Here is a 52,769-nt window from a genome sequence, read left to right on the forward strand (position 1 = left end):
GCGCGAGTTGCTGAGCGCGCACGGCTACGACGGGGAGCACGTACCGGTCGTACGGGTCTCGGGGCTGCGCGCCCTGGAGGGCGACCCGCGCTGGACGGAGGCGATCGAGGCGCTGCTCGACGCGGTGGACACCTATGTCCCGATGCCCGGACGCCATGTCGACGCGCCGTTCCTGCTGCCGGTGGAGAACGTGCTGACCATCACCGGGCGCGGCACCGTGGTCACCGGTGCCGTCGAGCGCGGCAGCGTGCGGATCGGCGACCGGGTGGCGGTGCTCGGCGCGGACGCCGAGACGACCGTCACCGGGATCGAGACGTTCGGCAAGCCCATGGAGTCCGCGCAGGCCGGGGACAACGTCGCGCTGCTGCTGCGCGGTCTGCACCGGGACCAGGTGCGCCGCGGGCATGTGGTCGCCGCACCCGGCAGCGTCACACCGCGGCGCCGTTTCACCGCCGAGGTGTATGTGCTCTCCACCGAGGAGGGCGGCCGCCGGACACCGGTGTCCACCGGCTACCGCCCGCAGTTCTACATCCGTACCGCGGACGTGGTCGGCGACCTCGACCTCGGTGAGCGGGGCATCGCCCGCCCCGGCGAGACGGTGACGGTGTCGGTCGAGCTGGGCCGGGACGTGCCGCTGGAGGCCGGCCTCGGCTTCGCCATCCGCGAGGGCGGCCGGACGGTCGGCGCCGGCACGGTGCGCACCGTGGAGGAGTGAGCACCGCATGACATGCGGCCGCGCCCCGTGCCTTGTGCAGGTGCGGGGCGCGGTCGTGTGCTCGGGGCGCGGTCGTGCGCTGTCGTACGGCCGCCAGGAGTGCGACACTGCTCGCCCGGCACGGGCCGGCGGACGAAGGGCCGCGGACGAACGACCGGCGGGCGCGTCGCAGGCAGGACGCGCGGCGGTCGCACCGGTCGGAGCGGCCATGGCTCGACGAGGGAAGGACCCCTGATGGCGGGTACGGCGCTGGTCCTGGGCGGTGGCGGGCTCACCGGGATCGGCTGGGAGGTCGGCGTGCTCGCCGGTCTCGCGGCCGCGGGTATCGACCTCACCGACGCCGATGTCGTCATCGGAACCTCCGCCGGATCGATCGTCGCCGCCCACCTCACCGCGGAGCAGCGCACCCTGGAGGAGCTGTACGCGCACCAGCTCGCCCGGCCCCGGGACGGGTCCGCCGCCCGCATGGGGCCCGCCGCGCTGGCCCGGTTCGCGGCCATCGCGGTGCGCTCCCGGGACACGGTCTCCTTCGGCGCCCGGATGGGCAAGCTGGCGCTCGCGGCCCGTACGGCCCCGGAGGCGGAGCAGCGCGCGGCGATCGCCCGGACCCTGGGCGGGCTGGCCGACTGGCCGGCCCGGCGGCTGATGATCACGGCGGTGGACGCGGCGACGGGGCGGCGGACCGCCTTCGACGACACCAGCGGTGTGTCGTTGCTCGACGCGGTGGGCGCGAGCTGCGCGGTCCCCGGCGTCTATCCGCCGGTGACGATCGACGGCACGCGGTGGATCGACGGCGGGGTGCACTCCAGCGCCAACGCGGATCTGGCCGCCGGGTACTCCCGTGTGGTGGTCGTCGCGCCGATGGCGGTCAGCGGTGGGCCGATCACCGGCCCCCGGGCACAGGGCGAGCGGCTGGCGCGACAGGGCGCCCGGGTGTGCGTGATCACCCCCGACCGCGCGTCCCGGTCGGCGTTCGGGCGCAATGTGCTCGATCCCGCCAAGCGAGCGGCCGCGGCGCGCGCCGGACACCGGCAGTCGGCGGCCCATGTCGCCGAGATCCACCGGGTCTGGTCGGGCACGGACTGATCGCGCCCACCCGCCGCCCCACCCACCAGCCGTCCCGCCCGCCCACCTGTCCACCCGCCCAACGGCGCCACCGGCACAATGGGACGGTGGAACAACCCCCCGAGCCGACACCCGCCGTGGCGGAGCCGGCGCCCGACGCGCCCGAACCGACAGCCGCGGCGCCCGAGCCCGTACCCGAGGCACCGGAGCCCATACCGGTCACCCGGCCCGTCGACTGCGGCACCGCCAAGCTGCTGCCCGATGTCGACCGCCCCCGCGCCTGGCTGCTCACGGTGGACGGCGCACCCCAGTCGTACGTCGACCTCGACGCGCCCACGCATCTGGAATTCGAGTACGTGCGCCGCCTGGCCCACGTCCTGGACGAGGTGGCCGCCCCGGGGGAGCCGCTCGACGCGCTGCACCTGGGAGGCGGGGCGCTGACCCTGCCGCGCTATCTGGCCGCCACCCGCCCGCGGTCCCGGCAGGACGTCGTCGAGGCCGACCGTGGGCTGCTCGCCCTGGTGGCCGAGCACCTGCCGCTGCCCGACGCCTGCGGCATCACGGTGCATCCGCAGGATGCCCGCACCGCGCTGGAGGCGGCGCCGACCGCCGGCGCCGATGTGATCGTGGCCGATGTCTTCGGCGGCTCACGGGTGCCGGCCCAGCTCACCTCGGTCGAGTACGCGCAGGCCGCCGCCCGCGTGCTGCGCCCGGACGGCTGCTACGCGGCGAACCTCGCGGACAGCGCGCCCTTCGCCTTTCTGCGCGGCCAACTCGCCAATTTCGCCACGTTCTTCGAGCACCTCGCGCTGATCGCCGAGCCCTCGGTGCTGCGCGGCCGACGCTTCGGCAACGCCGTGCTGCTCGCCTCGCACGCCGAACTCCCGATCGCCGCGCTGACCCGGCGGGCGGCCGCCGACGCGTTCCCGGCGCGGGTCGAGCACGGCGCGGCGCTGCGGCGGCTGATCGCGGACGCGGCACCCGTACGGGACGTCGATGCGGTGGCCTCTCCGGTGCCGCCCGACGGCGCGTTCAGCGTGGGCTGACGGGAGAGCCGTCCGAACGAGGTGGACGGCGGGGGCGGGCCGGCCGTCTCAGGGCCCGGCCGGGCCGGCCGAAGCGGGGAGCGAGCCACTGGACGGCGCGTCTCCCGGGTGGTCCCCGAGGGGCGGGGTGGGCACTACGGTGCTGGTCGCGGGCTCCCGCCGGGTCAGACGGCGGACATCCGGGACGCACAGGACCGCCGCGGTCAGCAGGGCGATCAGGGCCGAGCAGCCCCACAGGGCGGTCGTCCGGCCGATGAGGTCCTGTACGGGACCGGCCAGGGCGGTGGCCACCGGGACCATGGCCAGGGAGCCGAGCCAGTCGTAGGAGGAGACCCGGGAGAACTTCTCCTCGGGTATCTCCTGGTGCAGGGCCGTCATCCACGTCACGGCGAAGACCTCGACGGCGATGCCGGTGCCGAACATCAGCACGGTGAGTCCGGCGGCCGGCAGAGGTACGGCGAGCGCGGCGGACGGCAGCGCCAGCGGGAAGACGCACAGGGTTCCGGTCAGCAGCATGCGGCGCGGTCTGAGGCGGGTCATCAGCAGCGCGCCGCCCGCCGTGCCGGCGCCGAAGGCGGCCAGCGCCAGCCCCCACGGGCCGGGGCCGCCCAGCTGCTGCTCGGCGACCAGGGGCCCGTAGACCGCCTCGGCCGCCGACACCACCGCGTTGACGATGGAGAACTGGACCACCACCGCCCACAGCCAGGGCCGGGAGGCGACCTCGCGCCAGCCGTCCCGCAGATCGCGCAGCATTCCGCCGCCCGGCGCGCGCTCGGGGACCTCGCTGACGTCGAGGAACGCCCGCAACGTCCCCGCGAGGGCGAAGGCGACCGCGTCCACGGCCAGCACCCAGCCGGGGCCGACCGCGGCGACCAGCGCGCCGCCCAGCGCCGCGCCACCGATGTTCGCGCCGTTCATGCCCATCCGGAACACGGCGAAGGCGCGCCCCGCCTGCGGCCCGGAGACGCTGGCGAGCACCATCCCCTCGGAGGCCGGGGCGAAGAACGCCTGCCCCGTGCCGCCGAGCGCCGCCAGCACCGCCATCTGCCAGAGCCGCGGCTCCCCGGCCAGGACCAGTACGGCGAACAGGCCCTGGGAGGCGCAGCTGAGGACGTTCGCGGCGACCATGACGTGGTGTCGGGGGAGCCGGTCGGCGACCGCGCCGCCGATGAGCAGGAACAGGACCAGCGGGATCGTGCGGGCGGCGGCGACCAGACCGACGTCGGTGGCGGAGCCGCCGGTGGCGAGGACGGCGAAAGCGGTCGCGATCAGCGCGCCGGAGCCGCCGAGGCCGGAGAGCACCGTGGCGCCCGTGAGCAGCAGGAAGTTGCGCCCCGCCCAGCTCGGGCGGGCCGGGCCGAGGCGCTTTCGCCCGTTGCCCGCCGCCCTGTCGTCGCCGGTGTGCTGTTGTCCTGACCGCATGGGCGTCAACGATAGGCGGCGGGGTGGGCGGCCGGTGCGGCGCCGTGGCCCGGCGGCTGCGGGCGTCCGCGCTGCCCCGTCAGGCCCGGCCCTTCACAGCTAAGCTACCGCTAGGTAACATCGCCCCATGTCCTCTGAGACCCTGCCGTCGATCGGCGAAATGATGGCGGCATCCGTGCCGATGGTCCGCACCCTGAACCTGGAGTTCACCGAGACCACCGCCGAGCGCGCCGTGGTCCGCATGCCCGACCAGTCCGACTTCCACAACCACGTCGGCGGTCCGCACGCCGGCGCGATGTTCACCCTCGCCGAGTCCGCGAGCGGCGCCATCGTGATGACGGCCTTCGGTGACCAGCTCGGTCGCGCGGTGCCGCTGGCCGTGCGCGCCGAGATCGGCTACAAGAAGCTCGCCATGGGACCGGTCACCGCCACCGCGGAGCTGGGCCGGCCGGTGGCCGAGGTGGTCGCCGAGCTGGACGCCGGTGGGCGCCCCGAATTCCCCGTGAACATCGCCATCACGCGTGAGGACGGCGCGGTCACCGGCGAGATGAGCATCGTGTGGACCCTGCGCCCCAACAAGTGAGCCGCTGGGTGGGCCACCCTGGGGCCGTCGGGATCTGAATCGTTCCGCCGAGAAGCCGTATGTCGCGTACCGCACGTGAATTCGGCTCTCGGTCGGTGCGATCGAGTACGCTTCCCGGGCGCGCTGCGGCGTGTCAGGGGAACGACCGGCGCCGGCGTCACGGACGGCCGGGGCGACGGCCCACGGGGGCCCTACACCAGCGGAGGAATCGGCTTTGCACATCCAGGAGTGGCTCGAGACCGTACCGGCCGTGAGCGTCTACCTCCTGGTGGGGGTGGTCATCGGCCTGGAGAGCCTGGGCATTCCGCTGCCGGGCGAGATCGTCCTGGTCAGTGCGGCGATCCTGGCCGCGACCCAGGACCACATCGATCCGTTCGTCCTGGGCACCTGCGCGTCCGTCGGTGCGATCGTCGGTGACTCCATCGGCTATCTGATCGGCCGCAAGGGCGGTCAGCCCCTGCTGCAGTGGGCCGGGCGGAAGTTCCCCAAGCACTTCGGCCCCGACCATGTGGCCCTGGCCGAGTCGAAGTTCGACAAGTGGGGCATGTGGGCCGTGTTCTTCGGCCGCTTCATCGCGCTGCTGCGCATCTTCGCCGGTCCGCTCGCCGGCGTGCTGAAGATGCCGTACTGGAAGTTCCTGATCGCCAACGTCCTCGGCGGCATCGTCTGGGCCGGCGGTACCACCGCGCTGATCTACAGCGTGGGCATCGTCGCCGAGCCGTGGCTCAAGCGCTTCTCGACGTGGGGGCTGGTCGCCGCCGTGCTGTTCGGCATCGGCTCGTTCCTCCTGATGAAGCACCGGGCGAAGAAGGCGGCCGCCGCGCGAGAGGCCACCGAGGCCCCGGTCGCCGCGACGGTCGACTGATCGGGCCCGGAGCCGCACGTCCGGCCGGTCACGGCATCTGCCAGACGTCCGGCCCGCCGTCCCGCCACTCGAAGACGCCGGTGTCGTCCCAGACGAACTTCGTGGTGCAGAAACCGGCCCGGCGCAGGATCGCGGCCACGTCACCGGGGCGCAGCGCCCGGCCCAGATCCTGTCCGTGGAGCGTGACACGGCGGCCGCCGGTGCACGGCGGATGCACGACGACGGGGGCACGCTTCATGGCCCCAGGATGCGACCGCCCTCTTGCTCCCGCATCCCGAGCGCGGTCGATGCGTCACCCGGCGTGTTCACGGCCCGGGGCCGCGCCGTAAGCCCGTCTCGGCGCCGTCCGCCCGCTCCGGGTACGTCCGCCGTCGCTGATCAGGACCCCGCCCGGAGCCGGGAGAAGAACGGCTGTCCCCTGGAGGCGCCGCCGCGGCCGCGCTGCCACCAGGGAGCGTCCTTGTCGAGGTCCGGCACCGGGGCGCCGCCGCGTACCGCGCGCCGCAGACCGGCCAGCAGATTGCGCGCCCCCTCGATGAACAGCGGGTCGCCGATGACCTTCTTGGCCGCCAGCGCCTTGCGGCAGGCCCGCAGGGCCGCCGCCGGCTCACCGTGGGCCCGCTCGGTCACGGCCTCGGCGTACAGGACCGTCGAGTACAGCCAGTAGTCCCCGTCGGAGTGCCGGCCCGCCCAGGCGCTGCGGGCCGCCGCCCTCGCCCCGTCCGCGTCGATCGGCGCGAGCGTGATAGCCAGCAGCGCCCAGCTGTGCGCCGGACCCGGTCCGAACCACGGATCCCGGGAGCGGTGCCCGGTGGCCTCCTCCAGAGCGGCCACGGCCGCACCGGTGTCCTCGCGGTACAGGGCCACCACACCGTGCGCATGCGCGATCCGGGCCAGCCCGTCGTCGTCGGCATGCATCACCGCCGCCGTCCACGCCTGGTCGAGCAGCCGCTCCGCGGTGCCGAGCGCGTTCTCCTGCGCCGCCAGATAGCCGGCCAGCCACAGCGCCCGGGCCCGCAGCGCGGTGTCGTCCCGGGAGAGCAGCAGCAGCCGGTCCAGGTGCGCCCGCCCCTCCTGGCGGAAGCCGCAGGCCGCCCAGTGGAACCACAGCGAGACCGCGATCTCCAGCGCGCCGAGCGCATCGTCGGCGTCCTGCGGCGGGTGGGTCAGCGCGGCGTCGAGGTTGTGCTGTTCGTCCTCCACCAGCCGCACCGCGACCTGCTGGTTCGGGCCCTGCCAGGCGATCTGAGCCTCGGCCGCGAGCGCCGCACAGGCCTGCCGGAACCGGCGCAGCGCCGCGGCCTCCTCGCCCGCCTCGCGCAGCTGCGTCCGCCCGAAGTCGCGGGCGGCGCGCGGGAGCCGGTAGCGGGGTGGCAGGGTGGCCTCGGTGCCGTGCCGGGGGCCGCCGGCATCCCCGACGCGTTCGATGACCGAGGCGGTACGGAGCCGCTCCAGCGCGCCGTCGACCGCGCCTGCAGGAACGTCACTGCTGGTGCAGACGCAGCCGGCGAGCCAGGGATCGAAGTCGCCGGGCAGCACCGAGAGCCTCGCCCAGACCCGGCGGTCGACGGGCGAGCAGAGGGCGTAGCCCGCGGCGTGCGCGGCGTAGAGCGAGGTGTGCCGCACGCTCACCGCCGGCCCCGAATAGAACAGCGCGCCCTCCGCGCCCACCTGGGCCGCGAGCTGCGGCAACGACAGCCGGTCCAGCTGGTGCGCGGCCAGCGCGATCGCCAGCGGCGAGCCCTCCAGCGCCTGGCAGACCGCGACCAGCAGCTCCGGGGCGGCGGGCCCGGACCGCGCGGCCAGCAGCTCGACGGCCGGCCCGGCGATCCCCTCGCCCAGCGTCACCGGCAGCGTCGTGAGCCCGACCACCCGCTCCTCGGCGAGCCCCAGCGCGCGCCGTGCGGTCGCCACGATGCGCAGGTCCGGTTCGGCCCGCAGCAACCGCCGTACGAGCTGCGCGCACTCGCCGAGCATCGGGTCGCAGTCGTCCAGCAGCACGGTCGCGCGATGCCGCCGGCAGTGCGCGGTGAGCGCCGCGATGCCCTCCCCGGCCGCTGAGGGATCGTCCGCGGTGGAGTCCCCGCCGCCCACCGGTCCACGTGCCGGCCTGCCGACGCACGGATGCGCGCTCCGCCGGGCCAGTGCCCGTGCGGTGTGCCGGCGGGCGACGTCCGGCAGCCCGGCCGCCCGCAGCAGCGCGTCGGTCAGACCGCCCTCGGTCAGGCCGTCCCAGCAGGCGACCCGGATCACCGTGCCGCCCTGCCGGGCGGTGTGCTCCTCCAGGACGGCACGGGCCAGGACGCTCTTGCCCACCCCGGCGGCTCCGGTGAGTGTCACCAGCGGAGCGCTGCGCAGCAGGCCGGACACCTGCTCGTGCTCAACGGTCCGCCCCACTACGTCGGGCAGCGGCCCACGATCGGCCCACGCGGTCATCGGTCATCCCCAACCGCGGCACAGCGCCGCGCCCTTCCGATTGGGGAACCAACCATGCCAGAACCGGCCTACCGGTAAACAGGCGGAGGCCGCATCGAACGAGGGAAAACCCGGCCGGTGGGCTTGACGCGACGGCCGTCTTCGCGTCGGCCGGAGGGCGGACCCGCAGGTCACAAGGCCGGGGTCGGCGTCGAGCGCGCTCGGGACGTCCTTAGAGTGGTGTCTTTCGACCGGTATGGCGGTGGCACCGTGGCCGCCCGCGGCACCGGCCCAAGGATCCGAGGAGAACGTCCCGATGAAGTGCCTGCGGTGGGGTGCCGCGGTGAGTGCGGTGGCCCTGGGGCTGCTGGCCGGATGCGGCACCGGCATGGACACCGTCGACGCGTCGGGCGTGCCGCGGCTCAGGGCGCAGCCCGCGGACGCGGACAACGGCAAGCCGCGGGTGGTACCGCCCCGTGGTCCGCGCTCCTCGTTCGCCCCGTTCCGTACGACCGGTGACGACGGCACCCAGGTGGTGCGGACCCGGTGGCACGGCAGCAAGTCCGGCTTCACCGGCGACATATGGGCCTGGGTGCCGCCGCAGTACCACCAGGCGCGGTACGCCAGGAGCGGCTTCCCGGTGCTGATCGCGCTGCCCGGTGCCTACGGCTATCCGTCCAACTACTGGGCCGGGGCGTCGTTCGCGCTGCAGGAGCGGATCGCGCAGTGGTCGCAGCAGGGCAAGACGCTGCCGTTCATCGTGGTGATGCCGGTGCTCAATCCCGCCAAGAAGTACTACGACGGCAGCGACATCCCGGGGCAGCCGAAGATGGGCACCTGGCTGACCGAGGACGTACCGGACTTCGCGCGGGCCAACTTCCGTACGTACGAAGGCCGTGACGGCTGGGCCTTCATGGGGTCCTCGTCCGGTGGCTTCGCCGCGCTGAAGGCCGTGCTCAGACAGCCGGAGAAGTTCAAGGCGGCCATCGTCAACGGCCCGGACACGGCGCCGGATTCGCCGCTGTGGCGGGGCCACCCGGCCGAGATGCGCGCCAACGACCCGCGGCATCTGGCCCGGCGGCTGGCCGAGCGCCAGGGCCCGCCGGTGTACCTGGCGTTCGAGCTGGGCAGCCTGGAGGCCGCGGTGCCCGATGTGAAGGCCTTCGTCAGGGACTACACCGGCGGGCCGGTCCACTCCACGCTCTTCGAAATACCGGACGGTGTGCACAGCGCGCAGACCTACATGCAGCGCATGGCCGAGTCGCTGCACTGGATCAGCGAGCAGATGCAGGGACCGGTGCCGTCGGTGTGACGAGGCCTCCGCCGCCGGTGCGGCGCCTCGTCGGCACCCACGTGCCCCGGCTCAACTGCCGTCCTGGCCGCTCCCGATCGCGTCCCGGTGCTGCGCCGCCAGCTCCAGATACATCGCGGCGTTGACCTTGATCAGCTCGCGCTCCTCGTCGGTCAGCTCCCGCTTGACCTTCGCGGGCACCCCGGCGACCAGGGACCCGGGCGGTACCCGCATGGCCTGGGGGACCAGTGCCTGCGCGGCGATCAGCGAGCCCGCGCCGATGTGGGCGCCGTTGAGCACCGTGGCGCCCATGCCGATCAGCACGTCGTCCTCGACGGTGCAGCCGTGCAGCACCGCGTTGTGTCCGACGGAGACCCGTTCGCCGACGGTCACCGGGAAGCCGGGGTCGACATGCACGGTGCAGTTGTCCTGGATGTTGCTGTCGGCGCCGAGCACGATCGGGCCGCAGTCGGCCCGCAGCACCGCGTGGTACCAGATGCTGGCGCCCGCGGCCAGCGTGACCTCGCCGAGCACCACGGACGTAGGGGCGGTGAACGCCGCCTGATCGATGCTCGGCTCCTTGCCGCCCACCTGAGAAATCAACGCCCGTTCCGCCATCACTGGATCTCCTTTGCCGCTTCTGGGCCGCGCCACCAGCACCGTAGACGACGGCCGCACCGCCGGGCGGGTGCGGCAGCCGGTGGGGCGAAGATCACAGCCCGGCGTGCGGGTGGTCGCCCGAGGAGCCGATTACGGTGTGCGGGTGCCGATAAACCAGAACGTGTTCTCATCCGTCGCGGCCTGGCGGCGCCGGGCCGTGTCGCGTGCGGTCCATCGCGGTGCGCGCTGGGTGAGAGAGGCCGCGGCCGTCACGGCCGAGCGTCCGGGCCCGTACCGCTTCCGCCGGATCGGCCCCGGAACCCGGCTCGCCTTTCCGCAGGGCACGGTCTTCGGCGATCCGTGGATCGAGATCGGCGACTACTGCATCATCGCCCAGGACGTGACGCTGACGGCCGGCATGATGCCGGACCTCGACCTCGGCCCGGAGCCGATCCTCACGCTGGGGAACGGAGTGGTGCTGGGCCGCGGCAGCCATGTGATCGCCGATGTCCGGCTGACGATCGGCGACGACTGCTTCTTCGGCCCCGGTGTCTATGTCACCACCACCAACCACAGTTACGACGATCCCGAGATGCCGGTCGGCAAGCAGTGGCCGCGCAGCGACCCGGTCACCATCGGCCCCGGCGGCTGGATCGGCACCGGGGCGGTGATCCTGCCCGGCGCGCGGCTGGGCCGGAACGTGGTGGTCGCGGCCGGGGCCGTGGTGCGCGGCGAGGTCCCCGACCACGCGGTGGTCGCCGGTGCGCCCGCCAGGATCGTGCGCCGCTGGGACCCGCGGCAGGGCTGGCAGCCGCCGCTGCGTACGCCCACGCCGGTGCCGATCCCCGAGGGTGTCACTCCGCAGGACCTGCTCGCGCTCGAAGCGTGGCAGGAGGCGGCGGCGGGGGAGGCATAGGGCCTGTCCGACTGGGCGGGACAGACCCCAGGGGCCTCCTGAGCCGCCGTCAGCCTCCGGAGGCGAGCAGCAGCGAGCCGACCACCGCGAGGGAGGCGCCCGCGGTCTGGATCGCCCGCATCCGCTCCTTGAGGACGCCGAGCGCGGCGAGCGCGGTGACGACGGGGTAGAGCGAGGCGAGGACCGCGGCCATGGTCACCGGGCCGTTCTGGGCGGCGATGGCGTAGGTGCCGTTGGCGGCGACATCGGCTATGCCGACGAAGGCGAGCATCGGCAGCGAGCCGCGCAGGGCCGGCAGGCCGCCCTCGGGCAGCGCCGGGGTGCCGCGCCGCACCGACGCGTACAGCGCGGCGCCGCCGACGGCGATGTTGCACACCCGCTGGACGAACAGCGCCAGGAACAGCCCGGTGACGGTGGTGGACGCCTCCGCGATCAGCGCCATCACCGCGCCGAATCCGAGTGCCGAGACCAGCGTCAGCACGACCGTCTGGCGGGCCACCGACGCGCCGCTGATCCGGGGACCGCCCGCCAGCAGGACGCCGACCACGGCGACCACCATGCCGGTGGCCTGCAGCAGGCCCGGCCGCTCGCCCGCCACGATGCCGACGCCGAGCGGTACCAGGACCGTGCCGAGCGCGGCGAGCGGGGAGACCACGCCCATCGGGCCGAGCGCCAGGGCGCGGTAGAAGCAGAGCATCGCCGCCGGCCCGACGACGCCCGCGCCGACCGCGAACCACAGCTGCGGTCCGGCCTCCCGCCAGCCGCCGGTGGCCACCACGATGGCGCCCAGCACCAGGGCCGCGAGGGTCTGCGAGACCACCACCACGGTCAGCGCCTGGAAGCGTCGGGTGAGCAGTCCGCCGCCGAAGTCGGCGAGCCCCCACAGGAGGCTGGTGGCCAGGGCGAAGACCGCAGTCATGGTGAAACCTCGCAGTACAGTGAACCGGACGATCGAGTACACCACACCGTAGTGCAACAGATTGAACTGCGGTATTGAATATATTGGCCTACGACGTGGACGGACCGTGACGGATCTCGACCAGCTCACGCAGTCGCTCGCCCGCAACCTCAAGCACTGGCGCGCCGAGCGCGGCTTCACCCTCGATGCGCTGGCCGCCCGCGCCGGGGTCAGCCGAGGCATGATCATCCAGATCGAGCAGGCCCGGACGAACCCGAGCGTGGGGACCACCGTCAAGATCGCCGACGCGCTGGGCGTCAGCATCACCACGCTTCTCGACTACGAGCAGGGACCGCAGGTACGCATCGTGCCCTCGGACGAGGCGGTCCGCATGTGGTCCACCGAGGCCGGCAGCTACACCAGGCTCCTGGTGGGCGGTGAGGCGCCGGGGCCGTTCGAGCTGTGGGACTGGCGGCTGATGCCCGGCGACAGCAGCGCCTCCGACCCCCATCCGCCCGGCACCGTCGAGCTGATCCACGTCCGGGCCGGGACGCTGACGCTGGTCGTGGACGACGTGGCGCACGAGGTCCCGGCCGGCGCCTCGGCGACCTTCGAGGCCAAGGTCGCGCACGGCTACCGCAACGACGGCGGCGAGCCGGTCGAGATGACCATGTCCGTGATCATTCCGCTCGCCCGCTGAGACGGTCCGCCGACGGCCGGGCGGGGCTGTTAACTTGGCGGATATGCCTGCGCCGATGGATGCTTTCGACGATGTCCGGCCCGCCGCCGAGTGCCTGGACCTGCTGACCGGGCCCGTGGCCGCCGCGATCCGCACCTGGAGCGGATCCGTACCGGTCCAGGAACTGCGCTACGTCGACACCGACCCGGCCATCGCGGACACCGCCACCCTCGTCGCGCACCACGGTCCCTGGCTGCTGGAGCAGTCGGCGAACTGTGTGGTGGTGGCCGGCAAGCGCGGCGGCGAGAGCACCCTGGCGGCCTGTGTCGTCCTCTCGCACACCCGCGTCGACGTCAACGGGGTGGTGCGCCGTCAGCTCGGAGCCCGCAAGGCGTCGTTCGCGCCGATGGAGCAGGCGGTCGGCGACAGCGGGATGGAGTACGGCGGTATCACCCCGATCGGGCTGCCGGCCGGGTGGTCGCTGCTCGTGGACGCCGCCGTCGCCGATATCCCCTACGCGCTGATCGGCAGCGGCAGTCGCCGCGGCAAGCTCATCGTCCCCGGCAAGGCGCTGGCCGAACTCCCCGGCGCCGTCGTCCTGGAGGGGCTCGGGGTCGCCTAGGGCCTGTCCGGTGGGTCAGGGTCGGAAAGGCCCTGGGCCTGGCTCGTTCCGCCGCCCGGGTCGGTCCTGGGTCCGTCGGGTGCCCGGCCCGCTAGCGGGCGGACGCGCGGGAGCGCAGATCCAGCGAGAGCGGCGTGGAGTGCTCGGTGAAACCCAGGCTGCGGTAGAGCGGTTCGGCGCCGTCGGTGGCGTGCAGATCGACCCGGCTCACGCCCTGTGCGGCGAACCAGTCGAGCAGCGCCTCGGTCGTGGCGCGCGCATAGCCGCGGCCTTGGTAGCGGGGGTCGGTGCAGACGTTGAAGACGAAGCCGAAGCGGCCCGACGGATGGCCCGGCGCCGGCAGCCGCTCCTCGACCGTCCCGACCGCGCAGGCGGCCAGATGCGGTGCGCCGGACTCGTCACCCGCCACCACGAACGCGCCCAGCCGCGGATCCGGGCCGGCCAGCATCCGACGCGCCGCCGCCTCCGCGTCCCGCTCCCAACTCCCCGGTTCGTCCCGCCCGTTCATCGCGCGGAACATCAGCCGGCGCAGCCGGACGAGCTCGGCGGCGTCCTGGGGAACGGCGGTCCGTATCGTGATCATGCACGGACGCTAACGCACCCGCCGCTCAGCCCAGACGCGGTATCTCGATCGCCGGACAACGGTCCATCACCATGTCGAGACCGGCGTCGCGCACGCGGTCCCAGGCCGCCTCGTCGACCACGCCGAGCTGGAACCACACGGCCTTCGCCCCCACCGCGACGGCCTGGTCGGCGACGCCGCCCGCCAGCTCGCTGTTGACGAAGACATCGACCACGTCGACCGGGAAGGGGATCGCGTCGAGCGAGGGGTAGCCCGGCTCGCCGTGCACCGTCTCGGCCTTGGGGTGCACCGGCACGATCCGCTTGCCGAAGCGCTGCAGCGCCGCCGCGACGCCGTGGGCCGCACGCCGCTCGTTGCCGGACAGGCCCACCACCGCCCAGGTGTCACCGAGCTCGTTGAGGATCCTGCGGATGGTTCGGGGATCGCCGTACACGCACTGCCTCCTGCGAAGGGAAGGGTCCTGTGCGCATCAACGGCCGGTGTCGCCGGAAGATTCCCGTACGGCAGGCGCCCCGCCCGAAGGGGAAGGCGGGCGGGGCGGGCTCGATGGGCCGGCGGGTCAGTTCGCCCCGTGGGCCACTCCGCTGCCGGCCAGTCCGGCCCCGACGACGGTGCTGCCGTTGGCGGCGCGGGCCGGCTTGCCGATCGCGCGGCCGCCGCCCACCGGCTCGGCCCCGCCGGCTCCGGTGCCCGGGCGCAGCGCCCCGGCGCCGGCCGCGTCCTGGGCCTCGTCCGGTGCCTCCTGCGCCCCGGCCAGCGTCGTGCGCAGCTCCTCGGTGTCCACCAGCATGCTCACCGGCCCGGTCGGGTTGAGGTACAGCGCATGCCCCGGCGGCAGCTGCTCGACCAGCTCGCTCACCGGGCGCCGGTCGTACAGCAGCCGGCCCACGGACTCGACGTAGCTCTCCGAGGTGTAGACGGGGATGACCGGGGTTCCTTCGGGGGAGGCGGCGGCCAGCGGGGTGCCGGTCGCGGTGACCAGGACCGCGACCTCCGCGTGCGCCAGCGCCTCGGAGACCTCGTGCCCGGGACCGTAGCCGGTCGCGGCCAGCTGCAGCGCGTGGTCGACCGGGTCGGTCGGCTCCGGCCAGTCCAGCATCTGCGGCGACGGGCGGTAGTCCGGATTGTCCCGCCACTCCTCGATCTCGCCCGTCGGGCCGGACCGCCACTGACCGATCAAGGCCCACAGGGGCGGCTGCCCCTCGCCCTGCCAGGTCAGATCCACCATGGCCAGCCAGTGGTCGGGCGCGTTGCGTGCCGCCTCGACGACCTCCGGCGGGGGCTCGGGCATCTCCTCGCCCGTCACGGCGACGCCCGCCGTCGTCTCCGACTCTGTGCTCTCTTCCATGCAGCCCTCCGCCAACCCGCCGTTGCCTGGTCTACGAGCGGGGCCCCGGAAACACGAGGCTCTCGCACTGGCCTCACAGTGCCCACGGGCGGCGCCGACGTCGCCCCGACGCACCGTGCGGACGGTGCGGGTACGCCGCCTGGCCGTGTGGACCGCGCCCGTACGGCGGGCACCCGCGCCCGTTCGGCGGACAGCCCAGCGCGGCGCGGGCCGGCGTCGGCCTGTCGGTGCGGCCGCATAGGCTGGTCGGATGCAGGAGCAGTACCGCACGCTCGCGCGCGAGGGTGTCCACGAGATCGAGATCAGCAAGTCCCGCTTCCTCTGCGCGCTCGCGCCCGTCGCGACCGAGGCCGAGGCGCAGGACTTCATCGCGCGCATCCGCAAGGAGCATCCGACCGCCCGCCACCACTGCTTCGCCTACGTCCTCGGCGCCGACGGCGGCGTCCAGAAGGCCAGTGACGACGGCGAGCCGGGCGGCACCGCGGGTGTGCCGATGCTGCAGATGCTGGTGCGCCGCGAGGTGCGCTACGTCGTCGCCGTCGTCACCCGCTACTTCGGCGGCGTCAAGCTCGGTGCCGGCGGCCTGATCCGTGCCTACGGCGGCGTCGTCGGCGAGGCGCTGGACGCGCTGGGCACGGTCACCCGGCAGCGCTTCCGGCTGGTGACCGTCACCGTCGACCACCAACGGGCGGGCCGCGTCGAGAACGACCTGCGGACGACGGGACGGGCGGTACGCGAGGTGACGTACGGAGCGGAGGTGCGCATCGAGGTCGGGCTCCCGGAGGCCGACCTGGACGCCTTCCGCGCCTGGCTCGCGGACACGACGGCCGGGACGGCGCGGCTGGAGCTCGGCGGGGAGGCGTACGGGGAGCTGTGACCCGCGGGCGGACCGGGCCGAGCCGGTTCGCCCGCGGCCTGTCCGGGCCGGGCCGGGCCGGTCCGCCCGCCCGCCTGCCGGCCGCCCGCCGCGCAGGAGTGACGGTGTGCCGGCGGACCCGGAAAGTACCGCCCGGACCGGTGCGCCGGCCCGGTGATCGTGCCAGCCTGTGGCGCGGCGGCAAAGGGCCGTCGGCCCGGTGCGCGGGCCGGTACGAGAAGGGGCGGGCCGTGCCTGAACTCCTCGACGAGCGCGCGGGATTCGTCCGCCGGATCGGCCTGTTCCAGGCCACCGCCATCAACATGAGCCAGATGTGCGGCATCGGCCCCTTCGTGACCATCCCGCTGATGGTCGCCGCGTTCGGGGGGCCGCAGGCCGTCATCGGATTCCTCGCGGGGGCGGTGCTGGCGCTCGCGGACGGGCTCATCTGGGCCGAGCTGGGCGCCTCGCTGCCCGGCGCGGGCGGCAGCTACGTCTACCTGCGGCAGGCGTTCCAGTACCGCACCGGCAAGCTGATGCCGTTTCTGTTCGTCTGGACGGCCATGCTGTTCATCCCGCTCGGGATGTCCACGGGCGTGATCGGTTTCGTGCAGTACCTCGGCTATCTGTGGCCGGGCATGAGCCAGGGGCAGGGCGACCTGGTCGGCCTCGTCGTCACGGCGGGCGTCGTCGCGCTGCTGTGGCGGCGGGTGGAGAACGTCGCCAGGCTCACCGTCGTGCTGTGGACGGTGATGATCGCCTCCGTCACCCTGGTCGTCGTCGCCGCCTTCACCCACTTCAGCCCCGAGCGCGCCTTCGGCTACCCCGCGCACGCCGTCGAGCTGACGTCCGGTCACTTCTGGGTCGGCTTCGCGGCCGGGTTGACCATCGGCATCTACGACTACCTCGGCTACAACACCATCGCGTACATGGGCGCCGAGATCCGGCAGCCCGGCCGCACCATCCCGCGCGCGGTCATCACCTCGATCCTCGGCATCATGGCGATCTACCTGCTGCTGCAGATCGGCACCCTGGGTGTCGTGGACTGGCGGGACATGCTCGATCCGCACTCCACGGCGTCGTCGTCGGTGGCCTCGGCCGTGCTGGAGAAGGCGTGGGGCAGGGGAGCGGCCGACACGGTCACCGTGCTCATCCTGATCACCGCGGTCGCCTCCGTGGTCACCGGGCTCCTCGGCGGCTCCCGGGTTCCCTGCGACGCCGCCCGCGACCGGGTCTTCTTCCGCCCGTACGGCAGGCTCCACCCGCGCCACCGCTTCCCCGTACTGGGGCTGCTCACCATGGGAGCCCTGATGGCGGCGGGGTTCCTCATCGGGCGGCACACCGACCTGGCCACGGTCATCCAACTGCTGACCACCGTCATGGTGATCGTGCAGTCGCTGGCCCAGGTCGCCGCGGTCACGGTGCTGCGCCGCCGCCAGCCCGGGCTGCGCCGCCCGTACCGGATGTGGCTCTACCCGCTGCCGAGCGTCGTGGCGCTGGTCGGCTGGCTGGTGATCTACGGCTACGCGGACGAGAACTCGCCCGGCAGGCACCCCGTCGAATGGTCCCTGGCATGGGTCGCGGCGGGGGGCGTGGCCTTCCTGCTGTGGGCCCGCCACGAGAAGGAGTGGCCGTTCGGGCCGAAGCGGATCACCGAGGAGTACCTGCACGGCACGCGTCCGGGTGCCGACGGGACGCAAGGGGAGGGGGCCGGGGGAGCCGCCGCGGGCACCGAGGGCACGGTCGGGGCGCCCGGCTGAACCGCCGGCCCGCCCCGCGCGCACGCCCGGTTGCGGCGGCGGACCTCGGCGGACACAGGCGGACAGGACAACGGCACATCGTGGCCGGGCCGTTGGGCCGTCGGCCCCCGGGCCCGAGCGGAGAAGCTCGCCGTCTCGTGAAGAGCGCCCTCGGCCCGTGCGGGCTTCCGGGCTCCGCCCCTCGACGACCTGGTGGACGGCCGGGTGCGACCGACTGCGCGCTATCGGACGCATACTGCGCTTGATTGGTCAAATAATGGCAGAAACGAGTGAATCCGAGCGATACGGTACGTAACACAGCCGACAGGGACGGAAGCGGACATGGCAGCGGACAAGGCCGGCGGCCCGGCGGACGGCCCTACCGGACGGCAGGCGGCCTTCGACGTTGCGGACGCCGCCGTGCTGCTGCTCGACGCGCACGGCAGGATCGAGAGCTGGCCCACGGCGGCCGAACGACTGCTCGGGCACCGCGCCGACGACACCGTCGGCCGCCCCGTCGGCGAGCTGCTCGCCCCCGACGACGCGGCGCGGCTGCCCGTCCTCGCCGCGGACTCCCGGACACGGGGCGGCTGGTCAGGGCTGGTGTCGGCGCGGCGCACCGGCGGCCACCGCGTCGCCGTCCAGGTGCAGGTGGTGCCGGTGACGGACGGCGCCGGGCGCGGGCACTGGCTGGTCCTGGCGGCCGACGCACCTGCGGTGCCGGGCTGGGAGCGGAGCCGGCCGGTGCTGGAGCGGATCGTGACCGAGTCGCCGGTGGGCATGGCCATCGTGGACACCGATCTGCGCTACGTCTGGTCCAACACGGCCCTGGAGCAGTTCGGCGGCGCGCCCGCGCCCAAGCGCATCGGGCGGCGGCTGGGCGAGATCCAGCCCGGCCTGGACGCGGAGGCGCTGGAGGCGCAGATGCGGCGCGTGCTGCGCAGCGGCATCCCCGTGACCGGCTACGAGCACAGCGGCCGCGTGGTCTCCGACCCGTACCACGAGCGCGCCCAGACCATGTCCTTCGTCCGCCTGGACGACCCCGACGGCCGGCCGTTGGGCGTGTGCTACACGGTCATCGACGTCACCGAGCGCTACCGCTCGCGGCGGCAGATGGCCCTGCTGGACCGGGCCGGCGAGTACATCGGGCGCACGTTGGACGTCCTGCAGACCGCGCAGGACCTGGCGGACGTGGCGGTGCCGGAGCTGGCCGACCTCGTCGCCGTGGACCTGCTGGACTCCGTGGTCAGGGGTGAGGAACCGCTGCCCGGACCGCTCAGCGACGCGGACATGGTGCCGCTGCGCCGGGGCGGGCTGCGGTCGCTGCGCGACGGCGCGCCCGGCGCCGCCCCCGAGACCGGCGGCCTGGTCAGCTACCACGCCTGGTCGCCGCCCGTCCGCTGTCTGGCCGGCGGCGGATCGTGGCGGGCGGAGCGACTGGACCCGCTCGCCCCGCACTGGGCGGCCGAGCCCCCGGGCGGACGCCATCCGCACCGCACGGACCTGGGGCTGCACACCTCGATGGTGGTCCCGATCCGCGCCCGCGGCATCACCATGGGCGTCGCCACCTTCTTCCGCAGCCAGGGCGACGAGTCCTTCACCGAGGACGATCTGCGCCTGGCCGAGGAGTTCGTCGCGCGGGCCGCGGTGTGCATGGACAACGCCCGCCGCTACACCCGGGAGCGCGAGGCGGCGCTCGCCCTCCAGCGCAGCCTGCTGCCGCAGAGCTCCCCCGAGCAGGACGCGGTACGCGTGGCCTCCGCGTACCGTCCGGCGAACGAGCTGGGCGACGTGGGGGGCGACTGGTTCGACGTCATCGCACTGTCCGGTGCCCGGGTGGCTCTCGTGGTCGGCGATGTGACGGGCCATGGCATCGACGCCGTCGCGACCATGGGCCGGCTGCGCACCGCCGTACAGACGCTCGCCGCCCTCGACCTGCGCCCCGAGGAGCTGCTGGCCCACCTCGACGACGTGGTCGGCCGGGTCGTGCGGGAGGAGAAGGACAGCCGACCGGGCCCCGGGACACGCGGCAGCAGCTGCCTGTACGCCGTCTACGACCCGGTCGGCCGCACCTGCACCATGGCCAGCGCAGGGCACCCCGCGCCCGCCGTGGTCGCCCCCGACCGCACCGTCGCCTTCGTCGAGCTGCCCGTGGGCCCCCGACTGGGCGTCGGCGGCCTGCCCTTCGAATCCTTCGAGCTGGCGGTGCCCGAGGGCAGTGTCCTCGCGCTGTACACCGACGGCCTGCTGTCCGGTTCCGCCTCCGGCCTCGGCGGGCACGGCGGCAAGGAGCGCCTGCAACGCGCCCTCGCCGCACCGGGCCTGACGCTCGACGGGCTCTGCGCCCACGTCATCGACGGGCTGGTCTCCACACAGCCCCAGGACGACGTGGCGCTGCTGCTGGCCGAGACCCGCGCACTGGACGAGGACCGTTGCGCCTCCTGGGACCTGCCCGCCGACCCCGCGATCGTCGCCGAGGCCCGTGCCGATGCCGCCGGGCAGCTGGCACTGTGGGGCCTCGAGGAGCTGGCCTTCACCACGGAACTGGTGGTCAGCGAGCTGGTCACCAACGCGATCCGCTACGCGACCGGCCCGATCCAGCTGCGGCTGATCCTGGGCCAGTCGCTGATCTGCGAGGTGTCCGACGGGAGCAGCACCTCACCGTACCTGCGCCACCCCCGCACGACCGACGAGGGCGGCCGCGGACTCTTCCTGATCTCCCAGTTCACCGAGCGCTGGGGCACCCGCTACACCACCGGCGGGAAGGTCCTGTGGACCGAGCAGCCCCTCACCGCGGCGGCGTCCTGAGCCGCGGGCGCGAGAACGGGGCCGGTGCCGGGCCCCAGTGCCCGCAGCGGCCCACGGCGGGCCGCGCCGCCACGTAGACTCGTGCCGACTTGGTGCGCAAGCGAAGCCTACGGAGGGAAAACGTGCAGGTCGGAGCGGCTCGTTGAGATTTCTGCACACCTCCGACTGGCACCTGGGGCGGTCCTTCCACCGCGTGAACCTGCTCGGTGCCCAGCGCGCCTTCCTCGACCACCTCGTCGAGACGGTGCGGGCCCGGGAGATCGAAGCGGTACTGGTCGCGGGCGACGTCTACGACCGGGCCGTGCCGCCGCTGGCCGCCGTCGAGCTCTTCGACGAGGCGCTGCACCGGCTCGCGGACCTCGGCGTCCCCACGGTCATGATCTCCGGCAACCACGACTCCGCCCGCCGCCTGGGCGTCGGCGCCGGACTGATGGAGCGGGCCGGCATCCATCTGCGGACCGATCCGGCGGGCTGCGGCACGCCCGTGGTCCTCACCGACGCGCACGGCCCGGTGGCGCTCTACGGACTGCCCTACCTGGAACCCGCCATGGTGCGCGACGCCCTCGGTGCGCCGCGGGCCGACCACGCGGCGGTGCTCGGCGCGGCCATGGACCGGGTCCGGGCCGATCTGGCGGACCGCCCCGCCGGGACCCGCTCGGTGGTCCTCGCGCACGCCTTCGTCACCGGCGGCACGGTCAGCGACAGCGAGCGCGACATCACCGTCGGCGGGGTCGCCTCGGTGCCCGCGGCGGTCTTCGACGGCGTCGACTACGCCGCGCTCGGCCATCTGCACGGCTGCCAGACCCTCACCGAACGGGTCCGCTACTCCGGATCGCCGCTCGCCTACTCCTTCTCCGAGGCCGACCACCGCAAGTCGTCCTGGCTCGTCGACCTCGACGCGGACGGCGCCGTGCGCGCGGAGCGGGTGGAGGCCCCGGTCCCCCGCCCGCTGGCCCGTATCCGCGGACCCCTGGAGCAGCTGCTGGACGACCCGGCGCTGGCCAGGCACGAGGACTCCTGGGTGGAGGCCACGCTCACCGACTCCGCCCGCCCGCACGAGCCGATGGCCCGTCTCACCAAGCGCTTCGGGCACCTCGTCAGCCTGGTCTTCGACCCCGACGAGGGGCCCGCCCGCTCCCTGGCGTCCTACGCGCAGCGGCTACGCGGCCGCAGCGACCAGGAGATCGCCGAGGACTTCGTGGAGCACGTACGGTCCGGCCGCGCCGCCGACGAGCACGAGCGGGCCGAACTGCGCTCGGCGATCGACGAGGTGCGCGTCGACGACGTGGCGGCCGAGGTGGCCCGATGAGGCTGCACCGGCTCACCGTCACCGCCTTCGGGCCGTTCGGCGGCACCCAGACCATCGACTTCGACCGGCTCACCCGCGACGGCCTGTTCCTGCTGCACGGGCCGACGGGCGCGGGCAAGACCTCGGTCCTGGACGCGGTGTGCTTCGCGCTGTACGGCTCGGTGCCCGGGGCGCGGCACAGCGGCCAGGCGCTGCGCAGCGATCTGGCGGACCCGCCGACCCTCACCGAGGTCACCCTCGAACTGACCGTGGGCGAACGGCGGTTGGAGATCACCCGGCTGCCCGAACAGCCCCGCCCCAAGAAGCGGGGCAGCGGCACGACGAAGGAGAAGGCGCAGAGCCGGCTGCGGGAGTTCGTGCCCGCCGGCACCGGCGCCGAGGGGCAGTGGAAGGCGCTGAGCCGCTCGCACCAGGAGATCGGCGAGGAGATCGGGCAGCTGCTCGGTATGAGCAAGGAGCAGTTCTGCCAGGTCGTGCTGCTGCCGCAGGGGGACTTCGCGCGCTTCCTGCGGGCCGACGCCGAGGCCCGGGCGCGGCTGCTGGGGCGGCTCTTCGACACCCGGCGCTTCGCCGCGCTGGAGGACCAGCTCAACGCCCGCCGCAAGAGCGCCGCCGACCAGGTCGCGGCCGGCGACGAGCGACTGCTGGCGCTGGCGCACCGGATGGCGCAGGCGGCCGGGGAGAGCGCCGACCTCACCGAGCTGACCGGGCTCGCCGACCTGGCCGTGCTGCCGGTGCCGGCGCAGGGCCGGGCGCCGGCGGCGACCGCGGCCGTACCGGGGCAGACGGGTGCCGCCCGGCGCGGTGGGCGGAGCCGGCCGGCCGCCGCGACCCGTACCGCCGAGGCCGCGCAGGAGTCGGCCGCACCCGGCCCCGGGGACCCGGGATTCGCGGACGCGGTGCTGGTCAGGGCCGCCGTCGCCCGGGTGGGCGCACGGGAGCGGCTGGCCGTCGCCCAGGCCGCGGCCGGCGCCGCCGAGGCCGCGGAGCAGTCGGCGGCCGGGCGGCTGGTTCAGGCCCGCGAGTGCGACCGGCTCCAGCAGCGGTACGCCGATGCCCGGCGCCGGGCCGACCGGCTCGACGCGTACGCCGACGAGCGCCGGCACACCCGCGACCGGCTGGCGCGGGCCCGCGCGGCCGCCGAGGTCGCGCCCGCGCTCGCCCTGCGCGACGCCGCCTGGCGCGAGCTGGACGCGGCACAGCGCGCCGAGCGCGAGCGCCGGGCCCCGCTGCCGCCCGACCTCGCGGACGCCGGCTTCGACCAACTCGCCGCGCTGGAACGGACGTCGCGGGAGGAGCTGGGGGCCCTCGCGGCGGCCCGGCGGGCCGAGCGCCGGGCCGCGGACATCGTCCGGGAGCGGGCCGCCCTCGACCGTGAGGCGCGCGCCGACGAGCAGACACTGCTGGACGCCGCCGAATGGCTCGCCGCGTGGGACGGTGCCCGGCGCGCCCACCAGCAGCGCATCGAGACCGCGCAGGAGGCCGCGACCCGGGCCGAACAGCTCGCCGCCCGCATCGAACCGGCCGCCGAACGACTCGCCGCGGCCCGTCGACGCGACCGGCTCCGCGACGAAGCAGACGCCGCGGACAAGGAGCTGCTCGCCGCCAGGGAGCGGTCCGCGGCCGCCCATGAGCACTGGCTCGACCTCAAGGACCGGCGGCTGCGCGGAATCGCCGCCGAGCTCGCGGAGCAGCTGAGCGAGGGCCGGGCGTGCGCGGTGTGCGGCGCGACCGAGCACCCGCGGCCGGCCCGGGCCGGCGCCGGCCATGTCGACCGGGCGGCCGAGGAGGCCGCGCTGGCGGCCCACCGCCGGGCCGAGGACGCCCGACAGCGGGCGGAGGCGCACGGCCGGTCCGTCAACGAGGCACTGGCCGCCGCGACCGCCGCGGCGGGCGACACCCCCACCGCCGAACTGGCCGCACACGCCGAGGAGTTGCGTGCCGAGCACGCCCGCGACCATGCCCGCGGCGCCGACCTGCACGCCGCCCGCGAGGCGCTCGGACGCGCCGAGCGGGAGTACGAGCGGCGCCGGGCCGAGCAGCAGCAGGCCGAGCGCCGGGCCGCCGCCCGTACCTCCCACCGTGAGGCGCTGGAGCGCGAGCGGGCCGCCCTCGACACGGAGCTGACCCGGGCGCGGGGCGAGTGCGCGAGCGTCACCGAGCGGGCCGGGCGGCTGGAGCGGCAGGTCGCGCTGCTCGCCGCCGCGGCGGAGGCCTCCAGCACGGCGCACTCCTGCGCCGAGCGGCTCAAGGAGGCCGATGCCGGCGCGTCGGACGCCGCCTTCCGGGCCGGATTCGACACCCCGCAGGCCGCCGCCGACGCGCTGCTGCGGGACGAGGAATGGCGCATGCTGCAGCAGCGGCTCGACGACTGGCAGCGCGAAGCGGCCGCCGTGGAGGCCGAGCTGGCGGACCCCGAGGCCCGCGCCGCCGCCGAGCTGCCGCCCGCCGACCCGGACGCCGCCCACGCCGCGCACCAGGACGCCGCCGCGCGGCTGCGCACCGCCTCGACGGCCCTGGCGACGGCCCGGGAACGCTGCGCCGAACTCGACCGGCTCTCCGCCCGCGCCGAGGCCGACGCCCGCGGGCTGGCCCCGCTGCGCGCCGACCACGACCGCATCGCCCGGCTCGCGGCGCTCGCCTCGGGCACCTCCGCCGAGAACGAACGCCGGATGCGCCTGGAGTCGTACGTCCTGGCCGCACGGCTCGAACAGGTCGCGGCCGCCGCCAGCGCGCGGCTGCACCGGATGTCGGCCGGCCGCTACACCCTCGTCCACTCCGACGAACGAGCCGGCGGGGCGCGGCGCTCCGGCCTCGGGCTGCACGTCATCGACGCCTGGACCGGCCATGAGCGCGACACCGCCAGCCTCTCCGGCGGTGAGACCTTCTTCGCCTCGCTCGCCCTGGCCCTCGGCCTCGCCGACGTCGTCACCGACGAGGCCGGCGGCACCCGGCTGGACACCCTCTTCATCGACGAGGGCTTCGGCAGCCTGGACGAGCAGACCCTCGACGAGGTGCTGGACGTCCTGGACTCGCTGCGCGAACGCGACCGCAGCGTCGGCATCGTCAGCCACGTCGCGGACCTCAAGACCCGCATCCCGGCCCAGCTGGAGGTCGTCAAGGCCCGGTCGGGCTCCACGGTCCGGCACCGGGTGCCCGGCTGAGCCGGCCCGTACCGGACCGCGGCGGGCCGCCCGCTACTGGCTGACCGGGCGGCGGGGGAGCGGTGAGGAGTACACGACGCTGGTCGTCACCGAGCCGAGCGCCCCGATCCGGCCGGACACCTCCTCCAGGTGCCGCATCGAGCGGGCGGCGACCTTGAGGACGAAGCAGTCGTCGCCCGTGACGTGGTGCGCCTCCAGGATCTCGGGCGTGGTCTCCAGCAGATCGTGGAACGGCTTGTAGTTGCCGTTCGGATACCGCAGCCGGACGAAGGCCAGGACCGGCAGCCCGATCCGCTCCGGGTCGATCACCGCCGCGTAACCCGAGATCACCCCGGCCTCCTCCAGGCGGCGGACCCGTTCGGTGACCGCGCTGGCGGACATGCTCACGGCGCGGGCCAGCTCGGCGTAGCCCGCGCGGCCGTTGTGCTGCAGGACGTCGAGGATGCGCCAGTCGGTGGCGTCAGGGGAATAACCGGTCATCCGGGCTGTCTAGCAGTGGAATCACCGGCAGATCAAGGGTTTTGCCGGTGATCATCGCTTCTCGGCCAGCGAGGTGAACCATAGATTATCGGTCATGATCACACAGAAGCCGCAGCCCGCCAGTGCCGTACTCGCCACCCCGCCGGCCGCGCCCGCCGACGCCGCCGCGTACTTCGCCGCCCGCCTCGCCTTCCACACCGACGTCGCCGACGTCCATGCCGCACTCGGGGCCGGCGCCGCCGATTTCGCCGTCGTCGACTCCCGCAGCACCGCGGCCTGGGACCAGGGGCACGTCCCCGGCGCGGTACATCTGCCCACCGCCCGGATCGCCGAGGACGCGGGTCGGCTGCTGGACCCGGCGGTCCCGGTCGTCGTGTACTGCTGGGGCCCCGGATGCGACGGCGCCACCCGCGCCGCGCTGGCGCTGGCCCGGCTCGGCTACCGCGTCAAGGAGATGCTCGGCGGCATCGAGTACTGGATCCGCGAGGGGTACGAGGTCGAGACCTGGCAGGGCACGGAACGCCGCCCGGCCGACCCGCTGACGGCCCCGGTCGGGGCGGAGGACTGCGGCTGCTGAGCTCCCCCTGCCTCGGAACGCACCCCTGCCGCCTCCCACGCCCCCGAGCGCCTGCCCTGCCGCCTTTTCCCGAAGGCGGCCTGAGCCACCGGGGAGGGGCCCGCAACTCCGAGGGCGACTTCAGGCGTGGACAGCGGCCGGGGGGTCGTCGGCGGAGGCGTCGATCTCGTAGGCGCGCAGTCCCTCCCGCTCCCCGACGAACCGGAAGCCGGCGCGCTCCAGCACGCGTTGCGAGGGGGTGTTGTCCGGCTCGGTCAGGGCGCACACCGTCCGTACCTCGGGCCGGGCGGCCGCCCAGCCGGCCAGCAGCCGGGCCGCTTCGGTCGCCCAGCCGGCGCCGCGTGCGGACGGGGAGAGGTCGTAGCCGATCTCCACGAAGCCGGTGTCGTCCGGCGGGCCGTGGAATCCGATGCTGCCGAGCGCCGTGCCGCTCGCCGTGTCGGTGAGGACGAAGACGCCCCAGCCGGGACGGTAGCCACCGATGGCGGCGGCCCGTACCGCGATCTGCGCGCCGCCCGAGGTGGTCGCGGGCGGGGCGGTGTCGATCCAGTCGAAGCCCGCCGGTTCGCCGTCCGCCACCCGGGCCGCCGTGGCCGGCAGCAGCGCGCGCAGCGTCACCCGGCCCGCCGTGAGCCGCAGGGGGTAGCCGGCGCCCGTCGTGACCAGCGCCTCGAACAGCGGACGGTGGTCCCCGCCCGCCGGCAGCCCGCTGACCTGGCCGTCGCCGACCTCCACCACCCGCCACACGCCGTCTGCGCGGAGGGCCAGATCCGTGGTGACGAAGCGGGCGCCCAACTCCCTTACGGCCGGGGCCACCTGGGAGAGATCGGGCACGGGGCGCAGCCCCGGCGTGTCGGGGTGCGGGCCGGTCAGCACCGGCTCGCCGTCCACCCACCACACTCGTGCCTCCCCCACCTCCCGCGCGTAGTCCTCGAAGGCCCGCAGCACCACCCCGCCGGTCAGGAACTCCTCCTGGAGCGCGACGAAACGGCCGACGACCGCCACCAGCCGCTCGGTGTCGGCCGCGTCCGGAACGTAGGCCGCCTCCTCCCACTCGTGCTTACGGGACTTGACCCAGTCCTTGACGACGAGCGGACGGCCCCGGCCCGGCGCGGTGAACGGTTCGGCGAGCGAGGCCAGCGCCGCGCGCTCCGGTGGGCGGCCGGGGGCGCAGGGGAGCCAGGCGCTGTGCGGGGTGAGCGCGCGGAACGTGCCGTACCAGCCGGGGAGTTCATGGGCGGTGCGGTAGGCGGCGGGCGAGGTCAGCAGGGGGCAGCCGCGGGCGGCGAGCGCCGCCGCCAACTCGGTGTAGCGCTCGGCCGGCAGCATCCAGCCGCGGTACCAGACCGGACCGGCATCACATGGCACCCGGGACACCGCCGCTTCGGTGTCCCCGGCGAGCAGCGCCTCGTGATCGAGCACCGCGATCGCCGCGCCCGCCGACCGCGCCGCGGCGGCCTCGGCCGCGAAGTGCGGATCGGTGCGGCCGCGGGCGATGGGGGCACCTCCCGTGCCCTTGAGGCACGGGGGAGGACCGCCGGAGAACACCAGGAGCGGCCGGTCCGCCGCGAGGTCCACTGTCATGTCAGCGGACCCTACGGACGGCGGCGGCCGGCCACAACACCGTGCGGTGCCGGCCGGCCACCGGCCCCAGAAGCACTGGTCAGAGCGCTGACAGCTCGCTCAGCAGATCGTCCAGGCCGAGCGAGCCCTGCGACAGCGCGGCCATGTGCCAGGCCTTGAGGTCGAAGTCCGCGCCGTGCCGGGCGCGGGCCGCCTCCCGGCCCTGCAGCCAGACCCGCTCGCCGAGCTTGTAGCCGATGGCCTGACCGGCCATGCCCTGGTAGCGGATGATCTCGCTCTCGACGAAGTCCGCCGGGCGGCTGGAGTGGCGTGCGAAGAACTCGTGCGCCAGCTGCGGCGTCCAGCGCTCGCCCGGGTGGAAGGGGGAGTCCGCCGGGATCTCCAGTTCCAGGTGCATGCCGATGTCGATGATGACGCGGACGGCGCGCATCATCTGTGCGTCCAGATAGCCCAGCCGCCGCTCGGCGTTCGTCAGGAAGCCCAGCTCGTCCATGAGGCGCTCGGCGTACAGCGCCCAGCCCTCGGCGTTGGCGCTGACGATGCCCACCGTCGTCTGGTAGCGCGAGAGCCGCTCGGCGACGTGGACCCACTGCGCCAGCTGGAGGTGATGGCCCGGCACTCCCTCGTGGTACCAGGTCGAGACCAGGTCGTAGGCCGGGAAGCGGGTCTCGCCCATCGTCGGCAGCCACGTACGGCCGGGGCGGGAGAAGTCCAGCGACGGCTGGGTGTAGTAGGGGGCGGCGGCACTGCCGGGCGGGGCGATCCGCGACTCCACCCGGCGCACCCGCTCGGCCAGTTCGAAGTGGGTGCCGTCCAGCGACTCGATGGCCTCGTCCATCAGCGACTGCAGCCACTGCCGGGTCTCCTCGACCCCCTCGATCGCCTCGCCGTGCTCATCGCACCAGGCCAGCGCCTCCCACGGCGTCTTCGCACCGGGCAGCACCTTCTCCGCCTCGGCCTCCATCTCGGTGAGCAGCCGGTGGAATTCGGACCAGCCGTACGCGTACGCCTCGTCCGCGTCGAGGTCGGCGCCGTTGTAGTAGCGGGCGAGGCGGGCGTAGCGCTCGCGGCCCACCACGTCCGGTGCGCCCGCGATGGCCGGGGCGTAGCTGTCCCGGAACCAGTCGCGCAGCTCCACCAGGGCGCCGGTGGCCACCTCGGCGGCCTCGGTCAGCTCGGTCCGCAGGGCGTCCGGGCCCGGGTCGGTGAACTCGGCGAACCAGCTGCGGTCGGTGCCGATCCACTCGTCCAACTGTCCGATGACCGTGGTGACTTGGAGCGGGCCCGCGGGCAGGTCGCGCTTGCGGCCGGCGTCGAGCGCGGCGCGGTAGCCCTCCAGCGCGGCGGGCACGGCGCGCAGCCGTTGCGCGATCGCCGCCCAGTGCTCCTCGGTCTCGGTGGGGGTGAGCGTGAAGACCTCCCGCACGTGGTGCAGCGGCGAGCTGAGGTTGCTGACCGTGCGCAGGCCCTCGCCCGCCTCGTGCACCGCCAGCTCGGCGGTCAGCCGCTCGCGCAGCAGTCGTGCGCAGATCCGCTCGTCGGGGCTGTCCGCGCCCGGCCGGGCCTCGGCCTCGGTGAGCCTCTCCAGCGTCGTACGGGCGAGCTGGGCCACCGCTTCCTGGCCCGTCGGCGAGAAGTCGGGGAGCTTGCCGGAGCTCTCGGGGATCCCGAGGTAGGTGCCGGTGATCGGGTCCAGGTCGACGAGGGCGTCGACGTAGGCGTCGGCGACCTGGCGGGGCAGCGGCCCGCCCTCGGAAGTAGTGGTGTGGGACATGCTGGCCATCCTCGTACGGATCACCCCGCCCCGTCACCATCAATAGGCCGGACGTTCCTGTCGCTTTACGGCGCCATTGCCATACGGCCTACGGCGCTGGTGCCGTACGGTCTACGTCGCCGTCGCCGTGCGACGCGGCCGACCGGGCGCCGCCACGCCCGGCCGGCCGCTGGATCACGGCCCCGCCCGCTCAGCGGCGGCCGGTGCCGTCCTGGACGCGGACGCTCTCGTGGGACTCCCGCCGGGCCGGCATCCCCGCCGGACGGGCGGTGATCACCAGCGTGCCCTCCTCGATCTGGTAGTCCAGCGGCAGCCCGAGGCCGCGCATCGCCGCCACCATTCCCGTGTTGGACGCCTGGGTGATCGCGTAGACGCTCTCGCAGCCGGTCTCGGCCGCCATCGCCACCAGCCGCCGCAGCAGTTCGCCACCCACTCCGCGCTGCTGCCAGTCGTCCTCGACCAGCAGCGCGACCTCGGTCTCGTCGCCGTCCCACAGCAGATGGCCCAGCGCCACCAGCCGACCGGACGCGGTCTCGACGGCCAGGGTGCGGCCGAACCGCGGGCTCAGCAGATGCCCGAGGTAGCGGTCCGCGTCACCGACCGGACCGTGGTAGCGCAGCCCGAGCGTCCGCGTCGAGCAGCGGTCGTGCATCTCGCGCGCCGCGACCAGATCGGAGGTGTCGGCACGGCGGACCGTTATCTCGTTGCCCTCCGGCAGGGTCAGCACATCGCGCCGCCGCGGCACCCGCTGGCCGAGTCTGGTGTCCAGCTCGACCAGCGCGCGGACCCGCGCGAACTCGGTGGGGGTGAACGGCAACTGCGGCCTTTCGATGGTGAGCGAGCCCCCGGAGGGGTCGCGGAACTTCATCACGTGCTCCTCCAGAACGCCTTCCGCGGGCACCTGCTCGGCGAGCGGCTGACCGGTCAGTGAGCGCGCGGGGACCGAGTGGATCGTGCAGCGCCCCAGCAACTGCCGGAGCGCCAGGGGAAGTTCGGCGGAGTCGAGGGCCGTACGGGTGGCCAGGCCCAGCATCCGGGTCGGCGCGTCGACGAGGTCGTGCGCATCGGCCCGCTCCAGCCAGCTGTGGGCGCCGCCCGCGCCGGCCACCGTACGGGTCAGCTCGCCGGGAGCCAGTGAGGCGGGCGCGCGCAGCAGGAACTCGTCGACCGTGCCCGCGGACAGCGGGTGGGTCTGCAGGCTGAGGATGTCCACCCGCCGCGCGGCCAGGGCCGTGCACAGCGCGGCCAGGCTGCCCGGCTCGTCACGGACCGTGGTCCGCATCCGCCACAGCGTCGTCCCCTCGCCGCCGGCCCGAGCGGCCGGATCGGCGGGGGACGGCGCCGTGGCGCCGGTATCGGTTGGTGGCGAGGCGCTTTCGTGGCGTCGTGTCCACCAGACGTGGAAGCCGGCCGTGGCGATCAGGGCGACCGCCGCGGCGCACAGCAGCACCGGGCCCGACGGGCCGTGCGCGACGGTGTTGGCGACGGCGTCGGCCACCGCGACGGCCGTGAACAGGGCCGCCAGCTCGACGACCTCCCGGCGCCAGTGATGGCGGCGGGAGGAATGGGCAGAGGATGCTTCAGTCATGCACACAAGCCTTGCCGACCGGTGTTGCCTGATCGCCAACACCTTGTGTCCGACGAGTAAAAGACGCAATCGGCGCATTGGCCTCTACTGTCCTACCCGTCCCGGTTGGAGCACCTTGCTGAACAACACTTCGCCGCCCTCCTGACGCAGCCGCACCGTCAGCTCCCCGCTCCCCCCGTCGATGTCGATCTCGCCGAAGTTCTGCGGAGTCTCCGCAGGGGAGGTGTTGGCACGGTCCGGCGCCTTGATGAACGGCTGCGTGGGCCCGAAAGTTCCATCGAGTTTCAGCGCCTGGAACCCGCCCGCGTTCAGCGGTCCCGACACGAACTCCCAGAACGGCTCGAAGTCCTTGAACGCCGCCCGCTCCGGCGCGTAGTGCTGCGCCGACGTGTAGTGCACGTCCGTCGTCAGCCACACGGTCCCGGTGATCCGGTCGTGCTTGATGTGCCGCAGCAGCTCGGCCAGCTGCAGTTCGCGCCCCAGGGGAGCCCCGGGATCGCCCTGCGCCACCGCCTCGAAGTCGGTCTTGCCGTCCGGGACGACCAGGCCCAGCGGCATGTCGGAGGCGATCACCTTCCACACCGCGTGCGAGCGGGACAGCTCCCGCTTGAGCCAGCGCAGCTGCTCGGCCCCCAGGATGCCCTGCGGGTCGTCGGTCTGCCGGCCCGGCGAGTTGGCGTTGCGGTAGCTGCGCATGTCGAGCACGAACACATCGAGCAGCGGCCCGTGGTGCACCACGCGGTAGACCCGGCCGCCCCGGTCGGGCCGCAGCGTACGGATGGGGAAGTACTCGCCGAAGGCGCGCAGCGACCGCGCGGAGAGCACATCCGCGTCCTTCTCCGTGTAGCGGGCGTCGTCGAGCAGCTGCCCCGGGTACCAGTTGTTGTGCACCTCGTGGTCGTCCCACTGGGTGATCGTCGGCACCTGCGCGTTGAACCGGCGCAGATTGTCGTCCAGCAGGTTGTAGCGGAACGCGCCCCGGAACTCGGCGAGCGTCTCGGCGACCTTCGCCTTCTCCTCGGTGGTCACGTTCCGCCAGATCCGGCCGTCCGGCAGGGTCACCTTCTCGGTGATCGGGTTGTCCGCGTAGATGTTGTCGCCGCTGCACAGGAAGAAGTCCGGGTTCCGGCGCCGCATCTCCTCGTAGATGCGGTAGCCGCCGCGGTCCGGATTGATGCCCCAGCCCTGGCCGGCGAGGTCCCCCGACCAGTGGAAACGGACGTCCTCGCGGCGGTGCGCGGGCGCCGTGCGGAAGGTGCCGGAGACCGGTTCGCCGGTGCGCCGGGGGTCGTCCGGGTCGGCGAGCAGCACCCGGTAGTGGACCTGCTCGCCCGGTGGCAGGCCGTGCAGCGAGGTGACGCCGGTGAAGTCCGTGCCCGCTCCGATCACCGGGCCGCGCCAGGTCCTGGCGTTGCGGAACGACTCGGTCGCCGCGGTCTGCACCACCATCCGGGCCGGCCGGTTCGACCGTACCCACACCAGCCCCGAGGACGTGGTCACGTCCCCCACCTGCACACCCCAGTCGGCGCTCGGCCGCCCGCCGCGGGCCTGCGACGGCGCGGCACAGGAGAGCACGGGCAGTGCCAGCGCCGCGGAACCCGCCGCGGTGCCCTGCAGCAGCGACCGCCGTCCGAAGCCGCCGCCGGATCCCTGCGCCATCTCAAACCTCCATACCGTCACCGAGTTGCTGATGACCCGTTGGTATCGCTGCCGTGTGCCCCGCAGCGGAACGGGCGGTGAACAGCATGGTGTTCACCGGCCCGTACGGGCCCGGCCCATCGTCGCAACACCACCGGCCGATCGCCAGGACACCACCGGAACGTTTACGGCACCTGGACCCACCCAGCCACACCCGTCCCACACGGGGCACCCGAGCCGTCCCCCGGGGCGGACGATCCGGGAGCCGGCCCGCCGGCATGGTGGCGCCCGTCGCACTCCGCCGTTTCCGCTGGACAACGCGGGGTTGGCCCGGTGGGATGGACGGGTGCTGAAGGAATCCGCGACCGACGTCTTCGAGGAACACCGCCCCGTCCTGTTCGGGGTGGCCTACCGCATGCTCGGCCGGGTGGCCGACGCCGAGGACGTGGTCCAGGACGCCTGGCTGCGCTGGTCGGGCGCGGAGCGGGCGGCGGTGCGCGAGCCGCGCGCCTTCCTCGTACGGATCACCACCCGGCTGGCCATCGACCGGCTCCGGCAGGTCCAGTCGCGGCGCGAGTCGTATGTGGGGCCCTGGCTGCCCGAACCCCTGGCGACCGACTTCGGCGGCACCGCACCGGACAGCGCGGAACGCACGGTGTTCGCCGAGTCCGTCACCCTCGCCGTGCTCGTCACCATGGAGTCGCTCTCCCCGTTGGAGCGCGCGGTGTTCGTCCTGCGCGAGGCCTTCGGCTATCCGTACGCGGAGATCGCCGAAGCCCTGGACCGCAGTGAGGCCGCGGTGCGCCAGCTGGCGGGCCGGGCCCGGCGGCACGTGGAGGAGGGCAAACCGCGCTTCGAGGTCGACCCGGTGCGCCAGCGCGATCTGACCGAGCGGTTCATGGCCGCGGCGGCCGGCGACGACCTGGAGGGGCTGCTCAGCATGCTGGCGGCGGACGCCCGGCTGGTCGGGGACAGCGGCGGGAAGGCCAAGGCGCCGCTGCGGGTCATCGAGTCCGCGGACAAGGTCGCCCGTTTCCTCGCCGCGGTCGTCAGTTCCGCACCGGCGGGCCTGGAGTACTCCTTCACCGAACTCAACGGCGGCATCGCGCTGTTGGTGCGCCAGGGCGACGTGCCGGACTCCGTCATCCAGCTCGGCATCCGGAACGGCCGGGTCCAGACGGTCTACATCGTGCGCAACCCGGACAAGCTCGGAGCGCTGGCGGCGGGCTGAGCCGCGGCCCGCAGACCGGTCCGCGGGCCGGACGGCACCGGCATGCCCGGACGGCACCGGCATGCCCCGACGGCGCGGCCGCTGCGCGCCGCCGGGCCCGCTGGTCCGAGGAGTCCGGTGGGTACGAGGTGACGGAGCGCCAGGCCGGGGCTTTCTCGGCGCCCGATGAGGCGCCCTCCCCGCTACGAGGCGTCGCACACCGGGCCCGTGGGGCCGCGAAACGCATGCGGGATTGGTCTTGACCAAGGGTGGGGGCAGTCATATCGTCGGGATACTGCAACAACCTTTAATAAAGAAGCGCTCATAAACGGGAGCGCGTGCGGGCCCGCTTCCCTGGGGCATCGTGCGCGGACCCGGGTTCCATGGGGGCGCTGCCCTGCGAGGGCAATGGCCAGTGCGGAGGACAGGGTGGGGACCACGCAGCTCGAAACGGTGCCGGAGCCGAAGTACTGGCACCTCAAGACCGTGCTCAGCGATGCGCTGGACTCGGAGTTCGCGGTCGGCGAGATTCTGCCCAACGAGCGTGAGCTGGCGGCGCGGTTCGGCGTCGCCCGGGCCACGCTGCGGCAGGCGCTCGAACAGCTGGAGCTGGAGGGCAGACTGCAGCGCCGCCGAGGTGTGGGCACCACCGTCGCACCGCCGCGGGTCGGCGTCGCCGTCGCCCCCGCCCGCCACACCTGGCCCGGCGCCCCGGGCGACGACTGGCAGCCGGTCGACGCCACCCAGAGCGACACCGTCCCGGCCGCCGTGGCCCGCCTGCTGCAGACCGCTCCCGGAGAGCAGGTGCACATCGTGCGCCGCACCCGGGTCACCCACAGCCAGCCCGTCGCCGCCGAGCTGCTGTACGTGCCGGCGGCCGCGGTTCCCGGCCACACCGAGGGGCCCGCGCGCAGCGCCCCGGCCCGCGCCCGCGCCGTGCTGCACGAGTTGCAGGAACTGGAGCTGGAGGGCCAGGACCGCACGGTGGAGCTCGGCTCGGCCCGCGCGGAGGACGCCCGGCAGCTGGACCGGCTGCCCGGCGCACCCGTTCTCGTCGTGACGACCCGCTACGTCTCCGGAGGGCGGACGACCGCCGTCGCGGTGTCGACATACCGCGCCGACACCTGCCGGCTGACCTTCGGCGCGAGCGACGAGGTGTCGCTGCTGGCAGGCTGAGCCGCCGGCCCCGTGGAGGCGCCCGCGCCGGATGCTCGGATCCGGTGCGGGCCACCGCGTTTTGGGGCCCGGGGGCTCAACGGCGGGCGGTCGCCGTGCCCTCCACCGCGAAGAGCTCGCCCTCCACATGGTCGAGGGCCAACCGCAGCGCGCCGGTGGCGACCGCCGCCTCGCCCAGCAGGGAGAGCGCCACCTGCGGAGGGCGCAGACAGTAGCGCGCCAACTCCCCGCGCAGCGGCTCCAGTACACCGTCCAGGCCGGCTGCCCAGCCGCCGACCACGACCAGCTCCGGATCGAGCGCCAGCACCAGGGCCGCGACATCGTGTACCAGCCGCCGGATGAAACGGTCGACGGCGTCCCGGGCCCCCGCGTCGCCGCCCCGCGCGGCCGCGAAGACCGCGGCGACCTGCGCCTCGTCCAGCGGGTGCAGCGGCTCACCGGTCGTCGACAGCAGCTTCTCCGGCGTCGCCTCACGCCCCAGCAGGTGCAGTGCGCCGATCTCCCCGGCGGCCCCGCCGAACCCGCGGTGCAGCCGGCCGCCGATCAGCGAGCCCGCTCCCGGGCTGAGCCCGGCCAGGACGAACACGATGTCGTCCGAGCCGGACGCCGCGCCCTGCCAGTGCTCGGCGACCGCGGCGGCGTTGGCGTCGTTCTCGACCAGCACCGGGCAGCGGAACGACCTGCGCAGCCGCTCGCCCAGCGGCAGTCCCGTCCAGCCCGGCAGCGCGGTGCCCAGCCGTACGGTGCCGTCCGCCTCCACGATGCCGGGGGTGGCCACACCGACGGCCCGCAGCGAACCGCGCGCCACGCCCGTACGGCGCAGCAGATCGGCCACCACGGCGCGGACCCGCTCCAGCCGCTCGTCGGCCGGTGCCGTCTCCAGGACCGGGCGCTGCGCGGTGTCCAGCACCCGCCCGCCCAGATCGGACAGCAGGGCCGACACGCGGTGCGGGCCGATCTCGACGCCCAGCAGATGCCCGGCCTCGGTACGGAACCGGAACCGGCGGGCCGGGCGCCCCTGGCGGCGGGCCTCGCCCTCCTCGGCGGGCGCCTCGGCCACCAGCCCGGTCTCGATGAGCCCCTCGACCACGCCCTCGACCGTCGGCCGGGACAGCCCCGTCACCTGAACGAGGTGGGTGAGCGTGGCGGAGTCCGCGGCGCGCAGCGCATGGAGCACCACCGCGGAGTTGATCCGTCGCAGCAGGGAGGGGTCCCCGCCGGTGAGCCGCCCCAACGTCCGTCTCCCTCGCTCTGTTCGTGTGTGGCGGATCGTAGCCGGTCAGGGGGTGTGCGGCGAGCCCCGGACGGGGCGCCCGCCGCGGTCAGCCGGGCGCGACGAACCCCGATTCGTACGCGGCGATGACCGCCTGGGTGCGGTCCCGGGCCCCCAGTTTTCCCAGCACCGCGCTGACGTGCGTCTTGATGGTCTCCGCGCCCACGACGAGCTCCCCGGCGATCTCCGCGTTCGACAGGCCCCGGGACATCAGCCGCAGCACCTGCCGCTCCCGTTCGGTGAGCGCGGCCCGCTCGAAGTCCGCCCGGGCCCGCGCGTTGCCGCGGCCGGCCGCCATCGTGCGCAGCGTCGCCGGCAGCAGCAGCGAGCCGCCCTCGGCGACGAGCCGCACCGCGTGCACGATCTCGGCGGGCCGGGCGCGCTTGAGCAGGAAGCCGTCCGCGCCGGCGCGCAGGGCCTCGTAGACGTAGTCGTCGTCCTCGAACGTGGTGACGACGAGGATCCGGGGCGGCTCGGCCACCGACCGGAGCACCGCACGGGTCGCCTCGATGCCGTCCAGCAGCGGCATCCGTACGTCCATGGCGATCACGTCCGGCCGCAGCTGACGCACCATCGGGACCACGGAGGCGCCGTCGGCCGCCTCACCGGCCACCTCGATATCGGGCTGGGCCTCCAGGATGGCCCGCAGACCGGCCCGGACCAGCGGTTCGTCATCGACGAGGAGTACGGATATCGGCACGGGAATCACCCTAAACGGCGCAGCGGCAGGCGCACACGGACCCGCCACTCGTCGCCCTCCGGCCCGGTTTCGGCCTCGCCGCCGAGGAGCGCGGCCCGTTCGCGGATACCGCGCAGACCGCGACCGCGACCGCGACCGCCGCCGCCGGGCTCCGGCGCGGCCGGCAGGGCGTTGCGTATCTCCAGCTCCAGCGCGTCGGTGTCGGCCGCTATCCGCACCGACACCGGCACTGGGCCCGCGTGCCGCAGCACATTGGTCAGCGCCTCCTGCACCATGCGGTAGCCCTCCCGCGACACCGGTCCGGGCAGGGCCTCCAGCGGGCCGGTCACCTCGGCGCGGACCGCCGCCCCCGCCGCCCGCGCGGACTCCAGCAGGCGGTCGGCGTCGGTGAGCGCCGGCCGGTCGGCGGGTCTGGGGGCGTCCTCGCGCAGCAGCCGCAGCGCCCGCTCCAGGTCGGCGAGCGCCTGGCGGCCGGTGTCCTCGATGGCGGCCAGCGCCCGGTCGGTGAACTCCGGCGATCCGGCGGCGCGGGCCGCCCCTGCCTGTATCACGGTGACGGTCAGCGCATGACCGACCGAATCGTGCAACTCCTGGGCCAGCCGGTTGTGTTCCAGGATGCGCTCCGTACGGGCTTCGAGCGCGGCGAGCCGCTCGGCCGCCGAGGGGCCCAGCAGCAGCCGTGCGGCACCGGCCATCAGCCCGCCCGCCCCGACGACCACGGCCAGCAGTACCACGAGGGGGAGCGGCGCGAGCAGGCCGTACCACCAGTGGGGCGCGTCGATGGAGGGCCAGCCGGTGACGTGGGTGGCGCGTCCCGTGGCGGCCCGGACCAACACCACCGTCAGCGCCGGCAATTGGAGGGACAGGGCCGTCATCGCCACACCGGCTTCCAGCCGGAGCAGCAGCCACACGGCCGTACGGCCGCGGTCGCGCCAGGTGGCCGACGGTGAGGTGGCGATCTGGGCGGAGCCGCGCGCGGCGGCGCCGAACCGGCCGGGCATCAGCAGCAGCTGGGCCTGCAGACCCTCGACGCGCCGGACCGCGGGCACCAGCGCGGCCAGCAGAAGGATCGGCACGGGCAGTGTCGCGAACACCAGCCACGGCCCGCCATGGCCCGGCCGGAACGTCCCTCCGCGCAGAAACCCCGTCAGGACCCCGGCCACCGAACCGGTCAGCAGATGCAGCCAACGGCTGTAGGTGACGGGCCGGAAGAGCGGTTTGAGCACGGGGTGGCGCACGGCCGGGAGGGAGAAGGACACCCCGTCATCGTGCCAGCGGCCACTGACATCCCACCTCCCCCGGGCGGGGGAGGCGTTCCCCGGCGGCGGGGGAGGTCAGGGGCCCGAGGCGGGCGCGAGCCTTGAGGCATGACCGCAATCGAAGTGCAGCAGCTGACGAAGGTCTACGGCGCCGTGCGGGCCGTGGACGACCTCACCTTCCGGGTGGAGCCGGGCCGGGTCACCGGCTTCCTGGGCCCCAACGGGGCCGGCAAGTCCACCACGATGAGGATGGTCGTCGGGCTGGACCGCCCCACCTCGGGGACCGCCACCGTGGGCGGCCGGGCGTTCCGGGAGCTGGCGGACCCGCTGCGGCACGTGGGGGCGATGCTCGACGCCGGCGCCGCCCATGGGGGCCGCCGGGCCCGTGACCACCTGCTCGCCCTCGCCCACAGCAACCGCATCCCCGCGCGGCGGGTGGCGCAGGTGCTGGGCGAGACCGGACTGTCGGCCGCGGCGCGCAGGCGGGTGCGGACCTTCTCCCTGGGGATGCGGCAGCGCCTCGGCATCGCGGCCGCGCTGCTCGGCGACCCCGCCGTGCTGATGCTGGACGAGCCCGCCAACGGACTCGACACGGAGGGGATCGTCTGGATCCGCACGCTCCTCAGGCGCCTGGCCGCCGACGGCCGTACGGTGCTGGTCTCCAGCCATCTGATGGCCGAGACCGCGCTCACCGCCGACCACCTGATCGTGCTGGGACGCGGCCGGCTGCTCGCCGACACCGCCATGGACGACTTCCTGCGCGAGCACGCCGGACGCCGGGTGCGGGTGCGGACGACCGACGGCGCCCGGCTCCGTGCCGAACTGGCCCGGGGCGGCTGGGACGCGGCGCCGGACGGCGCGGGGGGCTGGCTCGTCGAGGGCGCCGACCCCTCCGACGTCGGCGCGTTGGCCGCCCGGCACGGCATCCCGGTCCTCGAACTCGCCGACGAGGCACCCTCGTTGGAGGACGCCTACCTGCGGCTGACCGCCGAAGCCACCGAATTCGTCTCCGCCGCCCCGCAGCCCCAGGAGGTCTGACGCCATGCCGTTCACCGCCGTCCTGCGCTCCGAGTGGACGAAGATCCGCTCGCTGCGCTCCCTGTCGTACAGCCTCGCCGTGCTCCTGGTGGTGACCGTCGCGATCGGCCTCGTCGTCTGCTCCGGCTACGACGGCCGGGACGCGCACTTCGACCCGGTCTTCAACGCCTACTTCGGGCTGAACATCGGCCAGTTCGGGGCCCTCGTCTGCGGAGTGCTCACGGTCGCGGGGGAGTGGTCCAGCGGCTCCATCCGGGTCTCGCTGGCCGCGGTCCCGCGACGCGGGCTGCTGTACGCGGGCAAGCTCGTCACCGTGGGCTCACTCGCGCTCGCCGTCGGGCTGGTCGCCGGGTTCGCGTCGGTCGCCGGGGGACAGGCACTCCTCGGCGACGCGGGAGTGTCCCTCGGTTCGCCCGGCGTGCTGCGGTCGGCCGTCGGCTGCGGGATCTACTTCGGGCTGCTGGCGGTGTTCTCCGCCGGCATCGGCGCGCTGCTGCGCAGCCCCGTCGGCGCGCTGAGCCTCCTCGTCCCGCTCTTCCTCTCCCTCGGCCCGATGCTCGGCTCACTGAAGGCGACCAGAGAGGTGGGCCAGTTCCTGCCCGACCGGGCGGGGCAGCAGATCCTGCACCTGGCGCCCGAAGGGACGCTCGGACCGTGGCCCGGCATCGTGGTGCTGGCCGGCTGGGCGGCGCTCGCGGCGGCGGCCGGACTGTGGTCGCTGCTGCGCCGGGACGTCTGAACGCCCACGAGGGAACGTCAATTGTCAGACCCGGCAGGTTTACTGACGACATGACGCTTGACGAGCAGCTGACCACGATCGACGCGTTGCGCCTGCGGGCGTTCCCGGCGCAGCGGATCCGCTCCGGCCTGGTCGAGAGCGGTCCGGGCTTCCACGTGGCCGATCTGTGGGTCAGCGAGGATTTCTGGGACGCGGACCTGGCCGAGGTGGCGGAGACCGAGGAGGAGTTCGAGGCCGGGCTGACGGCGCTGGTGCAGGCGCTGTCGTTACGGTGGGGCGAGCCGGAAACCCTCGATCTCACCCCTCATCTGGAGCGGACGGCGAGCGGGCTCCCGGTCCCGCCCCCGCTGGACGCGCTGTGCGGATACGTTCCCCTGCTGCACGGCTGGCGGGTACGCGGCCGCTGGATCGGTGTGGGGGTGGGGCAGGGAGACCGGGAGATGCCGTTCCAGCTGCTGGTGGCGGTGGGGGAGGAGGCGGTGGGCGGGTTCTAATGGGCGGCCGGGGACGCGTCGTTTGCCGGGTCGTCCGGCGCGAAGGCCGCCGCCCGCAGCCGGCCGAACTCCTCCGCCATCGTCTGCAGCGTCCAGTGGGCGTTCAGGCCGCTGGGGTTGGGCAGCGCCCAGATGCGGGTGCGGCCCAGGGTGCGTTCCTGCGGCCCGATCACGGCGTGCTTGTCGTCGAAGGCGACGCGGTAGGCCGTGACACCGGCGACGGCGAGCCAGCGCGGCCGCAGCCGGGCGACCTTCTCGGCCAGCAGCCGGCCGCCCTCGCGGTACTCCGCCGCGGTCAGCTCGTCGGCCTTGGCGGTCGCCCGTGCCACGACGTTGGTGATGCCGAGGCCGTGCGCGAGCAACTCGTCCTGCTCGGCGGGGTCGAACCGGCGGGGCGTGAAGCCGGAGGCGTGCAGCACCGGCCAGAAGCGGTTGCCGGGCCGGGCGAAATGGTGGCCGGTCGCCGCCGTCATCAGACCGGGGTTGATCCCGCAGAAGAGCACGCGCAGGCCGCTCGCGGCCACGTCCGGGACGAGGCGGTCGCGAGCGGCTGCCAGCTCTTCGGGAGTGAAGCGCACGGCGGTCCGCGTCAGAGGATCGCGCCCGGCGTGTACGCCGCGGCTTCCGGGTGCTGCTTGGCGATCTCCTCGATCCGGGCGACGACGGACGCCACCTGGTCGGCCGCCGCACCCGTGAAGGAGAGCTTGTCCGCCATCAGCGCGTCCAGCTGCGCCTTGTCCAGCGGGATCCGCGCGTCCGCGGCCAGCTTGTCCAGCAGCTCGTTGCGCTCGGCGCCCTGCTCGCGCATGGCCAGCGCGGAGGCGACCGCGTTCTCCTTGATCGCCTCGTGTGCCTCCTCGCGGCCCACACCGGCGCGCACGGCCCCCATCAGCACCTTCGTCGTGGCGAGGAAGGGCAGATAGCGGTCCAGCTCGCGGGCGACGACGGCGGGGAAGGCGCCGAACTCGTCGAGGACGGTCAGGAAGGTCTCCAGCAGGCCGTCCAGCGCGAAGAAGGAGTCCGGCAGCGCGACGCGGCGCACCACGGAGCAGGAGACGTCGCCCTCGTTCCACTGGTCGCCGGAGAGCTCACCGGCCATCGAGGCGTAGCCGCGCAGGATCACCATCAGGCCGTTGACGCGCTCGCAGGAGCGGGTGTTCATCTTGTGCGGCATCGCCGAGGAGCCGACCTGGCCGGGCTTGAAGCCCTCGGTCACCAGCTCGTGGCCGGCCATCAGCCGGATGGTCTTGGCGATCGACGACGGGGCGGCGGCCAGCTGCACCAGCGCGGTGACCACGTCGTAGTCCAGGGAGCGCGGGTAGACCTGGCCGACGGAGGTGAAGGCCCGGCCGAAGCCGAGGTGCGCGGCGATCCGCTGCTCCAGCTCGGCGAGCTTGGCGCTGTCGCCGCCGAGCAGGTCGAGCATGTCCTGGGCGGTGCCGACGGGGCCCTTGATACCGCGCAGCGGGTAGCGGGCGAGCAGGTCCTCCAGCCGGGCGTAGGCCACCAGCAGTTCGTCCGCCGCGGTCGCGAAGCGCTTGCCCAGCGTCGTGGCCTGCGCGGCGACGTTGTGCGAGCGGCCCGCCATCACCAGCTCGGCGTGCTGGGCCGCCAGCGAGCCCAGGCGCGCCAGCACGGCGACCGTACGGTCCCGCATCAGCTCCAGCGACAGCCGCACCTGCAGCTGCTCGACGTTCTCCGTCAGATCGCGGGAGGTCATCCCCTTGTGGACCTGCTCATGGCCGGCGAGGGCGTTGAACTCCTCGATGCGGGCCTTGACGTCGTGCCGGGTGACCTTCTCGCGCTCGGCGATCGAGGCCAGGTCGACGGTCTCCAGGACCCGCTCGTAGTCGGCCAGCGCCTGCTCGGGGACCTCCACCCCCAGGTCCTTCTGCGCACGCAGCACGGCGAGCCACAGCTTCCGCTCCAGCTTGACCTTGTACTCGGGGGACCACAGCACGGCCAGCTCCGTGGAGGCATAGCGGCCGGCCAGGACATTGGGGATGCGAGGCTTCGCAGACACAGCAGTCACGTGGTGAGAGTCTACTGGCGGTTCGCGCAGGCCAGCGCCCCGGTCCCGGCTGTGTTTTCCTCCAAGCGGCGAGCCGGGGCGCACCCGCTACGCGGCCGCACGGCCAGATACGGCCACGGCGGCACCCGGACCGGCGCCCGGGTGGGGCTCCGGGTCACGCCCCCACCCCTCGCCATTCCGCCACCGGGCCGGGGTTCGCGCGGTCCGCGGGGGTGACCCAGAAGGCCTCGCCCCGCTCGGCGTCGAACTGGGCGCCGGTGCGGCCGTCCCCGGAGGACCGGCCGGTCAGCCGACGGCCTATCCAGGGCCCCAGATGCTCCCGGGCGAACCGCAGGTCCGCGGTACGCCGTGCGCGCCAGCCCGGAGGTGCGGCAGCCGGCAGCGGGGCGTCCCAGTCCGATGCGGGCGGCAGGCCGAGCGCCTGCCAGACGGCCTCCGCCACCCGGCGGTGCCCCTCGGCGTTCAGATGGAGCCGGTCGTCCGCCCACAGCCGCGGATCGGCCAGCGCCCGCGACCCGTACAGGTCCACGACCACCGCGCCGTGCCGCGCGGCCACCTCGTCGATCCACGCGAACAGCTGCTCCATCCGCGGCCGGAAGCGCTCCAGCACCGGGCCCCGCCGGCCCGGGCTGCGCATCAGCACCAGCTGTCCGCCACCCCTGGCCAGCAGCCCGGCCGCGTTCTCCAGCGTGGCGCACACCTCCGCCACGTCGCAGCGGGGCCGCAGCACGTCGTTGAGGCCGCCGACCAGGGTCACCAGGTCCGCGCCCATCGAGGCGGCCGGGCCGCACTGCTCGTCGGCGATCTGCCCGATGAGTTTGCCGCGCACCGCGAGGTTGGCGTAGCGGAAGTCGGGGGTGCGGGCCGCCAGCCGGGCGGCGAGCAGATCGGCCCAGCCGCGGTACGAGCCGTCCGGCAGGCCGTCCGACATTCCCTCGGTGAAGCTGTCGCCGACCGCGACGAAACTGGTGTAACGGGCATTCGTCTCCATGGCGGAGAGATCCTACCGTCCTCCATACCGGTCGGTACGGCCAGCTCCCCCGGCCGTACCGGGCCCGCCGCGGTGTACGGTCTGAGGTGCTCCGAACAGCCAGGAAAGGGACAGGTGGGCGCGCGATGACTCCCCGCCGGGGCGACGGCCCCGACGCGCTGACGTTCACCGAGCGGGCCCGTCGGCAGCAGCTCGTCGAGGCCACCATCGACCTGGTCGCCACCCGCGGCTACCCCGCGACCTCGCTGTCGGCGATCGCCGAGCGGGCCGGGCTGTCCAAGGCCGCGGTGCTCTACCACTTCTCCTCCAAGGACAACCTGACCCGGGCGGCGCTGGAGCAGGTGATGGGGCAGTTCAGCGCCCATGTCACCGAGCGGCTGGCGCAGGCGTCCGGCCCGCGCGAAGCGGTCATCGCCTATGTGCGGGCGATGGTCGGCTATCAGCAGGCCAACCGCCGCCATGTCCGCGTGATCACCGAGATGCTGCTCGACGACGAGGGGGGCACCCGGCTCAAGACGCCGGGCTCGCACGACACCCACGACCGCTGGCAGACCCTTGCCGCCCTGCTGACGGAGGGTCAGCAGGCGGGCGTGCTGCGGAAGTTCCACGCACCGACCATCGCGCTGGCCATCGGTGGGGCGATCGACGGGGTGATCGCCCACTGGCTGGCCCACCCGGAGCTCGACCTGGACGCCGCGGCGGCGGAGCTGGTGGAGTTCACGCTCCACGCGATCGAGCCGCGGGGCTGATCCGCCGGGCGAAGGCGGGCGCGCGCTCGGGACGGACGCCGACGCCGCCCAGATAGCCGGTCACGGTCCGCAGCGGCGGCACCCACCGCAGCAGCCGCATCGGCACCGGCAGGCGGTCGCCGTCGAGCGTGCCGGCCAGCGCGGAGCGGATCATGGCGTGCTCGGCCCGCTGGGACCTCTGCACCACCGTCGTCGGCAGCTCCCGCCGCCGCTGCACCCGGGCCGGCTCCGTCGCCCCGACCCGGCCCCGGCGCAGCGGTTCGGCCAGGATCCGGGCCGCGGCGACCGCGTCCTGCAGCGCAAGATTGACCCCCACGCCACCGACCGGCGACATGGTGTGCGCGGCGTCCCCGATGCACAGCAGGCCCGGCCGGTGCCAGCGCCGCAGCCGGCCGAACGTCACCTCCAGCAGCTTGACGTCGTCCCAGGAACGGATCGCGCCGGTCACCTCGTCGTCCCAGTCGAACAGCGCGCCCAGCCGGTCCCGCAGCCACTGGATGTCGTGGGCGCGGAGCTCGGCGTCCCGGCCCTTCTCGATCAGGTAGGAGGTCTGGTAGTACGTGCCGCGGTCCATGGCGACGGCCGCCTGACCGCCGCCGAAGCGGGCGAAGACCCGGCCGTCCTTCAGGCCGTCGGCGGGGGCGTCCACGCGCACCTGCCAGACGTCCATCGGCACCTCGAACTGCTGCTGCCGCAGCCCGGCCGCCCGCCGCACCACCGAGTCCCGCCCGTCGCAGGCGACGGTCAGATCCGCGGCCAGCTCGCCGGGCGCTCCGTGCTCGTCGAGGAACCGCACCCCGGTCACCCGGCCGCCGTCGGTGCGCAGCCCGGTGACCTCGGTGCGCATCCGCAGGGTGAACCCCGGCTCCTCGGCGCCCGCGCCCGCGAGCAGATCGAGGAAGTCCCACTGCGGCACTATGGCGATGTACTTGTGCCGGCCCGGTATGCGCCGCAGATCGCCCATCACGACCGTCGTGCCGCCGATCCGCGCCCGCATCTGAGTCAGCTTGGCGAACGGCAGCCGCGCGAACGCCTCCCCGAGGCCGAGCTCGTCCAGCAGCCGCAGGGTCGACGGGTGGATGGTGTCCCCGCGGAAGTCGCGCAGGAAGTCCCCGTGCTTCTCCAGGACGGTCACCTCGACGCCGGCCCTGGCCAGCAGCAGTCCCAGCATCATGCCGGCGGGTCCCCCGCCCACGATGCAGCAGGTCGTGCGGTCCATGTGCATGCCCCCTCAACGCGCTTCCAACCGATCGGTCAGCAATCTAACCGATCGGTCAGGCGCGTCGGGACCCGGCCCCGGCCCTCCCCTCCCGTCAGCCGGCGGGCCGCTGCAGCACCAGCTCCCTGAGCACGTCCTCCATCGTCACCAGCCCGGCCAGCCGCCCGTCGTCGCCGATCACCGCGGCCAGATGCGTACGCGATCCGCGCATCGCCGTCAGCACGTCGTCCAACGGCGTGGCGGCCTTGACGCGGGCGATCGGGCGCAGCGCGGCAACCGGGAACGGCAGGTGCCGCGGGGAGGCGTCCAGGGCGTCCTTGACGTGCAGATAGCCCAGGATGCGACGGGTGTCGTCGAGGACGGGGAAGCGCGAGAAGCCGGAGTCGGCGGCCAGCTGCTCCAGTTCCTCGGGGGTGGTCCCGGTCCGCGCGGAGACGACTCTTTCCGCCGGCAGGACCACGTCCCTGACCGGGCGGCGGCCCAGCTCCAGGGCGTCCCGCAGCCGCTCCCGGGCCCGCTCGTCGAGCAGCCCGGCCTGCTGGGAGTCCTCGACCATCTTCGCCAGCTGGTCGTCCGAGAAGGTCGCGGTCACCTCGTCCCTGGTCTCCACCCGCAGCAGCTTGAGCAGCCCGTTGGCGAGCGCGTTGATGCCGAAGATCACCGGTCGCAGCGCCCGGGTGAGCGCGACCAGCGGCGGCCCCAGGATCAGCGCGGTGCGCACCGGCTCGGCCAGCGCGACGTTCTTCGGCACCATCTCGCCGAAGAGCATGTGCAGGTACGTGGCCAACGACAACGCGATCACGAACGAGATCGGGTGGATCAGCGTGTGCGAGATCCCCACGGCGCGGAAGACCGGTTCGAGGAGGTGCGCGATGGCGGGCTCGGCGACCGCGCCCAGGACCAGCGTGCACAGCGTGATGCCCAGCTGGGCGGCCGCCAGCAGGGCCGAGACGTGCTGCAGCCCCCACAGCACACTGGTCGCCCGGCGGTCACCGCGCTCGGCGTACGGCTCGATCTGGCTGCGGCGCACCGAGATCATGGCGAACTCGGCACCCACGAAGAACGCGTTGACGACCAGCGTCAGCAGACCCACGAAGAGCTGGAGCGCGGTCATCGGCCGGCCCCCGTCTCCCGCTCGGCGCTGCTGCCGGGCGGCGGGGCGTGCAACAGCACCCGCGCCGCGCGATGGCCGGAGGCGTCCAGTACGTCCATCGACCAGCCGGCCACCTCAAGGCGGTCGCCGGTGACCGGTATCCGGCCCAGCTCGGTGGCGATCAGGCCGGCGAGGGTCTCGTAGGGGCCCTCCGGCAGCCGCAGGCCGATCCGCTCCAGCTGGTCGGTGCGTGCCGCGCCGTCGGCCTGATAGACCTCGCGGCCCTCGGCGTCGGTACCGGCCGGCGCGAGGTCGGGGGTCTCCATCGGGTCGTGTTCGTCGCGGACCTCGCCGACCACCTCCTCGACGATGTCCTCCAGCGTCACGACACCGGCCGTACCGCCGTACTCGTCGATGACCACGGCCATGGTGCGCCTGCCGGACAGCCGGTCCAGCAGCCGGTCCACGCTGAGCGTCGCGGGGACCAGCAGCGGTTCGCGCAGCAGCTCGGACACCGGATGGCGGGGGCGGCGGTCGGCAGGGATGGTCAGCACGTCCTTGATGTGCGCCACCCCGACGACGCTGTCCAGGCTGCCCCGGTAGACGGGGAACCTCGACAGCCCGGTCGCCCGGGTGGCGTTGGCGACGTCCTCCGCGGTGGACTGCACGTCCAGCGCCATCACCTGCACCCGCGGCGTCATGACGTTCTCCGCGGTCAGATCGGGGAGATTGAGGGTGCGGACGAACAGCTCCGCGGTGTCGGCCTCCAAGGCGCCCTCCTTCGCGGAGTGCCGGGCCAGCGCCACCAGTTCCTGCGGGCCCCGCGCCGAGGCGAGTTCCTCGGCGGGCTCCAGGCCCATCCGGCGGACCGTGTGGTTCGCGGTGTTGTTGAGATGCCTGATGAACGGCTTGAACGTGGCGCTGAAGCCGCGCTGGGCCGTGGCGACCCTCTTGGCGATGGCCAGCGGACTGGAGATCGCCCAGTTCTTGGGGACCAGCTCACCGACGACCATCAGGACGACCGTGGAGATCGCCGTACCGAGCACCAGGGCCAGCGACTGTGCGGCCGCGCTCGGCAGTCCCATCGCGTCCAGCGGCCCCGCCAGCAGGGTGGCGATCGCCGGTTTGGACAGCATGCCGATGACCAGGCCGGTGACCGTGATGCCGAGCTGGGCGCCGGAGAGCTGGAAGGTCAGACCGCGGACCGCTTTGAGCGCGCTGTCCGCGCCCCGCTCGCCGCGCTCGGCGGCGCGCTCGAGGTCGCTGCGCTCCACGGTCGTCAGCGAGAACTCGGCCGCGACGAAGACGCCACAGGCCAGGGTCAGGAGGAGCGCCACGCCCAGCAGGAGCAGGTCGGTCATCGAGTCACCTCCGTCCCATGATCGAACACGATCGGGAGGTTTGCGCAATGTCGCCGGGTTGCTCGACAACTGGGAGGCTCGCCCATGGTTGGACGCTCACACACCTTTCACCGGAGTAGCGGAACCACCATGGTAAAGGCTTGGCAAAGCCGAGAGTGTCGGAGAAGCCCACCCGGGCAGGCCCCGCCCCTCAGACCAGCGGCTTGGTCCATCGCCGCCAGTGATCCTCACGCCGGTACCCCGCCGCGGCCCAGACATGGTGGGCCGGCTCGTTCGCCTCCAGCACCATGGCGTCACCGCGCCGCCCGCCCAGCGCCACGAAGCGCTCTTCGGCGGCTTCCAGGAGGGCCTTCGAGACGCCCTGCCGGCGCCGGGACGGGTGCACGGCGAGCCGGTACAGCGACGCCCGCCAGCCGTCCCAGCCGGCGATCACCGTTCCGACGAGCACCCCGTCCGCCTCGGCCAGGAGCAGCGCACCGGGGTCCCGTTCGACCAGGCGCACCACCCCGGCGACATCGTCGCTGATGCTGGTCCCCTCGGCGGCGGTCTTCCAGAAGTCGAGCACGGCCCCCGCGTCCGCGGGAACGGCCGAGCGGATATCTATGTCGATCATGGCATCGAGCCAAGCACCAGCCGGCCCCGGTGCGCCAGTCCTTTCCCGGGTCGCCCGCGCCGATACGGCGCTGCCTCCAGGCCCTGAGCAGGACCTGGAGGCGAGGGCGGGTGCGTTCCGCGGACCGCTGTGGCGCAACGACGGGGACAAGGCCGCGCGGGCACCGATCGTCCCCGGGAGCGCGGGACCGCGATCCCGGTACGGGCCCGGTGCGGCGTGGGACGGGAGCCGCCCCCGTCAGACGGCGCCGCCGGTGTGCGGCGCCGTCTCGGCGTTGTCGAGCAGGGTCAGGTCGATGCGGCAGAGATGGGCCCGGTCGATCGTGTCGCCGATCACCCCGCCGGTCACGATGTGACCGAGGAGGCCGGTACTGCCGTTCTGCTGCTCGGGCACCTGGCAGGTGCGGTTGGCCTCCGCGTAATGGCTCGAACGGTTCGAGGTGGTCGGGCTCGGCTTGGCGGCCCAAGCGCTGCCCATGGACACACAGCCGGCCGCCATGACGGCCGTGAGCACCGTGGCGACATGTCTCTTCGTCAGCATCATTTCTACCTTCCCCGGTTGGGACAGCAAGGCCGCGCGGTTCCGCACCGCCGCCGGAAGGTCTTCCACTGCGCTGCCCGGGGAGACCGCATCGCCCCCGGAATCCGCCCTTTCGGCGCACGGTGCGGCGACCGGCCGGCGAACCCGACCGGCCACCGCCCCGCCGCGTCAGCTGCCCGCCAGCTCTTCCAGCACCGGTGCGAAGGTCTCCAGGAACGGGTCCAGGACGGTGATGTAGGAGAAGCCGAAGCGCTCGCGGCGCTCCCGCAGTTGCTCGGCCATCTGCTGGGGCGTGCCGATCAGCAGCGTCGGGGCCGCCAGCGCCTGCTCCTCGTCCAGGCCGACGTCCAGCGCGGCGATCTCGCGGGCGGCGGCCCGCCGGTCGTCGGTGACCTGGACCCGCTGCACGAGGATGTTCAGCTCGGCCGGCTCGGGGCGGTCGGCGGCGTACTCCCGGTACCGGTCCACCGAGGCGGCCAGCTCGTCGGCCGGCATCAGCTCCAGCTTCGCCTCCGGCTCATCGCGCGCCGGACGGCCGCCGGTGAACGCCGCGATCTCGGCGTGCCGCGCCGCCAGCCGCAGCATCCGCGGGCCGTTGCCGCCGATCAGCAGTGGCGGCCGCGGCCGCTGGGCCGGCTGCGGCACATGCCCGGCATCGCCCAGCAGCCGCTCCAACTCCTCGATGGTGCGGGCGAGACGGTCCACCCGCTCGCCGGGCGAGTGCCAGGGCAGCCCGGCGGTCTCGTGCTCGGCACGCACATACCCCGTACCCAGGCCGAGTTCCAGCCGCCCGCCGGTCAGGTCGTCCGTGGTGGCCACCTCGCGGGCCAGCAGCGCCGGGTTGCAGAACCCGGCGTTGAGGACGAAGGTGCCCACCCGCGGCCGCTCGGTCGCCTCCGCCGCGGCGACCAGCGCGGGGAACGGCGCCGGCATCCCCAGATGGTCCGGGACCAGCAGGACGTCGTAGCCCAACTGCTCTGCCCGGCGGCACTTCTCGCGCCATCCGGCGCCCGAGTCGAGGGTGAGCATGTTGATGCCGAAACGGGACGGACGTGGCATGAGGCCCCCTTGAGGAACACGCGGCGTCGAACGTGACCGGTCACCGCCCATGCAACCATGATCGGCTCGAACGCCGAAGACCACAGGGCCCGTTGACCGTCGACCACCGCCCTACCGGCGCGGACCGGGCTCGGGCTGATCGTGGCCCGGCTGCGGGCGGATGCGCTGGACGACGTACCCGGCGGCGGCGACGGCCAGGAGCAGCGCGACCGTGCCGAGGGTGAAGGTCTCGAAGGCGAAGCGGGAGACGCCCCAGGTCGCCCGGAAGTCGTACGGAATGCCGACGAACGCCTCCAGGGTGCCGGGGAACAGCGCCACCCATGCGCCGAGCAGGATCCACGCGTAGACGAGCAGGTTCGCGAGGGCGAAGCCCGGGGTGCCGAAGGGGACCCGGTAGGGGCGGGGCACCTCGCGGTGGCGCAGCCGCAGCGCCAGCAGCGCGGGGATCACGGCGATGTAGGAGAGCAGCAGAGTGGTGATCGCGACGGTCAGCACCACACCGAAGATCGCCGAGGCGTCCCCGCTCGCCAGGTTCATCGCGGCGGCCATGAACAGGGTGGCGGTGACGCCCGACAGCAGATTCATCCGGACCGGAGTGCCCAGCCGGGGATGGAACACGCCCAGGGCCCGGCTGAAGAACCCGCCGTCGGCGGCGGCCATCGCCTGCATCCGGTCCGCGACGATCATCCAGGCGCTGCCCTGCGTCACCAGCGCCACCGCGAACAGCACGGCGACGAAGGTCAGCAGCGGCCCGCGCCAGCTCCCGTAGATCCCGAAGACCAGCCGCGCGGCGTCCATGAACCCACCGACGCCGGTGACCTGCCCGGCCGGGGCGACACAGACGATGGCCAGGATCGGCAGCAGATAGCAGCAGGTGGCGATGGCGCCGGACAGCGCGATCGCGACCGGCACATCGCGCTGCGGATCGAGCATCTCGTCCCCCGCCGCGTTGGGCGCCTCGAATCCCACGAACGCGAACAGCAGGACGGGCACCAGCGCCAGGAACCCGGCACCGCTGGGGGAGAAGGCGGCGCTCTCCAGGCCCCGGAAGCCGTGCTGGACGCCGTACGCCACCGCCGTGGCCGTGAAGAACGCCAGCGCCAGGACCTTGGCGCCGGCGCCGGCCGTGGTGATCCACTTACCGCGGCGCAGCGAGACCACCGCGGTGAGAATGGCGGCCCAGATGAACACCAGCTTGAAGACGTAGTCGGCCACCGTCCCCGAGCCGAGCGGAAAGACGAAGCCGTCCCAGGCCTCCGCCGCCACGAAGACCAGCGAACCGCCCAGCCACACGGGATTGGTGACCCAATAGAACATGGTGGTCAGCGCGGCCGCCAGCCGCCCGAACGCCACCTCCACCCAGACGTACGGGCCGCCCTCCTGCGGGAACGCGGCCCCGGTCTCGGCGAACATCAGCGCGTACGGCAGCAGGAACGCCACCGCGATCACGGCGATCCAGGTGACGGCCTGCCCGCCGCCGGAGGCGATCTGCCCGATCACATCGAACGAGATCACCGCGGCGACGCCCATCGCCATGATGTCGAAGCGGCGCAGACTGCGCTTCAGATGCGGGACGGGTGGGGGGACGGACACTGCGGTGGTCCTCCTGAGGGCCGAGCGGTCGCGGGCGGTCCGGTCAGTCGTCCGACGGTTCACATCGTGCGGCATCGACTCCGGCAGCATCGGCAGCGGCACGCGGGCGCACGGGCACGGGGGCGCACGGGCCGCCCGCCCCCGCCCCGAGGCCGGCGGCGATGCTTGCCGGTGCTAGCGGATGCGCGCTAGCGTGGAGGGGTGGCGAAGACGCAGCTGAACGTCCGGGTGGACGAGGCCACCGCCGAAGCGGCGCGGGAGCGCGCCCTGCAGCGGGGAGTGAGCATGAACCGCTATATCGAGGAACTCGTCCTCAAGGACGCCGGCGAGGTCGGCCAGACCTTCGTCGAGGCCGCCTCGGACTTCATGAAGCAGTACGAACGGGTCTTCGCCGAGGAATTCGGCCCGGAGACGCGCGGTGCCCCCGGCCGTACGGCCCCCGCCGACAGCCGCGAAGGGCTGCCGGGCACCACGTGAACCTGCGCATCGACCTCGCCTGGCTCCTGCTCATCGCCGAACAGCACACCCCCGGAGACCCCCAGGTCACCGACTGGGGCGCCCTGGTGGCCGCGGTCAGCCGGCACGAAGCCGAGATATTCGGCGTGCCGGTGTATCCCGAGCCGCATGATCGCGCGGCTTGTCTGCTCCAACTCCTGCTCCAGGTACCGGCGTTGGAGCGCTCGAACGCGATGTTCGCGACCGCCGTCGCGTACGGATACCTCGTCGCCAGCGGCCTGAAGATCGCCACCTCCCCGGAACAGGTCCGCGACCTCGCCCGCCTGGTGAAGGACGGCACGGCGGACGTCCATGCGATCGCGGAGGAACTGCGGGCCTGGACGGTGTAGCTGCGCTTGGCTGCTTCCCACGTTGTCGGCTGCGGCACCGTGTGCCTTGTCGCCGTTGCGCCTGCGGCCCTTTCGCTGCGCTTTGCTGCGGTCGACTTTTCTGGCTTTCCCGCCGTGGGGGTCTTTCGCCGTTGCGCCTGCGGCGGGCTGGGTGCCGCTGCGCGGGGCGTTTTCGGCAGCGGGTGCGCCCCTCCGGACTCCGTCCTGCGGTCCGCCCCCT

General features: G+C 73.8%; 49 protein-coding genes (1 of these 49 only partly in view). 23 read left to right on the forward strand and 26 right to left on the reverse strand.

All coding sequences use genetic code 11. The annotated features are described in order from the left end of the window. The 3 genes from tuf to ACFWZH_RS25685 all read left to right on the forward strand — a co-directional run. Positions 1-715 carry the 3' portion of an elongation factor Tu gene (tuf, locus tag ACFWZH_RS25675; RefSeq protein ID WP_384435659.1) on the forward strand. Its footprint begins 458 nt before the window's first position, so the window shows 715 of its 1,173 coding nt (coding positions 459-1,173); its start codon lies beyond the left edge, outside the window; its stop codon occupies positions 713-715. Between the two features lie 234 nt (positions 716-949). Continuing rightward, on the forward strand, positions 950-1,801 hold the full coding sequence (locus ACFWZH_RS25680; RefSeq protein WP_384435662.1) for a patatin-like phospholipase family protein: 852 nt from the start codon (positions 950-952) through the stop codon (positions 1,799-1,801). Positions 1,802-1,992: 191 nt separating this feature from the next. After that, positions 1,993-2,826: a spermidine synthase gene (locus tag ACFWZH_RS25685; RefSeq protein ID WP_384435786.1), complete on the forward strand. Its 834-nt coding sequence runs from the start codon at positions 1,993-1,995 to the stop codon at positions 2,824-2,826. A gap of 48 nt (positions 2,827-2,874) precedes the next feature. Here the strand turns inward: ACFWZH_RS25685 and ACFWZH_RS25690 are convergent, their stop codons facing one another. Further along, a complete protein-coding gene (locus ACFWZH_RS25690; RefSeq protein WP_384435665.1) occupies positions 2,875-4,248 on the reverse strand; it encodes an MFS transporter in 1,374 nt (457 codons plus the stop codon). A 127-nt stretch (positions 4,249-4,375) separates the two neighbouring features. Between ACFWZH_RS25690 and ACFWZH_RS25695 the strand changes: the two genes are divergently transcribed. Then, on the forward strand, positions 4,376-4,831 hold the full coding sequence (locus ACFWZH_RS25695; protein ID WP_128503783.1) for a DUF4442 domain-containing protein: 456 nt from the start codon (positions 4,376-4,378) through the stop codon (positions 4,829-4,831). A 214-nt stretch (positions 4,832-5,045) separates the two neighbouring features. After that, positions 5,046-5,696, forward strand: a complete 651-nt coding sequence (locus ACFWZH_RS25700) for a DedA family protein (RefSeq protein WP_384435668.1) — start codon at positions 5,046-5,048, stop codon at positions 5,694-5,696. 28 nt (positions 5,697-5,724) lie between these two features. Here the strand turns inward: ACFWZH_RS25700 and ACFWZH_RS25705 are convergent, their stop codons facing one another. Both ACFWZH_RS25705 and ACFWZH_RS25710 read right to left on the reverse strand, forming a co-directional pair. Further along, entirely contained in the window at positions 5,725-5,934 is a 210-nt protein-coding gene (locus tag ACFWZH_RS25705) for a hypothetical protein (RefSeq protein ID WP_384435671.1), read from the reverse strand. A 140-nt stretch (positions 5,935-6,074) separates the two neighbouring features. Further along, positions 6,075-8,132 carry an ATP-binding protein gene (locus tag ACFWZH_RS25710; RefSeq protein ID WP_384435673.1) on the reverse strand — a complete coding sequence of 686 codons (2,058 nt, stop codon included), beginning with the start codon at positions 8,130-8,132 and terminating at the stop codon, positions 6,075-6,077. Between the two features lie 295 nt (positions 8,133-8,427). Between ACFWZH_RS25710 and ACFWZH_RS25715 the strand changes: the two genes are divergently transcribed. Further along, entirely contained in the window at positions 8,428-9,423 is a 996-nt protein-coding gene (locus ACFWZH_RS25715) for an alpha/beta hydrolase (protein WP_384435676.1), read from the forward strand. A gap of 51 nt (positions 9,424-9,474) precedes the next feature. Here ACFWZH_RS25715 and ACFWZH_RS25720 read toward each other — a convergent pair whose 3' ends face one another. Further along, entirely contained in the window at positions 9,475-10,020 is a 546-nt protein-coding gene (locus tag ACFWZH_RS25720) for a gamma carbonic anhydrase family protein (protein ID WP_384435679.1), read from the reverse strand. A gap of 139 nt (positions 10,021-10,159) precedes the next feature. Between ACFWZH_RS25720 and ACFWZH_RS25725 the strand changes: the two genes are divergently transcribed. Beyond that, positions 10,160-10,918, forward strand: a complete 759-nt coding sequence (locus ACFWZH_RS25725; RefSeq protein WP_384435682.1) for an acyltransferase — start codon at positions 10,160-10,162, stop codon at positions 10,916-10,918. A gap of 49 nt (positions 10,919-10,967) precedes the next feature. Here ACFWZH_RS25725 and ACFWZH_RS25730 read toward each other — a convergent pair whose 3' ends face one another. Next, positions 10,968-11,837 carry an EamA family transporter gene (locus tag ACFWZH_RS25730; protein ID WP_384435684.1) on the reverse strand — a complete coding sequence of 290 codons (870 nt, stop codon included), beginning with the start codon at positions 11,835-11,837 and terminating at the stop codon, positions 10,968-10,970. A 106-nt stretch (positions 11,838-11,943) separates the two neighbouring features. Between ACFWZH_RS25730 and ACFWZH_RS25735 the strand changes: the two genes are divergently transcribed. Further along, on the forward strand, positions 11,944-12,516 hold the full coding sequence (locus tag ACFWZH_RS25735) for a helix-turn-helix domain-containing protein (RefSeq protein WP_384435687.1): 573 nt from the start codon (positions 11,944-11,946) through the stop codon (positions 12,514-12,516). A 55-nt stretch (positions 12,517-12,571) separates the two neighbouring features. Beyond that, entirely contained in the window at positions 12,572-13,117 is a 546-nt protein-coding gene (locus tag ACFWZH_RS25740; RefSeq protein WP_384435690.1) for a YbaK/EbsC family protein, read from the forward strand. A gap of 91 nt (positions 13,118-13,208) precedes the next feature. Here ACFWZH_RS25740 and ACFWZH_RS25745 read toward each other — a convergent pair whose 3' ends face one another. The 3 genes from ACFWZH_RS25745 to ACFWZH_RS25755 form a co-directional block, all read right to left on the reverse strand. Then, complete coding sequence (locus ACFWZH_RS25745; protein ID WP_384435693.1) at positions 13,209-13,700, reverse strand: GNAT family N-acetyltransferase; 492 nt, start codon at positions 13,698-13,700, stop codon at positions 13,209-13,211. A gap of 25 nt (positions 13,701-13,725) precedes the next feature. Next, positions 13,726-14,133 (reverse strand): CoA-binding protein, encoded by a 408-nt coding sequence (locus ACFWZH_RS25750; RefSeq protein WP_384435696.1) that lies wholly within the window; start codon positions 14,131-14,133, stop codon positions 13,726-13,728. A 126-nt stretch (positions 14,134-14,259) separates the two neighbouring features. Further along, complete coding sequence (locus ACFWZH_RS25755) at positions 14,260-15,048, reverse strand: type VII secretion system-associated protein (RefSeq protein WP_384435699.1); 789 nt, start codon at positions 15,046-15,048, stop codon at positions 14,260-14,262. 250 nt (positions 15,049-15,298) lie between these two features. On the opposite strand from ACFWZH_RS25755, the gene ACFWZH_RS25760 reads away from it, so the two are divergent. The 5 genes from ACFWZH_RS25760 to ACFWZH_RS25780 all read left to right on the forward strand — a co-directional run bounded on the left by ACFWZH_RS25760 (position 15,299) and on the right by ACFWZH_RS25780 (position 24,924). Then, complete coding sequence (locus ACFWZH_RS25760; RefSeq protein ID WP_384435702.1) at positions 15,299-15,925, forward strand: YigZ family protein; 627 nt, start codon at positions 15,299-15,301, stop codon at positions 15,923-15,925. A gap of 230 nt (positions 15,926-16,155) precedes the next feature. Next, positions 16,156-17,664, forward strand: a complete 1,509-nt coding sequence (locus ACFWZH_RS25765; RefSeq protein WP_384435705.1) for an APC family permease — start codon at positions 16,156-16,158, stop codon at positions 17,662-17,664. 321 nt (positions 17,665-17,985) lie between these two features. Next, positions 17,986-20,451: a SpoIIE family protein phosphatase gene (locus tag ACFWZH_RS25770; RefSeq protein WP_384435708.1), complete on the forward strand. Its 2,466-nt coding sequence runs from the start codon at positions 17,986-17,988 to the stop codon at positions 20,449-20,451. A 142-nt stretch (positions 20,452-20,593) separates the two neighbouring features. Further along, entirely contained in the window at positions 20,594-21,760 is a 1,167-nt protein-coding gene (locus ACFWZH_RS25775) for an exonuclease SbcCD subunit D (protein ID WP_384435711.1), read from the forward strand. Beyond that, entirely contained in the window at positions 21,757-24,924 is a 3,168-nt protein-coding gene (locus ACFWZH_RS25780) for an AAA family ATPase (RefSeq protein ID WP_384435714.1), read from the forward strand. Before ACFWZH_RS25775 ends, ACFWZH_RS25780 begins: the two co-directional genes overlap by 4 nt. Positions 24,925-24,957: 33 nt before the next feature. Here the strand turns inward: ACFWZH_RS25780 and ACFWZH_RS25785 are convergent, their stop codons facing one another. After that, positions 24,958-25,404 (reverse strand): Lrp/AsnC family transcriptional regulator, encoded by a 447-nt coding sequence (locus tag ACFWZH_RS25785; RefSeq protein WP_384435717.1) that lies wholly within the window; start codon positions 25,402-25,404, stop codon positions 24,958-24,960. A 94-nt stretch (positions 25,405-25,498) separates the two neighbouring features. Between ACFWZH_RS25785 and ACFWZH_RS25790 the strand changes: the two genes are divergently transcribed. Continuing rightward, on the forward strand, positions 25,499-25,981 hold the full coding sequence (locus ACFWZH_RS25790) for a rhodanese-like domain-containing protein (RefSeq protein WP_384435720.1): 483 nt from the start codon (positions 25,499-25,501) through the stop codon (positions 25,979-25,981). Positions 25,982-26,101: 120 nt separating this feature from the next. Here the strand turns inward: ACFWZH_RS25790 and ACFWZH_RS25795 are convergent, their stop codons facing one another. The 4 genes from ACFWZH_RS25795 to ACFWZH_RS25810 form a co-directional block, all read right to left on the reverse strand. After that, on the reverse strand, positions 26,102-27,565 hold the full coding sequence (locus ACFWZH_RS25795; RefSeq protein WP_384435721.1) for a GNAT family N-acetyltransferase: 1,464 nt from the start codon (positions 27,563-27,565) through the stop codon (positions 26,102-26,104). A gap of 79 nt (positions 27,566-27,644) precedes the next feature. Next, positions 27,645-29,339 (reverse strand): DUF885 domain-containing protein, encoded by a 1,695-nt coding sequence (locus tag ACFWZH_RS25800; RefSeq protein ID WP_384435723.1) that lies wholly within the window; start codon positions 29,337-29,339, stop codon positions 27,645-27,647. 190 nt (positions 29,340-29,529) lie between these two features. Then, a complete protein-coding gene (locus ACFWZH_RS25805) occupies positions 29,530-30,927 on the reverse strand; it encodes a GNAT family N-acetyltransferase (protein WP_384435726.1) in 1,398 nt (465 codons plus the stop codon). An 84-nt stretch (positions 30,928-31,011) separates the two neighbouring features. Then, positions 31,012-32,586, reverse strand: coding sequence for an alkaline phosphatase D family protein (locus tag ACFWZH_RS25810; protein WP_384435729.1), 1,575 nt, complete (start codon positions 32,584-32,586; stop codon positions 31,012-31,014). A 325-nt stretch (positions 32,587-32,911) separates the two neighbouring features. Between ACFWZH_RS25810 and ACFWZH_RS25815 the strand changes: the two genes are divergently transcribed. Continuing rightward, positions 32,912-33,796 (forward strand): RNA polymerase sigma-70 factor, encoded by an 885-nt coding sequence (locus ACFWZH_RS25815; RefSeq protein ID WP_384435731.1) that lies wholly within the window; start codon positions 32,912-32,914, stop codon positions 33,794-33,796. 408 nt (positions 33,797-34,204) lie between these two features. Beyond that, entirely contained in the window at positions 34,205-34,951 is a 747-nt protein-coding gene (locus ACFWZH_RS25820; protein ID WP_384435734.1) for a GntR family transcriptional regulator, read from the forward strand. Between the two features lie 76 nt (positions 34,952-35,027). On the opposite strand, the gene ACFWZH_RS25825 is transcribed toward ACFWZH_RS25820, so the two are convergent. From ACFWZH_RS25825 to ACFWZH_RS25835, 3 genes are all read right to left on the reverse strand, one after another. Further along, entirely contained in the window at positions 35,028-36,185 is a 1,158-nt protein-coding gene (locus ACFWZH_RS25825) for an ROK family protein (protein WP_384435736.1), read from the reverse strand. An 88-nt stretch (positions 36,186-36,273) separates the two neighbouring features. Continuing rightward, the gene (locus tag ACFWZH_RS25830; RefSeq protein ID WP_384435739.1) at positions 36,274-36,924 is read right to left on the reverse strand and encodes a response regulator; all 651 of its coding nucleotides are present in this window, start codon (positions 36,922-36,924) and stop codon (positions 36,274-36,276) included. A 5-nt stretch (positions 36,925-36,929) separates the two neighbouring features. Then, positions 36,930-38,183 carry a sensor histidine kinase gene (locus ACFWZH_RS25835; protein ID WP_384435742.1) on the reverse strand — a complete coding sequence of 418 codons (1,254 nt, stop codon included), beginning with the start codon at positions 38,181-38,183 and terminating at the stop codon, positions 36,930-36,932. 108 nt (positions 38,184-38,291) lie between these two features. Between ACFWZH_RS25835 and ACFWZH_RS25840 the strand changes: the two genes are divergently transcribed. Genes ACFWZH_RS25840 through ACFWZH_RS25850 form a run of 3 tightly spaced genes read left to right on the forward strand, consistent with a single transcriptional unit; the run spans position 38,292 to position 40,454 of the window. Then, positions 38,292-39,221 carry an ATP-binding cassette domain-containing protein gene (locus ACFWZH_RS25840; RefSeq protein ID WP_384435745.1) on the forward strand — a complete coding sequence of 310 codons (930 nt, stop codon included), beginning with the start codon at positions 38,292-38,294 and terminating at the stop codon, positions 39,219-39,221. A 4-nt stretch (positions 39,222-39,225) separates the two neighbouring features. After that, complete coding sequence (locus ACFWZH_RS25845; RefSeq protein WP_384435748.1) at positions 39,226-39,960, forward strand: ABC transporter permease; 735 nt, start codon at positions 39,226-39,228, stop codon at positions 39,958-39,960. Between the two features lie 50 nt (positions 39,961-40,010). Then, positions 40,011-40,454 carry a hypothetical protein gene (locus ACFWZH_RS25850; protein ID WP_384435750.1) on the forward strand — a complete coding sequence of 148 codons (444 nt, stop codon included), beginning with the start codon at positions 40,011-40,013 and terminating at the stop codon, positions 40,452-40,454. Here ACFWZH_RS25850 and mug read toward each other — a convergent pair. The 3 genes from mug to ACFWZH_RS25865 all read right to left on the reverse strand — a co-directional run bounded on the left by mug (position 40,451) and on the right by ACFWZH_RS25865 (position 43,477). After that, the gene (mug, locus tag ACFWZH_RS25855; RefSeq protein WP_384435753.1) at positions 40,451-41,032 is read right to left on the reverse strand and encodes a G/U mismatch-specific DNA glycosylase; all 582 of its coding nucleotides are present in this window, start codon (positions 41,030-41,032) and stop codon (positions 40,451-40,453) included. The genes ACFWZH_RS25850 and mug overlap by 4 nt on opposite strands. 11 nt (positions 41,033-41,043) lie before the next feature. Further along, positions 41,044-42,477, reverse strand: a complete 1,434-nt coding sequence (purB, locus tag ACFWZH_RS25860; RefSeq protein ID WP_384435789.1) for an adenylosuccinate lyase — start codon at positions 42,475-42,477, stop codon at positions 41,044-41,046. Positions 42,478-42,640: 163 nt separating this feature from the next. Next, the gene (locus ACFWZH_RS25865; RefSeq protein ID WP_384435756.1) at positions 42,641-43,477 is read right to left on the reverse strand and encodes an SGNH/GDSL hydrolase family protein; all 837 of its coding nucleotides are present in this window, start codon (positions 43,475-43,477) and stop codon (positions 42,641-42,643) included. A 125-nt stretch (positions 43,478-43,602) separates the two neighbouring features. On the opposite strand from ACFWZH_RS25865, the gene ACFWZH_RS25870 reads away from it, so the two are divergent. Next, positions 43,603-44,226, forward strand: coding sequence for a TetR/AcrR family transcriptional regulator (locus tag ACFWZH_RS25870; RefSeq protein ID WP_384435759.1), 624 nt, complete (start codon positions 43,603-43,605; stop codon positions 44,224-44,226). On the opposite strand, the gene ACFWZH_RS25875 is transcribed toward ACFWZH_RS25870, so the two are convergent. The 7 genes from ACFWZH_RS25875 to ACFWZH_RS25905 all read right to left on the reverse strand — a co-directional run bounded on the left by ACFWZH_RS25875 (position 44,195) and on the right by ACFWZH_RS25905 (position 51,704). Continuing rightward, entirely contained in the window at positions 44,195-45,445 is a 1,251-nt protein-coding gene (locus ACFWZH_RS25875; RefSeq protein ID WP_384435762.1) for an FAD-dependent oxidoreductase, read from the reverse strand. The two genes, ACFWZH_RS25870 and ACFWZH_RS25875, sit on opposite strands and share 32 nt — an antisense overlap. 94 nt (positions 45,446-45,539) lie before the next feature. After that, positions 45,540-46,559, reverse strand: a complete 1,020-nt coding sequence (locus tag ACFWZH_RS25880; protein ID WP_384435764.1) for a hemolysin family protein — start codon at positions 46,557-46,559, stop codon at positions 45,540-45,542. After that, positions 46,556-47,899: a hemolysin family protein gene (locus tag ACFWZH_RS25885; protein WP_384435766.1), complete on the reverse strand. Its 1,344-nt coding sequence runs from the start codon at positions 47,897-47,899 to the stop codon at positions 46,556-46,558. The genes ACFWZH_RS25880 and ACFWZH_RS25885 overlap by 4 nt, the downstream gene beginning before the upstream one ends. A 190-nt stretch (positions 47,900-48,089) precedes the next feature. Then, the gene (locus ACFWZH_RS25890) at positions 48,090-48,512 is read right to left on the reverse strand and encodes a GNAT family N-acetyltransferase (protein WP_384435768.1); all 423 of its coding nucleotides are present in this window, start codon (positions 48,510-48,512) and stop codon (positions 48,090-48,092) included. Positions 48,513-48,749: 237 nt separating this feature from the next. Beyond that, positions 48,750-49,052: a hypothetical protein gene (locus ACFWZH_RS25895; protein ID WP_384435771.1), complete on the reverse strand. Its 303-nt coding sequence runs from the start codon at positions 49,050-49,052 to the stop codon at positions 48,750-48,752. A gap of 168 nt (positions 49,053-49,220) precedes the next feature. Beyond that, complete coding sequence (locus ACFWZH_RS25900; RefSeq protein WP_384435774.1) at positions 49,221-50,111, reverse strand: TIGR03621 family F420-dependent LLM class oxidoreductase; 891 nt, start codon at positions 50,109-50,111, stop codon at positions 49,221-49,223. Positions 50,112-50,222: 111 nt separating this feature from the next. Continuing rightward, a complete protein-coding gene (locus ACFWZH_RS25905) occupies positions 50,223-51,704 on the reverse strand; it encodes an APC family permease (RefSeq protein ID WP_384435777.1) in 1,482 nt (493 codons plus the stop codon). A 201-nt stretch (positions 51,705-51,905) separates the two neighbouring features. Between ACFWZH_RS25905 and ACFWZH_RS25910 the strand changes: the two genes are divergently transcribed. Then, the gene (locus ACFWZH_RS25910) at positions 51,906-52,181 is read left to right on the forward strand and encodes a toxin-antitoxin system HicB family antitoxin (RefSeq protein ID WP_384435780.1); all 276 of its coding nucleotides are present in this window, start codon (positions 51,906-51,908) and stop codon (positions 52,179-52,181) included. Further along, complete coding sequence (locus ACFWZH_RS25915; protein WP_384435783.1) at positions 52,178-52,549, forward strand: fic family toxin-antitoxin system, toxin component; 372 nt, start codon at positions 52,178-52,180, stop codon at positions 52,547-52,549. Before ACFWZH_RS25910 ends, ACFWZH_RS25915 begins: the two co-directional genes overlap by 4 nt. The last annotated feature ends 220 nt before the right edge of the window (positions 52,550-52,769 follow it).

This window comes from Streptomyces sp. NPDC059008 (genome assembly GCF_042749045.1).
Classification (GTDB): domain Bacteria; phylum Actinomycetota; class Actinomycetes; order Streptomycetales; family Streptomycetaceae; genus Streptomyces.

Bases quoted from the DNA above. Each gene is read 5' to 3' on its own strand.
- ACFWZH_RS25680 (WP_384435662.1), top strand. From the start codon at position 950: ATGGCGGGTACGGCGCTGGTCCTGGGCGGTGGCGGGCTCACCGGGATC.
- ACFWZH_RS25690 (WP_384435665.1), bottom strand. From the start codon at position 4,248: ATGCGGTCAGGACAACAGCACACCGGCGACGACAGGGCGGCGGGCAAC.
- ACFWZH_RS25695 (WP_128503783.1), top strand. From the start codon at position 4,376: ATGTCCTCTGAGACCCTGCCGTCGATCGGCGAAATGATGGCGGCATCC.
- ACFWZH_RS25705 (WP_384435671.1), bottom strand. From the start codon at position 5,934: ATGAAGCGTGCCCCCGTCGTCGTGCATCCGCCGTGCACCGGCGGCCGC.
- ACFWZH_RS25710 (WP_384435673.1), bottom strand. From the start codon at position 8,132: ATGACCGCGTGGGCCGATCGTGGGCCGCTGCCCGACGTAGTGGGGCGG.
- ACFWZH_RS25715 (WP_384435676.1), top strand. From the start codon at position 8,428: ATGAAGTGCCTGCGGTGGGGTGCCGCGGTGAGTGCGGTGGCCCTGGGG.
- ACFWZH_RS25720 (WP_384435679.1), bottom strand. From the start codon at position 10,020: ATGGCGGAACGGGCGTTGATTTCTCAGGTGGGCGGCAAGGAGCCGAGC.
- ACFWZH_RS25730 (WP_384435684.1), bottom strand. From the start codon at position 11,837: ATGACTGCGGTCTTCGCCCTGGCCACCAGCCTCCTGTGGGGGCTCGCC.
- ACFWZH_RS25740 (WP_384435690.1), top strand. From the start codon at position 12,572: ATGGATGCTTTCGACGATGTCCGGCCCGCCGCCGAGTGCCTGGACCTG.
- ACFWZH_RS25745 (WP_384435693.1), bottom strand. From the start codon at position 13,700: ATGATCACGATACGGACCGCCGTTCCCCAGGACGCCGCCGAGCTCGTC.
- ACFWZH_RS25755 (WP_384435699.1), bottom strand. From the start codon at position 15,048: ATGGAAGAGAGCACAGAGTCGGAGACGACGGCGGGCGTCGCCGTGACG.
- ACFWZH_RS25760 (WP_384435702.1), top strand. From the start codon at position 15,299: ATGCAGGAGCAGTACCGCACGCTCGCGCGCGAGGGTGTCCACGAGATC.
- ACFWZH_RS25770 (WP_384435708.1), top strand. From the start codon at position 17,986: ATGGCAGCGGACAAGGCCGGCGGCCCGGCGGACGGCCCTACCGGACGG.
- ACFWZH_RS25780 (WP_384435714.1), top strand. From the start codon at position 21,757: ATGAGGCTGCACCGGCTCACCGTCACCGCCTTCGGGCCGTTCGGCGGC.
- ACFWZH_RS25785 (WP_384435717.1), bottom strand. From the start codon at position 25,404: ATGACCGGTTATTCCCCTGACGCCACCGACTGGCGCATCCTCGACGTC.
- ACFWZH_RS25790 (WP_384435720.1), top strand. From the start codon at position 25,499: ATGATCACACAGAAGCCGCAGCCCGCCAGTGCCGTACTCGCCACCCCG.
- ACFWZH_RS25795 (WP_384435721.1), bottom strand. From the start codon at position 27,565: ATGACAGTGGACCTCGCGGCGGACCGGCCGCTCCTGGTGTTCTCCGGC.
- ACFWZH_RS25800 (WP_384435723.1), bottom strand. From the start codon at position 29,339: ATGTCCCACACCACTACTTCCGAGGGCGGGCCGCTGCCCCGCCAGGTC.
- ACFWZH_RS25805 (WP_384435726.1), bottom strand. From the start codon at position 30,927: ATGACTGAAGCATCCTCTGCCCATTCCTCCCGCCGCCATCACTGGCGC.
- ACFWZH_RS25810 (WP_384435729.1), bottom strand. From the start codon at position 32,586: ATGGCGCAGGGATCCGGCGGCGGCTTCGGACGGCGGTCGCTGCTGCAG.
- ACFWZH_RS25840 (WP_384435745.1), top strand. From the start codon at position 38,292: ATGACCGCAATCGAAGTGCAGCAGCTGACGAAGGTCTACGGCGCCGTG.
- ACFWZH_RS25845 (WP_384435748.1), top strand. From the start codon at position 39,226: ATGCCGTTCACCGCCGTCCTGCGCTCCGAGTGGACGAAGATCCGCTCG.
- ACFWZH_RS25850 (WP_384435750.1), top strand. From the start codon at position 40,011: ATGACGCTTGACGAGCAGCTGACCACGATCGACGCGTTGCGCCTGCGG.
- ACFWZH_RS25865 (WP_384435756.1), bottom strand. From the start codon at position 43,477: ATGGAGACGAATGCCCGTTACACCAGTTTCGTCGCGGTCGGCGACAGC.
- ACFWZH_RS25870 (WP_384435759.1), top strand. From the start codon at position 43,603: ATGACTCCCCGCCGGGGCGACGGCCCCGACGCGCTGACGTTCACCGAG.
- ACFWZH_RS25875 (WP_384435762.1), bottom strand. From the start codon at position 45,445: ATGGACCGCACGACCTGCTGCATCGTGGGCGGGGGACCCGCCGGCATG.
- ACFWZH_RS25880 (WP_384435764.1), bottom strand. From the start codon at position 46,559: ATGACCGCGCTCCAGCTCTTCGTGGGTCTGCTGACGCTGGTCGTCAAC.
- ACFWZH_RS25885 (WP_384435766.1), bottom strand. From the start codon at position 47,899: ATGACCGACCTGCTCCTGCTGGGCGTGGCGCTCCTCCTGACCCTGGCC.
- ACFWZH_RS25890 (WP_384435768.1), bottom strand. From the start codon at position 48,512: ATGATCGACATAGATATCCGCTCGGCCGTTCCCGCGGACGCGGGGGCC.
- ACFWZH_RS25895 (WP_384435771.1), bottom strand. From the start codon at position 49,052: ATGCTGACGAAGAGACATGTCGCCACGGTGCTCACGGCCGTCATGGCG.
- ACFWZH_RS25900 (WP_384435774.1), bottom strand. From the start codon at position 50,111: ATGCCACGTCCGTCCCGTTTCGGCATCAACATGCTCACCCTCGACTCG.